This window comes from Burkholderia sp. BCC1638 (assembly GCF_902833195.1).
GTDB classification, from domain to species: Bacteria; Pseudomonadota; Gammaproteobacteria; order Burkholderiales; family Burkholderiaceae; genus Burkholderia; species Burkholderia diffusa.
On record NZ_CADFEC010000017.1, the window covers coordinates 56,254 to 112,813 of the forward strand.

The following is a 56,560-nucleotide window of genomic DNA, read 5'->3' on the forward strand; positions in this document are numbered from 1 at the left end:
CCTTCGGCGAATCGGGCGCTCGACGAAGGTCTCAGGATGGCCAGGTTATGCGGCGCGCGCCTGTTTGCCGTGTTCGTCGTCGACAAATCCACGCTGTTCGTCTACGGCGGCCGCATGGAGCCGGAAGCCTTGCTCGACGAAATCCGGCGGCATGGCGCCGCGATCCTCCGAGACGCCGACCGGACGATCTCGCGCGCGGCCGTCAACGGCGAGACGGAAGTCATCGAGACCGAATTCGGCCAGGACGTCGCGGAGCGCCTGCAGCGCTACGTCGTCGATCATGCGATCGATCTGGCCGTGATCGGCACGCACGGTCGGCGCGGTGTCCGGCGGCTGGTGCTCGGCAGCGTCGCCGAACGTTTCCTTCGCGCATCGAGTTGCCCGGTCCTGCTCGTGCGCGGCGAGGATACCTCACCCGCCACGGTCGCGGTGGCCTAGTGTCGCTGCCGGCCAGTGCGCCATCCGCCCAGGTGATCATCATGCAGATATCGTTTCCTTCCGAACATCCGACGTATTGCGACCTCGATTCCGCGCTGAGCTTTCCGGCGCTCGTCGAAGGGCGCCGCGTGCGCTGCGCGATCACATCGGCGGCGCTGGAAGATCACTTCCGCGCGGCGTCGCCTCGCGAGCAGGATCTCGTCGACGCCTTCGCGCGCCATCGTCCCGCCATCGAGCGCGCGGCCCGCTCCCTGCTCGAGGAAATCGGCGGACGGCCGATCCTGCTGCACAGCGGCCATTTCCGGTTCTGTACGTGATCGGCCGCCGCCCTTGACGCGCATCAAGCGCGTACCGGGGCGTGCGGGTACGCTGGATTCCTAAAGATCATTCGTCCCATGCGCGGCATGTGGTGTCGCGCCATCCGATCTTCATTGCGGCCGATGCTGTCGGGACGAAAGCGCCGGTCGTCTGTCACAGTATGAGGAGTACGAACCATGAGCAACATGACGCGTTACGATCCGTTTTCGATCGAACCCGTATCCGACCTGTTCCAGGGGCTGTTCAGGCCGCTGCGCGGCATGGCGCTGGCAGACGAGCCCGATCTTGCGTCGATGAAGATCGACGTCACCGAAAACGACAAGGCGTACACCGTCAATGCGGAACTGCCGGGCGTCGCAAAGGACGACATCGACGTCCAGGTGACGGGGAACACCGTCTCGATCAACGCGAAGATCGAGCGCAAAAGCGAACAGAAGGACGGCGAGCGCGTGATCCGGCGCGAGCGCTACAGCGGTGCGATCAGCCGTTCGTTCTCGCTGTCTGGCGACATCGACGATGCCGGCGCGACGGCGACGTATCAGGATGGCGTGCTGTCGCTGACGCTGCCGAAGAAGGCGCCGGTCGGGCAGAAGAAACTCACGATCAGCTGATCGGACGGCGGGCAACGGGCGATGCAGGCACGCATCGCCCATCGGGAGGATCCGGCGCGCGGAGCGATCCGCGCGCCATGTCGTTGGCGCGATCGAATCTGCGCGTCACGCATGCGACGGCGTACTGCCGGGCCGATAACCGACCGTCTGCGCGAGGATCGGCAGTTCGTCCTCGTTCAGTCGCAACGCGTCGGCGAGCGTGCGGTGATTGATCCAGCCGCGCACGACCGTTCCGAGGCCGACCGCCGCGCAGTACAGCGAGACGTTCTGCGCGATGGCGCCGGCCGCGATCGCCGAGAACACGTCACGCTGCGGCGGCGGCATGTCGAGTATCGCGGCCGTCCGGACGACGTAGACGAGATCCAGCGGCGCGCGGCCGACGAAATCCTGATAGCCCGTGAGGTTGCGCGCATCGACCGCGTGTTTCAGCACGAGCCGGTGCGCGGGCGCATCGTAGCGATAGACGCCGTAGGGCAGCGCGACGTAGATGTCGATTTCATTGAATGCGTGCGCGGACGGCGCCGTCCGGCCGCCGCTCGCCGGGCGGTTGATGCCGTCCGCCGCCCACAGCATCGTGCCGAGGGTCATTGGCGGGAGCGGTGTGGCGGCGAATTCGCGGGAGCTCATTCGGGTCGCCAGCGCCGCCATCAGCGGCACGTCGTTGTCGAGCATCGGGCGCGGCAGGTCGACGATCGCCGGCGACTCGCCCTCGGGCGATGCCGGCTGCATCACGGGCGCCGGCGAATAGGTCAACAGCTGCTGTTCGGTCATTCGAGTCTCCTTGAAGCGTGATTGCGCGTGCCTGGAACGTCGCGCATCGGCGATTTCACGATAAGACGGCCGGGCCGTCGCGGCTTGACTTCCGTCAAGCGGCGCACCGGCCGGCCACGACGGGCGGCGCGCGGCATCCGTTGACCTGCATCAGCGCCCGGGCGCCGCGCTTGTGCAAATCTGGCTACGTGCGGCGGACAGGCACGCCGCGGCTCACAGGAGAGCAGACGATGAAAACCGACAAGCAGTTGAAGCAGGATGTCCAGGACGAACTGGAGTCCGACCCGTCGATCGATTCGACGCGCATCGGCGTCGAGGTGACCGACCGGATCGTGACGCTTTCGGGGCACCCGCCGAGCTACGCGGAGAAGCTGGCGATCGAGCGCGCGGCGAACCGCGTGGCCGGTGTCAAGGCGCTCGTCGTGGACATGACCGTGCATCTGCCGGACGACGACGTGCGCACCGACGAGGACATCGCCAAAGCGGTGCGCTCGGTGCTGCACTGGACGGTCGGGCTGCATGACGACGCGGTCAAGGTGCAGGTCGAACGCGGCTGGATCACGTTGTCCGGCAAGGTCGACTGGGCGTACCAGAGCCACCTGGCCGTGCGCGCGATCTCGCAGATGCGCAGCGTGACGGGCGTGACCGACCACATCGCGGTGCAGGGGACGGTCGGTGCGGACGACATCGGCGGGAACATCAAGCGCGCGATCATGCGTCACGCGGAGCGCGAGGCGAAGAACATCGCGATCGACGTGCACGACGGCACCGTGCGGCTGTCCGGCAAGGTCGGCTCGTTCTCCGAGCGCAAGGCCGTGCGCGGTGCCGCGTGGTCCGCGCGCGGCGTGCGTGCCGTCGTCGACGACCTGGTGGTCGAGTAAGTCCGGCAGCCGGATGGGCAGTCCACGGCGAACCAGGAGGGCAATCGGATGACAGTTTCGGGTGAACTTCACGAAGCGGACTGGTCGGTCGCGATCGAAACGGTCGCGGCCGAATCCGGCGGCTTCCGCTGCCGGATCCACGTCACGCTCAAATCGCCGGACGGCATTTGCGAGCGGACGTTCGAGCACGGCAGGACGCATCCAACCGAGCGCGAAGCCGCGATCGACGCACTGCGCGCCGGGATGACGTGGATCGAGATGAAGAAGTCGAATACCTTCACGGTCTGAACCGGTTGACGGGGCAGACCGACGAAGGCGTCGGTCCCGTCGCGCAATGCGCGGTACGGCGATCCCCGCGCCGATGCGTGCCGCGGTCGTCTACCGCGTCTTGTGCGAGACGCGCCAACGCCGCGCACGCTTTTTCTTGCACGCACGCGCATGTTGTTCCGGCCGCCGGACGTGACGGGCAACCGCGTCGGTCACGGTCGGAAAGAAGCTGGCCGCGCCGAACACGTCGAACAAACCGTAGGCGCGCAGGCGATCCTTCACCGGCCCCTTCATCTCCGCGAAATTCATCGCGATGCCGCGCTCCCCAAGCTCCTCGTGCAGCGCCACGAGCCGATCCGCGGCGCTGACGTCGATGTCGGTGACGGGCTCGGCGGCGACCACGATGCGCGTGACCGGGCCCGCCGCTCGTGCGATCGCGGCGTCCAGATGCTCGCAGAAGATCTCGACGTTCGCATAGAAGAGCGGCGCATCCCAGCGAAACAGCACGAGCCCCGGTGTTTGTTCGGCTTCGGGATGCCGCGCGACGTCGTGATAGCCGCGCACGCCCGTCAGCCGGCCCAGCACCGCGTCGTACGGGTGCCAGGCCCGCCAGACGAACGACAGCAGCGACAGCGCGCTGGCCAGCAGGATGCCGGGCACGACGCCCATTGCGATCACGCCGGCGAAACACAGCATCGAAATCAGGCATTCGCCGCGGCGCATCCGGTATAGCCGCACGACACCGCGCACGTCGGCGATGCCGAACGCCGCATAGATCACGACCGCGGCCAGTGCCGTGCGCGGGACGAACGTGAGCAGCATCGGCGCGGCAACGAGCAGAATCGCGATGCACGCGGCCGCGACGACATTCGTGACCTGGCTTTGCGCGCCCGCGGCGATCGCGACCGGCGTGCGGGACGCGCTGCTGCTGACCGCGCAGCCCTGCGTCACGCCGGCGAGCAGATTGGCCGCGCCCAGTGCGATCAGTTCCTGGTTGCGGTCCGGCGCGTCGCCCGCCCGTGCGGAAAGCGCGCGCGACAGCATGCTGATGTCGGCGAACGACACCAGCGCCACCGCGATCGCGCCGGATGCGAGTGCGCCCACGTCGGCCAGCGAGACGGCCGGCAAGCGCGGAACAGGCAAGCCGGCCGGCAACGCGCCGACCGTCGCGACGCCGTGCAACGGCGACAGGCGAGCGACGAGCGTGGCCGCCAGCACGGCGATCAATATCGCGGGCCAGCGCGGCGTCACGCGTTTGATCAGGAATATGGACGCCAGCACCGCGACGCCGAGCAGACCGGCCGCGATCGAAAAACGGCCGTCGACGAAGGCATGCGTGATGCGCGTCACGCTGGAAAACACGTCGCTGCCCGACACCGGCATACCGAACAGTTCGGGCAGTCGCCCGACCACGAGCGCGATCGCGATGCCGTTCAGGTAACCGTACTGGATCGGGCGCGACAGCAAATCGGTGACGAAGCCGAGGCCAAGCGCGCCGAGCAGGATGCAGATCGCGCCGGCGGACAGCGCCAGCGCGCCGGAAAGCGCGATTGCGCGCTGCGGATCATGGGCGGCGAGCGGGGCGATGGCGCCCGCGATCAGGGCCGCCAGCGCGGAATCCGGGCCGAGAACGAGGACCCGGCTCGGGCCGAGCAGCGCATAGGCGAGCAATGCAGCGATCGACGCATAGAGGCCCGTGATGGCGGGCAATCCGGCTGCCTGCGCATAACTCATGCCGACCGGCACCAGGATGGCCGAAAGCGCGATCCCCGCGTACAGGTCGCGAGAAAGCCAGGCACGCCGGTAGTGCGCGAGCAGCGCGACGCCCGGGAGCATGCGGACGATCCGTCCGGATAGCGGGCGGTTCATCGCGGCTTCATCGCTGAAAGGTCGGGGTGAAAGGGTTGCCGTGCCCCGACAGGCAGGCGCTCATCGGAATGTGACTGCCCCCGCATGGACGCGCGAAACCGCGCAGCGACAGGGGCCGTCGCGCCGGCGACGGCTACCGAGGCTCGACGCCACGACGCCCGGCATCACGCGACCTTGACCGTGGAAAGCTGCAACGCCTGGGCGAAGCGGGCCAGCGTGGCGATCGATCCGGTGACGCTTTCGTACCGCTCGCGCCCGATCTGCCCGTCGAGTATCACCAGCATGCCGGCGTCTCGGGCGAGCGCGACGAGTGCCAGCGTGTCGAGCGCGGCGGGGTCGGACGTGTCGGATGTGGCGGCCCGCATCCCCGAATCGGAACGATAGTCGGCGTGTGACATGACGTCTCTCCTGGTTGTTGTGCGATCGGTGTGCCGGTGGGCCGGTATCCGTGATTCCAGTATCGTTGCCGCGCGCCCCCGATTCAATCAGCCGGTCCCGAAGTCGCGGTAGGAATCGCGCCCGCTTCGTCGGCGGATTCCTACACCGTGCGTGGCTTCGCCGGCTCCTTGCAGCGTGCCGGCGCGCGTTCCCGGCGCCGCGCGTACCAGCTTCCGATCGCGTGCCAGATCGCCGCGGCCGATTCGCAATACGTGAACAGTTCCAGATCGCGGCGGTCGATCATCCCTTCGTCCGCGAGAAACGCCAGGTCGACCGCGCGGCGCCAGTACGCCTCGCCGACGAGGATGACCGGCAGCGGCGCGATCTTGCGCGTTTGCAGCAGGGTCAGCACCTCGAACAACTCGTCGAACGTGCCGTAGCCGCCGGGGAAGAAGACGGCCGCTTTCGCGCGTTCGAGCAGATGCAGCTTGCGGATCGCGAAATAGTGGAACCGGAAGTGGAGATCCGGCGTGATGTACGGATTTGGCGCCTGTTCGCGCGGCAGCTCGATATTGAAGCCGATGCTCGGGGCGCCGCGCTCGTAGGCGCCGCGGTTGGCGGCTTCCATGATGCCGGGGCCGCCGCCGGTGACGATGGCGAGCCGCGCGGTGCGCGTGCACCGGTCGGCATGGGCGACGATGCGCCCGAACTCGCGCGCGACGCGGTAATACACGCTGTATTCGACGAGCCGGCTGGCAATCGTGACGGCGCGCCGCCGGCTCGGGTCGTACGGACGCTCCGCGAGCAGGCGATTCGCTTCGTCCAGCCGCGCGTTGGCGACCGATGGCGCGACGATACGCGTGCTGCCGTAGATCACGACCGCATGGCCGATCCGCTCGTTCTGCAGGCGCTCCTCAGCTTTCCAGTAATCGAATTGCAGCCGGATGCCGCGCATGCCGGAACCCCGCAGAAGGGCCGCATCGTCGTCGGCCGGGGCGCGGTTCGGGCTTTGGGTGACGCGCCGCGCGCGTAGCCGTTTGCCGCGCGCCTTCGCGATCGTCGCGACGGGGGCGGGACGGCGGCGTGCGGCGCCTTTTGCCGTGCCGGCGGAAGCGCGTTTGACGGGTGTCGACATCAATGGAAGCGCCGCGCGACGGTCACTGGCTCAACACCCATTGCACGAGCAGATGCGCGTCGTCGCGAGACAGCGGCCCGCCGCGATCGATGGCCGACGGCATCGGCGTGTCGCCCCAGTGCACGCGGCCGCCGACGCGCAGCTTGCGCTCCAGCTCCGCGGCGGCACGCGGATCGCCGCGATAGCGCTCGGCGATCTCGTGAAACGACGGCCCGAGGAACGTCATGTCCGGCGTATGACAGAACATGCAGTGCTGCGCGTTGACGAGTTCGGTCGGCTCGGGCACGGTCGTCTGCGCGGCGGCCGTGCCGGCTGTCAGCGCAATCGCGCAGAGGGCGGCGCAACGCATGATGCTCATGTTCGTTTCCTTGTCGAGATCAGGAGAAGGAGACCACTTCGTCGAGCGGGCGTCGCGGCGAATGCAGCGTGTGCGGACCGCGCCCGACGCGCAGCAGCAACTGCGGCTCGCCGCGCAGCCCGATCATGTGGCGCAAATGGGCACGCAACCCGGCCGTCTCGATCGGCTGGTTCAGGTACGACGCGGTGTAGCCCGCGCGCGTCGCGACGAGCAGGATGCGCTCCAGCGCCTGGCCGGCGGCGAGCCACGCTTCGCGATCGTCGCGCACGGTCGCGATGCACACGATCAACGGCGATGCGCCGACGAGTTGGTGATGCAGCGCGGCCAGCCCGTTGCCGAGATCGAAGGTCCGTACCGCCATCGTCACGACGGGTGCGGCGAAGTCCAGCAACGTCGGCACGCCGGCCGCGAAGGCGGGCATGCCGTCGACATGCCGGCGCGGATCGATCCAGCTTGCCAGTTCGCGCCGGAAGCGCGGGTCCGAGAACTGCTGGCGGTCGGCCTCGGCGACCAGCTCCGCGACACGTGCGCGATGCGCGATCGAGTCGACGCACGCGACGTCGGCGCCTTCCGCGACGCCGGCCGCGATCAGTTCATGCTGGATTTCCTCGGGCACGGCCGTCGATTCGAACGGGGCGCGCGTCGTGACGCGGTCCGGAATCGCATCGAACAGCGCGCCGAGCGACGCATCGGAATAGCCGTCGTCGCAGACCCGGACCGTCGCAAGGAGATCGGGGTCGACTTCGGAAGGAAACGTGCTGATCGTGTGCGCGAGCCCGGCGTGATCGAGCGCGACGCGCAGGTTGAGCAACGCTGCGCCGCAGCTGATGATCAGTTCGCGATCGAACGGATCGACCACGGGCAACGCGCGAACGCGGTCCGCGCACACGGAAATCGTGGCGCCGTTGACCAGGAAGCGCCACGGCTGGGAATTGTGGCTGGACGGAGCCAGCACCGCGTAGCCCAGCAACTCCCTCAACTGCTGGTCGGGATGGGCGCTTGCGGCAAGCGGGGGAACGGATATCATCGATCATCTCCAGGTTGCAGCGCGGGCGGCGTCTCGCCACTTCATCGTGTCAGCAACCGTCCGGCGGCCGTTGATGCACGTCAAGCGCCCGTCATCGGGCCAACCGCGGGCGGGGCCAGGCGACTAGCCTTGGAAGCGAAGCGCGCGACACCCGTCGCGCAGGGAGACGAGCATGCTTGCGATGATGTTTGACGGCACGACACCGCAATTGCGCGAAGCGCGCGTGCCGGATCCGTCGCCCGCGGCGGGCCAGCTGCTGATCGACGTACACGCATGCGGCGTATGCCGGACGGATCTGCACGTCGTCGACGGCGAACTCGCACACCCGAAGCTGCCGCTGATTCCAGGGCACGAAATCGTCGGAACGGTGCGCCGGCTGGGCGAAGGCGTGACGGGCTTCGCCGTGGGCGACCGGGTGGGCGTCCCCTGGCTGGGCTCGACGTGCGGGCATTGCGCGTACTGCGCGTCCGGCCGCGAGAACCTGTGCGACAGCCCCGGATTCACCGGCTATACGATCGACGGCGGCTACGCCGAGTGCGCGGTCGCCGATCACCGCTATTGCGTGCATCTGCCGCAACGCTATTCCGATCTGGAAGCCGCGCCGCTCCTGTGCGCCGGCCTGATCGGTTATCGAACCTTGCGCATGGCGGGCGACGCCCGCCGCATCGGCATCTACGGTTTCGGTGCGGCGGCTCATCTCGTCGCGCAGGTCGCGCATTTCGAAGGGCGCACGGTGTTCGCGCTGACGAAGCCCGGCGACACGGCGGCGCGGCAGCTTGCGCTGTCGCTGGGCGCCGCGTGGGCCGGCGGCAGCGACGAAGCGCCGCCGGAGCCGCTCGATGCCGCGCTGATTTTCGCGCCGGTGGGCGCACTGGTGCCGGCGGCGCTGCGCGCGGTCGACAAAGGCGGGATCGTCGTGTGCGGCGGCATTCACATGAGCGACATCCCGGGCTTTCCGTACGCGTGGCTGTGGGGCGAGCGCCGCATCGCGTCGGTGGCCAACCTGACGCGTGCGGACGCGGTCGAATTCATGCGGATCGCCGCCGCGACGCCGCTGCGGGTCGAGGCGGTCCGCTACGCGCTGACCGATGCGAACCGCGCACTGGACGACCTGCGCGGCGGGCGCGTATCGGGCGCGGCCGTGCTGGGCATGCGCGGTTGATCCGCTCGACGGATCGGTGGCGCGCTCAGATCTGCCGCAAGCCGTCCGAATCGACGATCCGGATCTGCTTGCCTTGCGCCGCGACGAGCCCCTTGTGCTGGAACTTCGACAGCATGCGGCTGACCGTTTCGAGCTTCATGCCGAGATATTCGCCGATCTCGTCGCGCGTCATCCGCAGCACGAATTCCGCGGCCGAGTAGCCGCGCGCCTTGAAGCGCGCGGAAAGATTCAGCAGGAACGCGGCCACGCGCTGCTCGGCGCTCATCGTGCCGAGCAGCAGCATCTGCGACGATTCGCGCACGATCTCGCCGCCCATCATCTGATACACGTGATGCTGCATCGGCCGCACTTCGCGGCACATCTGCTCGAGCTGGCCGAACGGGATGATGCAGACCGTGCTGTCCTCGAGCGCGATCGCGTCGCCGTTGTGGTGCCCGGTGTGCACGCCGTCGAGGCCGAGCGATTCGCCGACGATCTGGAAACCGGTGATCTGCTCGTCGCCGTCGCGATGCATCACGATGGTCTTGAACGATCCGGTTCTCACTGCATAGATGCTGCTGAATGCGTCGCCCGCGCGAAACAGCGTTTCGCCGCGCCGGATGTGTCGCGTCGTGCAGATCATCGCGTCGACGCGCGCGAAATCCTCGGGCGAAAGATCGGGCGGCATGCAGACGGTACGCAATGCGCACGTCGAACAGCGGGACGCGGCGCGCTTGGGCTGATCCGTCGGTTCGACCGGATGCAGCGGGATGAACGGGCGTAACGGCATGGTCGTCGAGACTTCGGCACTGCTGTGCATGATCGGCTCCAGTTCGGGGGCAGCGGCGGCTCGCCGTCGGGCGGGGTCGCGCTGACCGTTGTACCGGCGGCCTTGGTGTCTGCCGCCTTCCTGTCGGGGAAGCCCCACCGGACGCGCCGGGAGACCGATACACCGGTCTCGTCGATGATGCTGCCTTGGCTCCGGGAGGCACGTTTGTTCGTTTTTCTTGATGTGCAGTATGGATGTTGCGCAACGTCAAGAAAATCAGCCGGAATTGAAGTTGGAGTAGGTGAGAGGGAAGTCTTGTAGGGGGTTTCCTACAGAGGCGCGGCAACTTGTCGCGAGCGTCGCCGGCATGCGCCGGCCGCCGAGGGCGGGCGCTGCGTCGCCGCGCCCGCCTGGCCGTCGTCAACGATACTGCCGGGACATCAAGACCGGGCGCGACCCTGCCCGAGGCCGACGTCACAGCTCGTCCGGGTCCTCGAACAGCTTGTGGCGCATCGCGTAGCGCACGAGTGCCGTGTCGTTCGGCATCTGCATCTTCTCGAGGATCCGCGTCTTGTACGTGCTGACGGTCTTGACGCTCACGCAGAGCGCCTGCGCGATTTCGGAAATCGACTCGCCGGTGGTCACGCGGCGGAAGACGTCGAACTCGCGGTCGGACAGGCGCTGATGCGGAAGAAGATCGGTCGGCTCGTTCAGGCTCTGCGCGAACTGCTCGGCCATGGTCAGGCTGACGTAGACGCCGCCGGCCGCGATCTTGGTCAATGCGGCGACCAGTTCGGCGCTGGCGCTTTCCTTGGTTATGTAGCCCGAGGCGCCCGCGCGGAATGCGCGTACCGCGTACTGTTGCTCGGCATGCATCGTCAGCACGAGGATATGCAATCCCGGCTTCTCGTCCTTGATCTGCTTGATGAGTTCGACACCGTTGCGGCCGGGCATCGACAGATCGAGCACCAGCACGCTGGCGTCGGTGTCGCGTATGAGCGCGATCGTCGAGGCGCTGTCCTGCGCTTCCCCGACGACCTCGAAACCGCTCGCGCTCTTCAGGATGTGTCGAAGACCGTCCCTGACGAGTGCGTGATCGTCGGCGATGAGTACCCTGATCATGAAAGCACATCTCCTTGCTGGATGGCGTGAAGCGGCAGCGCCACGGTGATCGTGAATCCCGCGCCCGGCCGGTTGTCGATCGTCACCGTACCTTCGAGCATGTGCGCGCGCTCGCGGATGCCGATCAGGCCGAACGACGGGCGGTCCTGCACATTGCCGGCGTGCTCGGGCGCGCCGTGACCGTTGTCCGCGATGCGCAGCATGCAATATCCGTCTTCCACTTTCAATGCCAGCGTCACGTTCGTTGCGTCCGAGTGTCGCGCGACGTTGGTCAGCGCCTCTTGCACGATGCGGAACAGCGTGGTCGCGCCGGTGCCGGTGAACGCGGTGTCGACAGGGGCGATGTCCCGGTCGACCGTGATCCGGTAGCGGCGCGTGAAATCGTTTGCAAGCCATTCGATCGCCGGCACGAGGCCCAGGTCGTCGAGCATCACCGGCCGCAGATCGGCCGCGATGCGCCGGACGGACGCGACGATCGAATCGATCAGGCGATGCATGCCGCCCAGCTGCTCGCGCACGCCGGTGTTGGGGGCGACGACACCACGGAGCCCCAACTCCACAGCCGAGAGATCCATCTTGAGAGCGGTGAGTTGCTGGCCGAGATCGTCGTGCAACTCGCGGGCGATGCGCGTCTTCTCTTCCTCGCGCACGTTCTGCAGGTTGGCGGAGAGGTCGCGCAGTTCCTCACGCGACTGCTTGAGGGCATTTTCCGCGCGCATCCGCTCGGTCACGTCGCGCAGCATGACCGTGTACAGCTTGCCGGTGCCGTCGCGAATCTGCGAGATCGACGCCTCGATCGGAAACTCCGTGCCGTCCGCGCGCAAACCGAACAGCACGCGTTGCCGCCCCATCTGGCGCTCCGACACACCCGTCACGCCGAACTGCTCGACGTGTCGCGCATGCGCGGCGCGGAAGCGCTCGGGGATGAAACGGGACAGCGGCGCACCGACCGCCTCCATCGCGGAGACGCCGAACACCTGTTCGGCGGCCGGGTTGAAGATGACGATCGTCTGATGTTCGTCGACGGTGATGATGGCCTCCATCGACGACCGGATGATGCCCATCATCCGCGCCTCGGTGGGTTGGCTGTCGCCGGCGGGGGTATCGGCGAGCCCACGTTTCGCGACGGCCTGCCCCACGAGCGCGGCCAGCGTCAGCGAGAGCATGGTGCCGACCAGCAGGACGGCCGGCATGACGCCGGACGTGTCGGCGCGCGGCGCGCTGTAGCGCAGCGAGAGCGGCGTGCCGCCGAACGTCAGCGAATCGGTGCGCTGGAGCATGTCGCCGGCTGCGGTCGAGTCGCCGGCGCGCAAGCCGCCGGAATACACCGGCGCGGCCGGATTGTCGGCCGTGATTTCCAGGTGCAACCGATCGAGAACGGACGAATCGACGAGGCGGTCCGGATTCAGCGCGGCATAAACGTACCCGGTGGCCGTCGCGTGCCGCGACCCGGACGAAGGAATGTCTTCAGCGTTCGCATAAATCGGCAGGTACAGCGTCAGCTCCGTCCGGGCGATCGCCGCATCGGTGCTGTCCTGGAACGCGTTCGCGGCGAGCGTGACCTTGCCGGTTTCCGCCGCGCGCTGAAGTGCCTGCCGGGTCGATTGATTGTCGTCCGCCGCGCTCGGCTCGATTCTCCCGAGACTGCGGACCGGCGACTGCAATCCGTCCAGATTGAGACTGGCGAGATAGCGGCGCCACGCGGCCCCGGATTGCGGCGCGGGCAGCGTCGACGCGAAGCCGTGCGCGCCGCGCAAAACGGCAGCCGCGCCGAGGAGCGTGCGCCGCAGGTCGGCCGTCGCGAGCGTCGCGGTTTGCTCGAACCTCGCCTGCGCGACGTGCTGTGCCCCGTTCTGCAGTGCCCGGGACGCCGCAAACGTTGCAGTCAGGCCAAGCGCCAGCGTCAGCAGCGCGGCCATGGTGGCATATCGCGCGGGACGGATCCGGTGCGACGCCGGCCCGGCCCTGGAGGGGGGCGAATTCGTTGTCATTGCCGTTCATCCTGACGGACTTCGTCGGTGGCTGGCTGGCGGCGGGCCGGACACGAGGCACGAACAGCCGGGCAGGCCGCAACTGCAATTTCGCCCTGATTGTGCGCGGTTTACCGACGTTCGCCAATCGGGACCGATGCGCACGGGCGGCGCCGTGCGTGTTTGACCCGTGTCAACGGAAAGGCGCCCGCCGGGATCAGACTGGCTTCAGGAACCGATCGAACCAGGACGACGGCAGGGAGGCGCCATGTACCAGAGGATCTTTGCGGCACTCGACGGCAGCCGCGGTGCACGGCTCGCGCTCGACGAGGCGATTTCGCTCGCCCGCGACTCGGGCAGCCTGGTCATCGCCATGTGCGTGGTATCGGATGCGCCGCGGCTGGCCGACGTCGACAGCGGCTATATCGACCAGCGTGACCCGGCAGGCCTGGACGCGGACAAGGCCGCGATCGCGGTCTCGGATGCGGAAACCGCGTTCCAGCTATCCGGCGTACGCGGCGTCGCGCAAACGATCGACGCATGCGGAGAGGACATCTCAGACGTGCTCGCGCGAGCCGCCGCCGAATGCAACGCGGACCTGATCGTGATGGGCACGCATGGCCGGCGCGGCGTGCGCCGTGCGTTGCTCGGCAGCGTCGCCGAATCGCTCGTGCGCATCGCGGACCGGCCGGTGCTGGTCGTACGCGAAGGGCCGGGCGCGTGTGCCGGCGTGCTGTGAGGGTGTGACAAGAGGCGGGCAGCCGCAAGCGGCTGCCCGTTTTCGCGCGCTCAGTGAGACAGCAGGACCGGCACCGTCATCGTTTCGAGGATCGTGCGGGTGGCACCGCCGAGCACGCGTTCGTGCATGCGCGCATGGCTGTACAGGCCCATCACCAGCAGATCCGCGTGCAGGTCGGTCACCCGGTTCAGCAGCGTCGCGCCCACGCTCACCGACCGTTGGCGCGGCGTGGTCGAGAACGACGCGCGAATGCCGTGCCGTTCGAGATACGCGGCGACGTCGACGCCTGCCGGCGTCTTGTCCGGATCGGGTTGCCCGCGGCTGACCGTCTCGACGTTGACGAAGCGTGCGCGGGCGAGCAGCGGCAGGGCGTCGGCCATCACGCGGGCGGCTTCGCGCCCGCCGTCCCAGCCGATCAGCACGTTCTCGCCGAGCGTTCGCACGTCGCCCGCGTAGGGCACGACGAGCGCCGGGCGTCCGCTGCCCATCACAACGTCCTCGACGAAATGGCGTGCGACGAAGGTCAGGCGGTCGTCGGGGTTCTCCTGGCCGAGCACCAGCAGATCGGCGTGGCGTGCATGCAGGACCGCGGCCTCGGTGGCGTTGCCGGTCGGCGCCTGCCATTCGACGCTGCGTCCGGCGCGTTCGGCGGCGATCAGGAATTTTTCTTCCGCTTCCTTGCGCCGCTGTTCGCACAGGCGTTCGTAGACGGCCAGCTTCAGCGGTTCGTCGGGCCGTCGCAACGGCTCGAAGAGGTCCTGGCAAACCACGTAGAGGCCGATCAGATGGGCGTTCCAGCGCCCCGCGAGTTCGAGCGCGAGGTCGACGCGCGTCGCACAGCGCTCGCTGTCGTCGAGATGGACGAGCAGGGTCTTGTAGCTCATGACGGCTCCTTTTCGGTTGATGCCGCAGTGGTCTCGGCGGCCGCCTTCGCGGCGCAGCTCGCCGGAATCATCAGGACCGGGCACGTGGCCTGACGCAGCACGCGCTCGGCCACGCTGCCGAGGAAGAGGCGCTGGAAGCCGCGCCGGCCGTGCGTGCCCATCACGATCAGGTCGGCCTTGATCTCGCCGGCGAGCGCGACAATGTGTTGCGCGACGTCTTCACCCGACGGCGCGACGTTGGAAATCCGCGGCGTGCCGGCCACGTCACGCGCCTTCATGCGTTTCGCCGCGTCCTCCGTGACGCGCAGCCCTTCCTCGCGGAACGCATCGATCAGGATCGACGGGTCGTATCCGTACGTGTCGTAGGCCGGCACCAGGAAATCGACGACATAGACGGGGGTCAGCCGTGCACCCGTCTCCGACGCGAGATTCAGCGCGGCGTCGAGTGCGCGGGACGACGTATCGCTGCCGTCGAGCGCAACCAGAATGTTCGAGTACATGACGATTCCCTTGAACGGATGTTGATGCAATCATCATCGGCGCGCGCACGCCGAGTGCGCTGATCTGGATCAACCGTCGCGGTTGCCGCGCAGCACGCGCACCGCGGCGCGTGCGGCAACCCACGCTTCGTTGGTCGGCTCGACGACCACCGTGACCGCGCTCGACGCGGACGATACGACATGCGCGTGGGCCGCATTCGCGCGCGCGTCGAGCGAGATGCCGAGCCAGCCGAGCGACGCGCAGATCCGCTCGCGCAGTTCCGCCGAGTGTTCGCCGATGCCGGCAGTGAAGACCAGCATGTCGAGGCCGCCGAGCAGCGCGGTCAGCGCGCCGGTCTCGCGCACGATGCGATGGACGTACAGCGCCAGCGCATCGCGGGCCGGCGCGTCGCCGGCCGCTTCGCACGCGAGGAGCACGCGCGGATCGCCGGATGCCCCCGACACGCCCTTGAGCCCCGACTCGTGATACAGCATGTGTCCCAGTGCGTCGCCGGACAGCTTGTCGACCTCGAGCAGGTGCAGGACGACGCCGGGGTCGAGCGTTCCGCAGCGGGTGCTCATCATCAATCCGTCGAGCGCGGAGAAGCCCATGGTCGTCGCGACGCTGCGGCAGTCGCGCAGCGCGCACAGGCTCGCGCCGCTGCCGAGATGGGCGGCGATCACGCGGCCATGCGCACGCTCGCCGAACGATTCGGCGAGCGCGACGGACAGGTATTCGTACGACAGGCCGTGGAACCCGTAGCGGCGCACGCCCTGGTCGAACCACGCATGCGGCAAGGGCAGCAGTTGCTCGACGCGCGGCAGCGTGCGATGAAACGCCGTGTCGAACACGGCGATCTGCGGGACGTCCGGAAACGCGTCGCGCAGCGCATCGATCGCATCCAGGCTGTGCGGCTGATGCAACGGTGCCAGCGGCGTCAGCGTGCGCAACGCGTCCAGCACGTCGTCGTCGACGACCACCGGCTCCACGTATCGCGCGCCGCCGTGCACGACGCGGTGCGCGATCGCGCCCAGCGTGACATGCGGCAACTTCACGCGGATCCACGTCGCGATCCGCGCGAGCACGGCGCGGTAGGGATCGTCATCCGTGCCGAGCGGCAGCGAACCGTCCGGCTCGGCGTCGAAGCGGATCGACACGCTGTTGCCGGCCGCGACCGCTTCGCCGTCGTGCAACGGCCGCCGCACGGGATCGCCGTGCGGCGGATACGCGAAGATCGAGAACTTGACGCTCGATGAACCGGCATTGACGACGAGCAGTGCGAGCGTACGCATCGGCCGGCTCAGTGCGACATCAGCACCGGCAGCGTCATCGACGCCAGCACCGTGCGCGTGGCGCCGCCCATCACCAGCTCGCGCCAGCGCGGATGCCCGTAGGCGCCCATCACGAGCAGATCGGAACCCGTTTCATACGCGCGCGACAGCAACGTGTCGCCGATCGCCGAGCCGGCGCCGGCATCGATGTCGAGCACGTTCACGTCGCGTGCATGGCGCGCCAGCATCAGCGCGGCGTCGGCGGCCGGAATGCGCGTGGTTGCCGCTTCCGAATCGCCGTCGATCACGGCGGCGACCGTCGTGCGCTTCGCGTGTTCGAGAAAGGGGATTGCGTCGTGCGCGGCGCGGGCCGCTTCCCGGCTGCCGTCCCACGCGACGAACACCCGTTCGCCGATCGACGGGAATTCGCCGGCGTACGGCATGAACAGCACCGGGCGACCGGCGGACAACACGAGGTTTTCCGGAAACTGGTCGTCGATGAAGGTCTCGGGATCGTTCGGGTCGCTCTGGCCCGCGATCACGAGGTCCGCCAGGCGGGCGGCGCGCGGCACGGCCAGGTTCGCGCGGTCGTCGGCACACACCCATGCGGCCGGCACTTTCGCGCGGGCCGTCTCCGCATGGAACAGGCGTTCCAGGGCCGCGAGCCGTTCGTCGCGCTGTTCGCGGTGCTCACGGAAGTAATCGGCGGACCCGGCCATCACGTAGAACGAATGCGGTTCCGGCGTGTAGACCGCGTACAGGCCGGTCAGATGCGCACCGAAGCGCCGGGCGAGACGCAACGCGAATTCGAGCCGCGAATGCGCGCGGGCGCTCGAATCGAGGTGCACGACTATGCTCTTGTAGCTCATCGGAATCGCTCCATCGACGGGGGAACCGCCAGTGCAATCCAGTCTACGGAGCAGGGTTTCCGCGTACTTGACTCAGATCAACGGCTCCCTTGCGCGATGCCCGCACAGTGAAGCGGTCGCGATGCCGATCCCGGGCAGGCGGCATGAGGCGGAATGCCAACCCATTGACCGGATCGAAAGAGGAAAGCCGATGAGTACGTACGCTTTGACGACACCGAATGACGTCTGCCGCGCGGGCTGCGATCTCGCGCTGCGCATGGTCGCGTTGAACCGCGACTGGCAGCATGAATGGCTTGCGCTGGCGGGGCGGCGCATCGAGCGCGACCGCGACGCGGTTCGTCACCTGCAGCAGGCGCTTGCGGATACGAAGGAGTGGACGGCCTTCGGCGAGGCGACCCGGCAGGTGATGCGCGACTACGCGATCGCGAGCGTCGCGATCTGGCAGGATGCCACCGAGCTGTGCATGCGTGCGCAATACGAGAGCGCCGGCGCATGGCGCACCTGGGCGCGCGAATACGGCGCAGGCGCGCTGTCGCGTTATCAGACCGACTGGTTGCCCGATCTGGAGCGACTGGCCGTGGTCAACGAAGCCAGCATGCCGTGGGCGGAATGGATGACGGCACTGGAGCACGGGATCGAGGACGCGAGCGAAGGGGCGCCGGTTTCCCCCCGCCGTCTGAATGGCACGGCCGGCGCACGGGAGAACGACCATGTGCGCTGACCGCGTCGCGTTCGTCACGGGCGGAATGGGTGGCCTGGGCGCCGCGATCAGCCGGCGCCTGCACGATGCCGGCATGACGGTGGCGGTGTCGCACACGGAAGGCAACGACCACGTCGCGACGTGGCTCACGCACGAACGCGAGGCGGGCAGGACGTTCCACGCGTTCGAGGTCGACGTCGCCGACTACGATTCGTGCCAGCACTGCGCAGCACGCGTGCTGGCTGAATTCGGGCATGTCGACGTGCTCGTCAACAACGCCGGGATCACGCACGACGCCACCTTCGTGAAGATGACCAAGAGCATGTGGGATGCGGTGCTGCGCACCAACCTCGACGGCATGTTCAACATGACGAAGCCGTTCGTGCCCGGCATGATCGCGGCCGGCTTCGGGCGGATCGTGAACGTCGGCTCGGTGAACGGCACGCGCGGCGCCTACGGGCAGGCGAATTACGCGGCTGCGAAGGCCGGCATCCATGGCTTCACGAAGACGCTGGCGCTCGAACTCGCGCGCCACGGCATCACGGTCAACACCGTTGCGCCCGGCTATCTGGCGACCGCGATGCTCGAGACGGTGCCGAAGGAAGTGCTCGACACGAAGATCCTGCCGCAGATTCCGGTCGGCCGCTTGGGCGACCCCGGCGAAATCGCCGAGCTCGTCGCGTTCCTGTGTTCCGACGCGGGGGCGTTCGCGACCGGCGCGGAATTCGACGTCAACGGCGGCATGCACATGCGATGAAAGCATCCGTCATGCGCTTGCCGATCGGGCACGAAACGATGCGGCCAACGAGTACGAGCGAACCGGCGTCGCGCACGGCCGAATGCACGCCGGTCCGTACGTCGCCCGCCGAACAATGGAACCGCGCCGCGCATGCGAACGTGGCCGCGATGACGTTCGGGCTGTCGCCCGTGTCGATGGCGCTGGCCATGCTCGACTGGGGCGCGCATCTGGCCGTGTCGCCGGGAAAATGCTTCGAGCTCGCGACGCAGGCGTGGCTGGCTGCCGCCGCACCGGCCGCCAGCCAGGGCGAGAGCGAGGGCGGGGCCAACGCGGCCGACTCGAGCGGCCTGGCCGTGCACGCGGGGCAGGCCGATCCGCGCTTTGCCGCGCCCGCGTGGTCCGGATGGCCGTTTCGCGCGTATCGCGACGGCTTCCTGTCGATCCAGCGCTGGTGGCGCGACGCGACGCGCGACGTGCCGGGCGTCGAACGGCACCACGAGGAGTTGGTCGGATTCATCGCGCGACAGTGGCTCGACGCGTGCTCGCCGGGCAATTTCCTGGCGACCAACCCGGTCGTGCTCGACGCGACGATGCGCAGCGGCGGCGCGAATCTCGCGGCAGGCTTCCGGAACTGGCTGGACGACGCGAGCGCATTGCTCGATCGCACGAGCGGCACGCGCGCCCGCGACACGCACGGCTATCTGCCGGGACGCGACGTGGCGATCACGCCGGGCCGCGTCGTATGGCGCAACGCGTTGTGCGAGCTGCTGCAATACGACCCGACGACGCCCGCCGTGGCACGCGAGCCGATCCTGATCGTGCCGTCGTGGATCATGAAGTACTACATCCTCGACCTGCAGCCGCACGATTCGCTGATCCGCTTCCTGGTCGATGCCGGCTACACGGTGTTTGCCGTGTCGTGGCGCAATCCGGGCGCGGAGGCGCGCGAGCTCGGGCTCGACGATTACCTGCGCGACGGGTGCATGGCGGCGCTCGACGCCGTCCGGTCGATCTGCGGCGAAGCCGTCCACGCGGTCGGTTACTGCCTCGGCGGCACACTGCTGGCGATCGGCGCGGCGGCGCTCGCGCGCGACGGGCGGCAGCACGACGCATTGCGGTCCGTCACGTTGCTGGCGGCCCAGACCGATTTCAGCGAACCTGGCGAACTCGGCCTCTTCATCGACGCGAGCGAACTGTCCGCGCTCGACGCGCTGATGTGGCGGCAGGGCTACCTGGACGGCGCGCAGATGTCCGCCGCGTTCCAGCTGCTGAACGCGCGCGACCTGATCTGGTCGCGCATGATGAGCGAATACCTGCTCGGCACGCGCACCAAGCCGAACGACCTGATGTCGTGGAACGAGGACACCACGCGCATGCCGTACCGGATGCATACGGAATACCTGACGCGGCTTTTCCTCGACAACGATCTCGCGGCCGGTCGCTATTGCGTCGACGGGCGACCGGTCGCGCTGTCGGATATCGACGTGCCGACGTTCGTGGTCGGGACCGAACGCGATCACGTGTCGCCCTGGCGTTCCGTCTACAAGCTGCATCTGCTCACGCACCACGCGCTGACGTTCGTGCTGACCTCCGGCGGCCACAATGCCGGCATCGTGTCCGAGCCCGGTCATCCGGGGCGCCACTATCGCTGCGCGACGCGCGAGCACGGCGCGCCTTACCGCAGCCGGCACGACTTCGTGAGCGAAACGCCCGCGGTCGACGGATCGTGGTGGACGTGCTGGCGCGACTGGTTGCGCGCGCATTCGTCGGGCGACGTGCCGGCACGCGTGCCGGCCGCCGGTTTCGGCGCGGCACCCGGCACCTACGTGCTCGAGACATGAACATGAACCTGCATCCGGATGTGTCCGTCGGCGCGCGCCTGCCCGGCCTGTTGCCGCGCGCGGACGGCGAACTGCCCGAGCTGATCGCGCGTGCGCGCCATGCGCCGCCGTTGACGATGGCCGTCGTGCATCCGTGCGACGCGGCCAGTCTCGTCGCGCTTGCCGCGCTGGATGCGTCGCCGCTGGGCGCGTCGATCGAGCCGCTGATCGTCGCGCCGCGCGCGAAGGTGTCGCGCGTGGCGGACGAGGCGGGCGTCGATCTGGCGAAATGGACGATCGAGGACGTGCCGCACAGCCACGCGGCGGCGGCCCGGGCGGTGGAGCTCGCGGCGTCGGGCCGCGCCGGCGCGCTGATGAAGGGCAGCCTGCATACCGACGAGCTGATGGGGGCGGTCGTCGCCGCGGAATCGGGCCTGCGCACGGACAAGCGCATGTCTCACTGTTTCCTGATCGAGGCGCCCGCCTATCCGCGCCCGTTCCTGCTCACCGACGCGGCCGTCAATATCGCGCCGGATCTCGCGCAAAAGGCGGCCATCACGCAGAACGCGATCGACGTCGCGCATGCGCTGGGCGTTGCCTGCCCGCGCGTGGCCGTGCTGTGCGCGGTCGAGACCGTCAATCCGGCGATGCGTTCGACGCTCGACGCGGCGGCCCTGGCGAAGATGGCCGAGCGCGGGCAGATCACGGGGGCGATCGTCGACGGCCCGCTCGCGTTCGACAACGCGATATCGCAGCGGGCCGCGCGCGAAAAAGGGATCGATTCTCCGGTTGCCGGCCGTGCCGACATCCTGGTCGTGCCCGATATCGAAGCGGGCAACATGCTCGCGAAACAGCTCGAATACCTGGGCGGTGCCGCGAACGCGGGCGTCGTCGTGGGCGCGCGCGTGCCGATCGTGCTGACGAGCCGCGCCGACGGCGTCGCCGTCCGCGTCGCCTCCTGTGCGCTCGCGGTGTTGCTGGCGCAGGTCCGGCATGACACCGCCCCGATGCCTGAACAGGCCCCCCTTTCGATGGAGGAATCGCGATGAAAGCACTCGTTTACCACGGCCCCGGGCGCAAGGCGCTCGAACGGCGACCCAAACCGGAATTGCAGTCGCCCACCGACGCGATCGTCCGCGTGACGCGCACGACGATCTGCGGCACCGATCTGCACATCCTCAAGGGCGACGTGCCGACGTGCGAACCGGGCCGCATTCTGGGCCATGAAGGCGTGGGTATCGTCGAGCAGGTCGGCGCGGCGGTCGATTCGCTGAAGCCGGGCGATCACGTGCTGATTTCGTGCATCTCGTCGTGCGGCCGCTGCGAATACTGCCGCCGCGGACTGTATTCGCATTGCACGACCGGCGGCTGGATCCTCGGTAACCGGATCGACGGCACGCAGGCCGAGTTCGTGCGCATCCCGCATGCGCCGACCAGCCTGTACCGGATTCCGGCCGGCGCGGACGAGGATGCGCTCGTGATGCTGTCCGACATCCTGCCGACCGGATTCGAATGCGGCGTGCTGAACGGCAAGGTGCAGCCGGGCTGCTCGGTCGCGATCGTCGGCGCGGGGCCGATCGGGCTCGCAGCGTTGCTGACCGCGCAGTTCTATTCGCCCGCGCGGATCATCATGATCGATCCGGACAGCAACCGGCTGGAGGTCGCGCGGCGCTTCGGCGCGACCGACTGCTTCGACGGTCGCGATAGCGACCCGGTGGCGGAAGTCATGAAGCTGACCGACGGCGTGGGCGTGGATTGCGCTATCGAAGCGGTCGGCATTCCGGCGACGTTCGAAATGTGCACGTCGCTCGTGGCGCCCGGCGGGGTCGTCGCGAACGTCGGCGTGCACGGTGTCAAGGCCGACCTGCACCTCGAGAAGCTGTGGGATCGCAACATCTCGATCACGACGCGGCTCGTCGACACGGTCAGCACGCCGATGCTGCTGAAAACCGTGGGCGCCGGGCGCCTCGATCCGGCACGCCTGATCACGCACCGGTTCTCGCTCGACGACGTGGAACGCGCGTACGACACGTTCGGGCGCGCTGCGCAGACCAACGCGTTGAAGGTCATCATCGAAGTCGGCTGATTGCCGGGCCGCGTGTGACGGGAATCGGGAGCCTTCGCCTCCCGTCACGCGCGGCGGGCGTTTCGCCCGCGATTCGCCGTCAATCAGGACGACAGCGCGGCGGGTTCCTGCGTGTCGTTCGATTCAACCTCGTCCAGATCGACGCACTGCTCGTAGGTCGGCACCTCGCACCGCCAGTGCAGGGTCTCCGCGATGCGCCGGCGCATCGCATCCGCGGCAGCGGGTTCGCCATGCGTGACGAACGTCCGCACGGGCGCGCACTGCATCGTGCCGAGCCACTTCAGAATCTCTTCGTAGTCGCCATGGGCCGACAGCGTCGTGATCATCTCGACCTGAGCGCGCACGCGGACGTACTCGCCGTGAATCTTCACCGTCGGCTCGTGCGCGGCCAGTGCCGCCCCGCGCGTGCCGGCGGCCTGGTAGCCGACCAGCGCGATCGTGTTGCGCGCATCCGGCGCATAGCGGGTCAGGTGATGCAGCACGCGCCCGCCCGTCGCCATGCCGCTGCCGGCGATGATGACCATCGGGCCGTGGTGGTCGGCAATAGCCTTCGACTGGTCCACCGACCGGATCATCGTCGCCGCGTGGCCGAGCGCGTTCGCCTCCGAGACGGTCAGGCGGTGCTCGAGGATATGGTGACGATAGATCTCCGTCACGTCGGTTGCCATCGGGCTGTCGAGGAACACCGGGACGCGCGCCATGCGGCCGGACGCCTTCAGCCGCGCGATGTAATGCAGGATTTCCTGCGCGCGGCCGACGGTGAAGCAGGGCATCACGACGACACCGCCGCGCGCGAAGGTCTTGTCGAACATTGCGGCCAGTTCGGCTTCGGGATCCGACGCCGGATGCAGCCGGTCGCCGTATGTCGATTCCACGACCAGATAGTCCGCATGCGCGGGCGGGCGCGGCGGCTGCATGATCGGGTCGTGATACCGGCCGAGGTCGCCCGAGAACGCGAGCACCTTGTGATCCCAGTGCATCACGACGCTCGCCGCGCCGAGGATGTGCCCGGCCGGTAGCAGGCGGAACGACAGGCTGCCGCCCAGCGCCGTGCATTCGTCGAAGGCGACCGGCTTCAGCAGGCGCAGCGCGCGCTGGGCGTCGTCCAGCGTGTAGAGCGGTTGCGCCGGATGATGCTTCGAGTAGCCGTGCCGGTTCGCGAAATCGGCTTCCTCCTCCTGCAGCCGCGCGCTGTCGCGCAGCATGATGTCGCAGAGTTCGGCCGTGGCCGCCGTGCAGTACACCGGCCCGCGATAGCCTTCGCGCACCAGCACCGGAAGATAGCCGGTGTGATCGACATGCGCGTGCGTGAGCACGACCGCGTCCAGCGTGTCGGGCGCGAACGGCAGCGCTCGCCAGTTGCGCAGCCGCAGGTTCTTGGTCCCCTGGAACAGGCCGCAATCGACCAGGACGCGCCGGCTGCCGTGCTCGACCAGATACTTCGAGCCGGTCACCGTTTCGGTCGCGCCGAGAAATGTCAGTTTCATGAATTGCCTCATCGGGAGTCGACGGAACAGTAAGTCGATTACATCCCGAACGTGCGCGCGGCGGTTGACCGAAATCAGGAATTTCGGGATCCCCATGCCGGTCGGGCAAGATTCCCGGACGGCGCGCGGTTTGACGACGATCAACCTCGGGCAACGGCGGCGGCGGGATAGTGATTTCGTGCGCGCTTGCGGCGTCGTGATCCCGTTATCCGCGCATGCCGTGCGCGCCGCGCGTATCGGCATCACGAGCCTTTCGGGATGAACCCATCATGACGTTGATCGCCAATCTGGATGGCGCCGGGCACCTTTACCGGCTGTGCTTCGTCCGCTCGCCCTGGGCGTGGTTTACCTGCCTGCCGCTCGACGAGCAATGCGGCGAGCGCTGGGCGGACGTGCCGTACCAGAATGCCGCGAAACCGCCGTACAGCGATTCGCGCGCGCAATTGCTGCGGGTCGCGTTCGACGCGCCGGGTCTGCTGCCGCCCGAGGCCGGGCGGCACGGGCACGCATGGAGCGTCCAGCAGATCAACCACGGCGCGGCGCCATGGCTGCGCAGCGAAGATTTCGTCGACGCGCTGACGCTGACCGTGCCGGCCGGGGTGACGCTCGCCACGTTCGTCGAACGGATCGAGGCCGCCGGCGGCACCGTCTACGGGCCGCTCGGCTGGGCGGAATTGCCGCCGTGGCAGCGGCCCGACGTCGTGGCGCAGACGGGCTGAATGGGGCTAAACGGCGCTGAATGCCCGTGTGGTGCGGCTTGTCAGCCCGCGTCGCCCCAGCCGCCACCGAGCGCGACGTAGAACGCGACCGTGTCCTGCAACCGCTGCGCGACCGTCTGCAGCCATGCAATCCGCGTCTGATGGTATTGCACGTCGGCGACCAGCAACTGGACGTAACCGGCGATTCCCGCGTCGTAACCGGCCTGCGTGAGCTTCAGCGCATCACGGGCCGCGGCCATCGCGCGCGCCTGCGCATCGAGCGCCGCCGCGTCGTTGGCGAGCGCGCGCAACGTGTCGGCCACCTGCGAGAACGCCGACAGGACGACCTGGCGATAGGTCGCATCGGCTTCGTCGTACGCGTCCTGCGCGGCGCGCCGCTGGTTCAGCAGCGTGCCGCCATGAAAGATCGGCGCGGTGAGCCCCGCGCCGACACTCCATGCGCGGCCGGCCGGCGCGAACAGCTTGCCGGCGACGACGCTTTCGAATCCGCCCGATGCGGACAGCGTGAGGTTCGGATAGAGCGCGGCCGTCGCGACGCCGACCTGCGCGCTGGCCACGTGCAGTTGAGCCTCGGCCTGCAGGATGTCGGGGCGGCGGCGCACCAGCGACGACGGCGCCGTGTCGGACAGGCTGGCGGGCAGTTCGATCCCGTCGAGCGACAGGTCCGGCGTGCGCCAGTCGACCGGGTAGCGGCCGGCCAGCAGCGCGAGCAGATCGTCGGCCTGCGCGCGTTTCTGGTCGAGCGCGGGCAGCGTCGCCTCGAACGACGCCCGCTGCGCTTCCAGCGTCAGCACCGCGACGTAGGCCGCCGCGCCGGCCGTCACCTGTGCGCGCGTCAGACGAATCTGCTCGTCGAGCAGGCCGATCATTTCGCGGGTCGCCGCGGCTTCGTCGCGATAGGCTGCGCGCGCGACCATCGTATTGACAACGTTCGCGGTCAGCATCAGATAGGCGCCAGCCAGCGCTTGCCGCTGCGCATCGACGTCGGCCGCGAGCGCTTCGACCTGGCGCCGTTCGCCGCCCCACAGGTCGAGCGTGTAGCTGACCGTCGCCGACAGCGTGAACAGGTTGAAGATCGACGCCGGCACCGCCTGGCCGGTGCGCAGCGGCGTGGCGCGCTGGCGCAACGCGTCGGCCTGCGCATCCACCTGCGGAAAGAAGACGCCCTGGCCGGCCCGCAGCGCGTGCTCGCTGCGCCGCAGCGTCGCTTCGGCGAGATCGAGCGTCGGGCTGCCGGTCAGCGCTTCGGCGACGGTCGAGTCGATCGCGCGGCTGCCGAAGCGCGTCCACCAGTCGCGTGTGAGCGCCGCGTCCGCCGACAACGCCTGTGTCCGGCCACCGCCGCGCCAGGAGCCGGACGCCGCGCCCGGATCGTCGGGCGGCACGAAGCGCGCGACGCGCGGCGCGGGCGGCGGGACGAAATTCGGTCCGACCGTGCATCCGGCGAGCAGCCCGGCGACGGCCAGCGCGCCGGTTCCGCGGCGCAGCGCGTGCGCGCAACGGGCGCCGTTATTTGCCTGCGACGTAGACATCGACGATCTGCCCGGGAAACAGCCGTACATTCCTGTTCGGCACGATACGGAAAATGACCGGCAGCACGCGCACGTCGACGCGCTCGGTGCGCTGGTCGGACAGCTCGATCTTCGGCGTGACGTACGGCTGCACGCGCACGAACTGAAGATCGGCCTCGACCGACGTGCCGCGCACGAACATGTGCGCCTTCAACGCATGCAGATCGGGGAGCTGGTGGATCAGGATTTCGTCGATGTAGCAGCGCACCTGCAACCGATCGACCGGTGTGCCGAGCACCACGACCGGCGTGCTGCCGCGCGTATAGGTGTCGTACAGCCCCTGCGAGGTCAGGTAGGCCCCCACGGCCGCGTTCATCGCCAGAACGGTGCCGTCGGCCGGCGCGCGCAGCGTGTAGCGGGCGAGCAGGGCGGCCGCCGCGTCGGCCGCGCGCCGCAGCGCGATGGCCTGCGCTTCCTGGTTGCGTATGTCGTAGCTCCACGCGCCGGCTTTGGTCAGACGATACTGCCGCGTCACGACGTCCAGGTTGGCCGCCGCGACGCGCACCGCGTTCGCGGCCGTGTCGAGCGCGTCGCGGCTGACGGCTTTCGGATCGATGTCGTACGCGTGCCGCTGCTTGTCGTACTGATCCTGCGCGAGCTTCAGGCTCGCCTGTGCGGCCGTGGTCTGCGCGCTGGCCACGTCGAGCACCTCGCGGCGCGGCTGCGCCTTCAGCTCGTCGAGCAGCGCGGCTGCCGCGTCGGCCTGCGCCGCGAGCTGGGCGGCGGTCGCGCGTTGCACCGAGTCGTCGATCGTCAGCAGCGCGTCGCCGGCCTTCACCGGATCGCCGTCGTGCACGAGGATGCGCGTCACGGCGCCGGAGACGTCCGGATAGACGTTCACGTTCGCGCCGGCCGGCTGCTCGCTCTCGACGATGCCGTTCGCATAGACGCCGCGTGCGTACGGATTGGCTGCCGGCTTGAATACCGGCGGCTGCGGCGGCTCCTGGCGGCTGTAGACCCACGCGGCGACGACGCTTGCCAGGAAGCCGAGCAGGGCCGCCACGAACACGAGCCGGTGTTTCATCGTGCACCTCCGCGCTCGATACCGTTCAGCTTGCCGTCTTCCATCCGCAGGACGCGATCCGCGTACTCGAAGATCCGCGCGTCGTGCGTGACGATCACGATGCAGCGCGTGTCGTTGAGCACCTTGTGCTTGACGAAGTCGATGATCATGCGGCCCGTGTCGCCGTCGAGCGACGCGGTCGGTTCGTCGAGGATCAGCAGGTCGGGCTGGCTGACGATCGCGCGCGCGATCGCGACGCGCTGCTGTTCGCCGCCGGACAGCTTCACGGGCGGCAATTGCGCGCGGTTCGCGAGCCCGACCACGTCCAGATACGCGTGCGCTTCCTTGATCGCGTCGTCCCACGGCCGGCGCCTCAGGATCAGCGGGATCGCGACGTTCTCGGCGGTCGTGAGCCGCGGGAACAGGTGGTAGTCCTGGAACACGAAGCCGATCCGGTTCAGCCGGAAATCGGCGATCGCGTCGTTCGGCTGCGCCCACAGGTCGACACCGTCGATCGACACCGAACCGCCGTCCGGCCGCAGGATGCCGGAGATCACGCTGAGCAGCGTCGTCTTGCCGCTGCCGGACGGCCCGACGATCAGCAGCATCTCGCCGAAGTTCGCCTGCATCGACACGTCGCGCAATGCCTGCGTGCGCGCATCGCCTTCGCCGAACCACTTGCTGACGCCGCGCGCGTCGATCGCGATGCCGGCCATCGTCAGCCCCGGAAGATGTCGAACGGCTCGATGCGCAGCACGCGCCGCACGCCGAGATAGCTCGAGATCGTCGCGATCACGACCACCATCCCGAACGCGAGCAACAGGTTGCCGTACGTAACGAGCGCCGCATAGTCGGGAATCCGCAGTTTCGCGAGACTGATCATCAGCACGCACAGCCCGACGCCGATGCCGTAGCCGGTCAGCGCGGTGAACGTGGCCTGGAACAAAATCATCGCGACCAGCTCGCGGCTTTTTGCGCCGATCGCCTTCAGCGCGCCGAATTTATCCAGGTTTTCGAGGATGAACGCGTAGAACGTCTGCCCGGAAATCGACAGGCCGATGATGAAGCTGATGATCGTCATCAGCATGATGTTGGTGCCGAGCCCCGTCTCGTACTTGTAAAAACGCGAGATCTGCGCGATGAATTCGTCGCGCGTGTACGCCCGATAGCCGAGCGATTGCACGACGGCCTTGATGTGGGCGACGTCCGCATCCGACTTCGGCTCGACTAGGATGTACGAGGTCGTGAAGCGCGGCGACGGAATGTAGCGGATCGCGCGGGCGTAGGTGGTGTAAAGCGTCGGCGTGCCGAACAGGCCGCTCGCGGCGACCTTCGCGATGCCGACGATCACGCCGCGATGATCGTTCAACTCGAAATCGGTGCCGACGGACGGATTCTCGAGCTTGCGAAACTCGGGATCCTGAATCGCGATGAAGCCGTTTTCCGCGTAAATGTCCTCGATGCGGCCCTGCAGCATCGTCGGGCGGCCGAGCAGGCTGGCGTCGTCGAGGCCGACGACCGTCACGGCCTGGTACGTGCCGGAGCGCAGCTTGACGAGCGCGCCGCCGGAATAGAGCGGCACCGCATACTTGACGCCGTCGATGCTGCGCACGGCGTCGAGCACGTAGTCGGGCATGCCGATGCTGTTCGCGATCGTCTTCACGGCCGGGTCCATCACCCAGACCTTCGCGCCGATATTGATGACCGACGCCGACGACTTGTTCAGGATGCCGGCGAACAGCGACGTCATCTCGATCATCAGCAGCACCGAGAACGTGATGCCGACGGTCAGCGCGGTGAATTTCGCGCTGTCGTTGACGAGCAGCTTGAACGCGAGACGCAGAATGCCGTTCATGATCGCGAATCCAGCGCGCCCGGTCCGTGCCGCTATCGCCGGGACGCCGCCGGATCCAGTTGCGCGACGAACGCGACGATGCCTGAAACCAGCGCGATGATCGCGTATGGAACGACCGGCGCGTCGATCAGCATCGCGTGCACGACGCCCAGCAGCGAGGCGAGCGCAATGAACACGCAGAGCGTCGCAAGCGCGCTTCGGTATGGCAGACCCATCATGACGTTCTCCCGGGAAGCGGCCGCCGTGGACGGCATTGCCGTCGACGTCGCTGCCGCTGGTTGCGCAAGACATGGCGCCATGATCGCGTGCCGCGCTCCGGCACGATTGATCTGTATCAACGGACAAATTCCGGCGTCACGGGCGCGACGCGCCGATCAAGTCATCTGACCAATCGTCTTGCGGAATCGCGTCAGCGACAGCAGGAACAGCACGCAGCCGATCGCGAACAGCGCGGCGAACTGGGCCCACACCGCGTCGAGCCCGGCGCCGCGATACAGGATGCGCTGCGCGAGTTCGACGAAATGGGTGGTCGGCGCGGCCAGCATGATGTCCTGGACGACGGGCGGCATGCTTTCACGCGGCGTCAGCCCGCCCGACAGCAGTTGCAGCGGCAGCAGCACGAGGACGAGCAGCATGCCGAACTGCGGCATGCTGCGCACCAGCGTCGCGAGAAAGATCCCCATCGACGTCGTCGCGAACAGATGCAACGCCATGCCGGCCACGAACAGCGGCACGGACCCGGGAATCGGCACGTGCAGCGCGCCGCCCACGACGAACGTCAGCGACGCGACGGCCGCCGCCGCGACGACGAGCCCCATCGACCAGACCTTCGCGAGCATGATTTCCGCCGCGGTCACCGGCATGACGAGCAGATGCTCGATCGTGCCGTGCTCGCGCTCGCGAATCAGCGCGGCCCCGGTGAGGATCATCGACAGCATCGTCACGTTGTTGATCAGCTCCATCAGCGCGCCGAACCAGACTTCGTCGAGATTCGGGTTGAAGCGCATCCGCATCGCGAGATCGACGGGCGGCAAGGACGTGCCGCGATGGCGCCGCACGAAGGCATCGATCTCGCCCGCCACGATCTGCTGGACGTAACCGCCGCCGGTGAACGCCTGCGTCATGCGGGTCGCGTCGACGTTGAGCTGGACCGTCGCGTGGCGGCCGGCGAGCACGTCACGCTGGAAATCGGGCGGAATGTCGAGCGAGAACGTGTAGTCGCCGTCGTCCAGCCCGCGATCGGCCGCGCCGGCGTCGACGATCGGCGGCGGCGCGAACTGCGGCGGGAAGAACGCCGCCGCGATGCGCGCCGACAGCGGCGACGCATCCTCGTCGACGATCGCGATCGGCACCTTGTGCAGCGTTTCCGGGCGGGCGGTGGCGGCGACGTAGATCGACGCGCTGAACGTATAGACGATGAGCGCGAGCAGGATCGGGTCGCGAGCGAGGCTCCACAGTTCCTTGACCCCGAGCCGGAAAATGACGAGCAGGCGCGACATGGTCAGCGCTCCTGCTTGCGCAGCAGCACGCCGGTCATGACCAGGATGACCGGCACGGCCGCGAGCATCGGCCAGAACTGCGACGACAGGTCGGCCGGTCCGAGCGCCTTGTTGTAGACGCCGCGGCTGATCGCGAGCATGTAGGTGGCCGGATAGACGGTGCCGACCCACTTGCCGCTGCCCTCGAGCGACGACAGCGGCGTGAGCAGGCCCGAGAACTGCACGACGGGAATCAGCGTGCCGACGATCGTCATGAAGATCGCGGCGATCTGGCTGCGGGTAAACGTCGACGCGAACAGCCCGATGCCGGTGGCCACGACATTGAATATCAGCACCGCGGCCGCCAGCGTCGCGAAACTGCCCTTGATCCGCACGCCGAACACGACGTCGGCCAGCACGACCATCAGCAGGAAGTTCAGCATCGCCAGCATGACATATGGCGCCTGCTTGCCGAGCAGGAATTCGGCCCGCGTGACGGGCGTCACGTACAGGTTGACGATCGACCCGAGCTCGCGTTCCCGCACGACGGCGAGCGCCGTCAGCATCGCGGGCAGCATCAGCAGCAGCATCGGCATGATCGCCGGAATCATCGCCGGCAGACTCTTGACGTCGGGGTTGTAGCGATAGCGGATCGCGATGTCCACGGCCGGGACGAGCGACACGCCGAGCCGGCGCTTCGCCTGGTCGCGCAGCCAGTTTTCGTGCATGCCGGCCACGTAGCCGCGGATCGTCTCCGCGCGCATCGGCATCGCGCCGTCGACCCATGCGCCGATCTCCACGCGCCGGCCGCGCGCCACGTCGCGCGCGAAACCGGGCGGGATCTCGAGCGCGAGCGACAGCTGGCCGTTGCGCATGCGGCGCTCGATGTCGCGGTCGTCCGCGAGCGGCGCGCGCGGCACGAAATAGCGGGAACCGGCGAGATTCTGCGCATAGTCCTGGCTCAGGATCGACTGATCGCGATCGAGCACCGCGAACGTCAGGTTGTCGACGTCGAGGCTGATCCCGATGCTGATCACGCACATCAGCACGAGCGAGCCGAACAGCGCCAGCGTCGCGCGCAACGGGTCGCGTCGCAGTTCCAGCACTTCGCGCCACAGATAGCTGCCGGCGCGCGCCGGGCTGAACCATGCGGCCGCATGGCCGGCGCCGGCCGCAGCGCTCGGCGCGGCGAGCCAGCCGGCGTCGGAAGGGGCATCAGCCGTCGCGTCGTCCGTATCGCCCGCGTCGTCCGCTTTCTGCGCGTCGGTCAGGTAGCCGATGAACGCGTCCTCGAGCGTGGCCGCACCGCGCAGGCGCACCAGTTCCTCGGGCGCGGCGCTCGCGAGCACACGGCCCGCATGCATCAGCGAGATGCGGTCGCACCGCGCTGCCTCGTTCATGAAGTGCGTCGAAATGAAGATGGTGACGCGATCGTTGCGCGCGAGCTCGATCATCAACCGCCAGAAGTCGTCGCGCGCGACCGGGTCCACGCCCGAGGTCGGCTCGTCCAGGATCAGCAGCTCGGGCTTGTGCACCATCGCCACCGCGAGGGACAGCCGCTGCCGCATGCCGAGCGGCAGGCGCTCGGGCAGCGCGTCGAGGGCGTCCGCGAGCCCGAAGCGCTCGACCATTTCGGTCGCGCGTGCGGGCACATCCGGTTCCGGTACGCCGAACAGGCGCGCGTGCAGCACGAGGTTCTGCCGGACGGTCAGTTCGCCGTAGAGCGAAAACCCTTGCGACATGTAGCCGACGCGTCTGCGCGTGTCGATGTCGTTCGCGGCGATCGGCCGGCCGAACAGCGTCGCCGTGCCTTCCGACGCGGGCAGCAGGCCGGTGAGCATCTTCATGGTCGTCGACTTGCCGCAGCCGTTGGAGCCGAGAAAGCCGAAGATCTCGCCACGTCGGATCTGCAGGCTCACGTGGTCGACCGCGACGAAATCGCCGAACCGCATCGTCAGCGCGTCGGCCTCGATCGCGTAGCCGGCCGCCGGATCGGGCTGGAACGGTGCGATCACGACCGGCTGGTGTCCGCGCCGGCGGGCCTCCGGCAGCAACGAGATGAACGCCGCTTCCAGCGTGGCGCAACCGGTGCGTTCGAGCAGCTCGCCGGGGCTGCCGGTCGCCAGCACGCGGCCCGCGTCCATCGCGATCAGCCGGTCGAATCGCCGGGCCTCGTCCATGTACGCGGTGGCGACCAGCACGCTCATCGCCGGGCGGGCGGCGCGAATGCGTCCGATCAGGTCCCAGAACTGCGCGCGCGACAGCGGATCGACGCCGGTCGTCGGTTCGTCCAGGATCAGCAGGTCGGGGTCGTGGATCAGCGCGCAGCACAGGCCGAGCTTCTGCTTCATGCCGCCGGACAGCTTGCCGGCCGGGCGATCCAGGAACGGCTGCAGGCCGGTGCTGTGCGTCAGCGCGTCGATCCGGCGGCGGCGCTCCGCAGCATCGTGGCCGAACAGTCTCGCGAAGAACTGCAGGTTTTCCTCGACCGACAGCGTCGCGTACAGGTTCCGGCCGAGGCCTTGCGGCATGTAGGCGATGCGCCGGCATACGCGCGCGCGATGGCGACGCGACGACAGGTCGCCGTCGAGCGTCCATACGCGGCCCTGCTGGATCGCGCGCGCGCCGGACACGAGCGCGAGCAGGCTCGACTTGCCAACGCCGTCCGGCCCGATCAGCCCGATCATGCGGCCGGCGGGGATGTCGAGGGTCACGTCGTCGAGCGCGTACTTGTTGCCGTAGCGCAGCGAGACGCCCGACAGCCGGGCGACCATGCGCGGATCGCCCGACACCGGCGAACCGTCGATCGATCCGGCATCGGTCTCGACGGGCGTCGTCGCATTCATTGCGGCACCCTGATCGCGAGGCGATCCGGCCAGGCCGCGTGCGGGTCGGTCTTCAGCCAGGCGACGCCCGGCAAGCCGGTCTTCACGAGTTTCAGGTGGCGCTGTAACAGATCTCGATCGATGCGCGCCTTGACCCGGAACATCAGCTTCTGCCGCTCGGTGGCCGTCTCGACCGTCTTCGGCGTGAACTGCGCGGTGCTCGACACATACGACACGCGTGCGGGAATCACGTATTCCGGTGCCGCATCGAGCACGATCCGCACGTCGGCGCCGAGCGGCACCCGGCCGACGACCGCTTCGGGCAGGAAGAACGTCATGTAGACATCGGACAGGTCGACGACGTTGAGCACCTTGCCGCCCGCCGGCAGGACTTCGCCCGATTCGGCAATCCGGTACTGGACGCGCCCGTCGCGCGGCGACGTCAGTTCGCTGTCCGAGATGTCGGCCCGCACGCGCGCCACGGTCGCCTGCGCGGCCGTCACGGCCGAGCGCGCCGCGACGAGCTGGGCCCGCGTTGCGTCGACGGCGGCCTGGGCCGCTTCCACCTGGGCGCGCGCGGCATTCACGGTCGCGCGCAGGCTGCCGGCGCGCGCGCGATCGTCGTCCAACTCCTGCATCGACGACGCACCGTCGCGCGACAGCGTTTCGGACCGCGCGAGCCGCCGCGTGGCCGCGTCCAGCTCGCTTTCCCGTTGCACGACGACGGCCGCGGCCGCCGCCTTGTCGCTGCGGCGCTGCGCGACCTGCGCGTCGATGCTCGCCGCGGTGTTCACCGCCTGTTGCTCCCGCGCCTGTGCCTCGTCGAGCTGCGCCTGCAGGACGACGACGTCCATGCGTGCGAGCGGCTGGCCGGCCGTCACGAAGTCGCCTTCGTCGACGAGCATGGCGGTCACGCGCCCCGGCAGCTTGGTCGCGACGTCGATTTCGGTCGCCTCGATGCGGCCGTTGCCGCTGACGAGCCCCGCATCCGCCTGGCCGTCGCGCCAGCGCGTCCACCCGTAGTACGCGAGGCCGATCGCGAGCACGGCCGCACCGACACCGATCAGAAGAGGGCGCGGGATGGTTTTCATGGTGTGTTGTCCGAGTCTGTCGAAAGGGGAGCCGTTGCCGCGGCAGTCTTGCCGGTGTCGATCACGCCGCCGCCGAGCGCGCCGTACAGCGCGACGCGGCTCGACAGCAGCGCACGACGTGTCATGACCAATTGCTGCTCGGCGTTCATCAGGTCCCGTTGCGCATCGAGCACTTCGAGGAAGCGGGTTGCCCCGCTGTCGTAGCGCAGCTTCGCGAGGCGTGCCCGCTCGGCCTGCGACGCCAGCGTGGCGCGCTCGATGGCGACCTGGTCGGCGAGCCAGTGGCGCGCCGCGAGCGCATCGGACACGTCGCGGAACGCGCGCTGCAGCGTCTTCTCGTACTGCGCGAGCGCCTCGTCGCGTTGCGCATGCGAGAGCGCGAGATTCGACCGGTTGCGGCCGCCGTCGACGAGCGGCAGCGTGACGTTGGGAATCACCGACCACACGCCCGTGCCGGACGACAGCAGGTCATGCAGCGCGGTGCTGCCCGAGCCGATCGCGCTCGTCAATGCGATGCGCGGGAAGAATGCCGCGCGCGCCGCGCCGATGTTCGCGCGGGTCGCCTGCAGCTCATGCTCCGCCGCGATCACGTCCGGACGCCGGGTCAGCAGCGACGAAGGCAGGCCGGGGGCGAGCGACGGCAGCACCGCGCCGTCGTCGAGCGCGAGCGGCGTGGCGGCCAGCGCCGGCGGCGCACCGACGAGCAACGCCAGCGCATCGGCCGCCGTCGAGCGGGCTTGCTGCAACTGGACGCCGAGCGATTCCGCCTGCTGGAGCAGGATTTCCGATTGCGTCAGGTCGAGGCGCGAGATCGCGCCGGCCGCGTGACGAAGCCGGAAAATCCGCAGCGATTCGCGGCGTGTGTCGATCGTCGCGCGGGTCAGCGCGATGCGTTCGTCGATCTCGCACAGGGTCAGATAGGCATCGGCTACGCCGGTGACGACACTCAACGTCACCGCCTGCCGCGCCGCGTCGCTCGCGAGGTAGCGCTGGAGCGCCGCCGCTTTCAGGTTGCGCACGCGGCCCCAGAAATCGATCTCCCATTGCGTCTCGGCCAGCTGCACTTCGTAAATCTGGCCGATGACGGGCGTCGGAGTGAGGAAACCGCCCGGCGTGCGAAACCGCGCATACGCGGCGCCCGCACCGATCGTCGGCCATTGATCCGCGCTGCGGATGCCGTAGACCGCGCGCGCCTGCTCGACGCGTGCCACCGCCGCGCGCAGATCCCGGTTGTTGGCGAGCGCCTGCCCGATCAACGCGCGCAGGCGTGCGTCGACGAAGTAGGCCTGCCACTCGGGCACGGGTGCCGCCGGTGTCGCGTCGGCGGAGGGATCCGGAAAGGATGCGGGAATCGGTGCGGCGGGACGCTCGTCCGGCGGCGCAAGCGACAGGCAGCCCGACAGCAGCACCATGCCCGCCGCGAGCGCGACGGCACGCATGCGCCGCACGACGGCAGGATGAAAGCGAACGGGAGGCGCGGCAGCGCGCATGGGATGCCTCGTCGAATACGGAAATGCGGGAATACGGGATGGCGCCGCCCGCCAGGCGTCGCCGCTTCGGATTCACTTATATCCGACGATTACAGGGTTTCCCCTTGATCTGTATCACTCGGGCGGGAATGCGTTTCGAGCGGCCCCTCGCTTGACGCGCGTGTCGCAGCGTGCCTCGGCCGGGCTCGTGACGGCGTGCCGGACCGAACCACGCAAGGCCCGTCACGGCCGGTCGCCCGGCCCGGGATTGAGCAGCACGACGAACGCGAGGATGCTGGAGATCAACGTGACGATCGAGTACCTGAACACCTCCTCGTCGAACAGCATCCCGTGAACGATGCCGACCAGCGACGCAATCGCGATGAACACGCTGAGCGTCGCGAGCACGATGCGGTACTGCTTCTGGATCATGACGGTCTCCCGGAAAGCGGTGGACGTCGACGGTCGTACGAATGCGAAACGTCGCGGTTGCCGCGGTTTTCACGACGTCTGCCGATTCATGATCGCGTCGCGCGTGGTCGCACGGTTGATCTGCGTCAACAGACAAAATCGGCCATCGCCGGCCCGCCTTTGATTGATCCTCGTCAAGCCGCCGGCGCGGCCGTGCGCGATGCTGAACTGGGTGCCGCACGCATCGCTCGCCAGCTTTGCGGCCGGCACGGGCCGACGGGAGACCGACATGAAGTCCGATGCAGTACTCAAGCAGGATGTCGAGCAGGCGTTGTTCTGGAATCCGGCGATCGATGCGCGCCGGATCGACGTCGAGGTCCGCGACCGGATCGTGACGTTGCGCGGCACGGTCGACAGCTGGGCCCAGAAGCTCGAGGCGCAGAAAACGGCACTCCACGTCGCCGATGCGCGCGCGCTGGTGCTCGAACTGAATGTCGCGCCGCCGGAGAACGCGTGCGCGGACCAGGAACTGGCGATCGCGATCACGTTCGCGCTCGGATGGCAGGAGGCGTTGCGCGATCACAAGATCGGCGTCGAGGTCGATCACGGCTGCGTGACGCTCGACGGCGAAGTCGATCATGCGTATCAGAGCCGCGCGGCGGAAGCGATGGTGAGCCGGATGATCGGCGTCGTCGGCGTGGCGAACCGCATCCGGGTGCGCGCCGACCATACGGTGCCGGACGTCGGCGCCCGGATCGCCGAGGCGCTTGCGCGCCGCGCGCAGCGCGAAACCGCGGGAATCTCGATCGACGCCACCGACGGCATCGTCACGCTGACGGGCACGGTCGCGTCGCTGGCCGAACGGCGCGCCGCATGCGGCGCGGCGGGGTCGGTGAGGGGCGTCAGGCAGGTCGTCGACCGGCTGACCGTTGCCTGACCGGCTTGCACGTGCTGTCTACTACCAGGAGAAACAGCGATGAACCGTCCGCATACCGGCCCCGGCCGAAACCATCTGCGCCGCGACAAGCGCATGCAGCCGCATACGAAAGACAGTTACCGTGATCCGAAGCGGCCGACGGGCGACCGCATCTGCGAAGGCTGCGGCGCGGTCTGCGAAGCGGGCCGCTGGACCTGGTCCGCGACCGCGCTCGACCGGCGCCAGCTCGAATGCCCAGCCTGCAAGCGCATGCGGGAAAACGTGCCAGCGGGCGAGCTGGTGTTGCGCGGCGAGTATCTGCGCGCGCACCGCTCGACGATTCTCGAGCTGCTCGAGCGTCAGGCCGATCTGGAGACGAGCGAGCACGCGCTCGAACGCATCATGGACATCGAGAAATCCGCCGATTCGCTGATCGTTCGAACGACGGGCGTGCATATGGTCCGTCGCCTCGGCGAAGCGTTGCTGCATGCACACCACGGCGATCTCGCGATCAACTATCGCGACGGCGAGGACGTGCTGCGAGCGCACTGGAAGCGCGACGACGCGTGAGCGGCGGCGGTCCGCCGGGCAGGTTCGATCCCATGAAAAAATCATTCGACTACTCCGGGTTGCTGATCCCGATCGCGTTCGCCGTGCTGGTCGCGGTTCAACTGCTGGCGCGCCAGCCGGCGGCGACGTCGATTTCCTACAGCGATTTTCACCACCTGGTGGACGCACGGCTCGTCGACGATCTCGAGATCGGCCAAACGTCGATCTCGGGCACGCTGCGCATGCCGCAGGCCGGCGCCGCGCTGCCCGCGTCCGACGCGGCCGAGGTGAAGGAGATCGGCCCGCCGTGGCGCTTCACGACGAACCGGGTGAGCGACGAAGGCCTGGTCGCCGCGCTGACGGCCGCCGGAATTCGCTACCGCGGCGCGACGGATACGGGCTGGATCGGGACGCTCGCGTCCTGGATCTTCCCGTTGATCGGCTTCGTCGTGATCTGGAGTTTCATGATGCGACGGCCGGGCGGGATGCGGGACCTGAGCGGCATGGGCAAAAGCCGCGCCCGCGTGTACATGCAGAAGGAAACCGGCATCACGTTCGACGATATCGCGGGCATCGACGAGGCGAAGGCCGAGTTGCAGCAGATCGTCGCGTTCCTGCGCAACCCCGAACGCTACCAGCGGCTCGGCGGCAAGATCCCGAAGGGCGTGCTGATCGTCGGTGCGCCCGGCACCGGCAAGACGCTGCTGGCGCGTGCGGTCGCCGGCGAGGCCGCGGTGCCGTTCTTCACGATCAGCGGCTCGGCGTTTGTCGAGATGTTCGTCGGCGTCGGCGCGGCGCGTGTGCGCGATCTCTTCGAGCAGGCGCAGCAGAGCGCGCCGTGCATCGTGTTCATCGACGAACTCGATGCGCTCGGCAAGGCGCGCGGCGTCGGCCTGATGTCGGGCAACGACGAGCGCGAGCAGACGCTCAACCAGTTGCTCGTCGAGATGGACGGCTTTCAGGCCAATTCGGGCGTCATCATCATGGCCGCGACCAACCGGCCGGAGATCCTGGATCCCGCGCTGCTGCGCCCCGGGCGTTTCGACCGTCACATCGCGATCGACCGGCCGGACCTGACCGGACGCAAGCAGATCCTGGCCGTGCATACGAAGCGCGTGAAGCTCGCGCCGGAAGTCGATCTGGCCGAGCTGGCGCAGCGCACGCCGGGCTTCGTCGGCGCCGATCTCGCGAACGTCGTCAACGAAGCCGCGTTGCATGCGGCCGAACTGGGCAAGCCCGCGATCGGGATGGCCGATTTCGACGAAGCCATCGATCGCGCGATGACCGGCATGGAGCGCAAGAGCCGCGTGATGAACGAACAGGAAAAGCGGACCATCGCTTACCACGAATCGGGTCACGCGCTCGTCGCGCAAAGCCGCGCGCACTGCGACCCCGTGAAGAAGGTGTCGATCATCCCGCGCGGAATCGCGGCGCTCGGTTACACGCAGCAGGTGCCGACCGAGGATCGCTACGTGCTGCGCAGGAGCGAATTGCTCGACCGGCTCGACGTGTTGCTCGGCGGGCGGGTGGCCGAGGAAATCGCGTTCGGCGACGTGTCGACGGGCGCGCAGAACGATCTCGAACGCGCGACCGCGCTGGCGCGCCACATGGTGATGCAGTACGGGATGAGCGAGAAGGTCGGCCTCGCGACGCTCGACGACGGTGCACGCCAGGGCGGGGCGCCAGGTGTGTGGACGCCGGGCGACGGTCACTGCAGCGAGCACACGGCGCAGTTGATCGACGAAGAGGTGCGCGCGCTGCTCGAGGATGCGCATGCGCGGGTCACGGCGACGCTCGGCGCGCACCGCGATGCGCTTGAACGGATCGCGTGCAGCTTGCTGCAACACGAATCGATCGATCACGACATGCTGGTGGCGCTCATCGCGCCGCCGGACGATGCCGGCGACACACCCCGGCCGGCGGAAGCCGACTCGGAAACGGCCACGGGCGTCTCCGCCTGAAGAAACGACGCCAGAAGCAACGACCGGCGCGATCGCGCCGGCCGCCAGCCGTCGCCCATCGCATCGTTCAACAGCCGATGCAGACCGGGCCGTCGCGCCGCGCGCGCGCCGCGTCATCGGTCACGACCGACGCGAGCCGCGGATCCGGCCGAAAAACCGTGATGCCCTTGAGCCCGTCGCGCCACGCCTGGAAGAACAACGCGTCGACCGCCGCGAGCGAACACTGGCCGGGCATCGTCACGGTCTTCGAGATGCCGGCGTCGACGCACGGCTGCAGCGCCGCAAGCATCGCGACATGATCCGCCGGCGCGATTTCCGCGGCCGTGACGAAATAGCCCGGCAGCTTGACGGTCTCGCCATGCAGCGCGCGGAACAGCCGGTAAGCGTGATTCTCCGCCCGAAACGGCCGGACCTGCCCGTCGGCGGTGCGGACCATGCGACGCTGCGTCCAGCCGACGGCCGGCTCGATCCCGTTCGAACAGTTGTCGCAGAACGCGAGGCTCACGCTGCCGGCCGGTGCGAACGACAGCAGATGGCTGTTGCGCAGCCCGTGCCGCGCGATCGCGTGATGCACCTTCAGCGGCAACAGCGTGCGAGACGCGGGGCCGGTCAGATAGGCGGCCGGGTCGTAGGCCGGAAACACGCCGCGCTCGGCGGCAAGCGCGGCCGATGCGGCAAACGCATGCTCGCGCATCGTCAGCACGATCCCGCGTGCGAGCGTGCGTGCTTCCGCGCTGTCGTAGCGCAGCCGCAGCATCGTCAGCGCGTCGGCCAGCCCGGTCACGCCGACCCCGATGCGCCGTGTCCGCCGCGCCTCGTGCTCGTGCGCGGCGAGCGGCCACGCGGTCAGGTCGAGCACGTTGTCGAGCATGCGGACCTGGATGCGCACCGCGTCGGCGAGCGCCGCGAAATCGAAGCGCGGCTTCCCGTCGACGCCGAACGGGTAAAGAACGAACCGCGACAGGTCGATCGGCCCGAGCACGCAGCTGCCGTACGGCGGCAGCGGTTGTTCGCCACACGGGTTCGTCGCGTCGATTCGCTCGTGTTCGCGCAGCGGATTCGCGTCGCGGATCGTGTCGAGGAACAGCAGGCCGGGTTCGGCGCTGTCGCGCGCGGCGTTGACGATCTCGTGCCAGAGCGTGCGGGCCGGCACCGTCGCGTAAAGGTAACGTCCGTCCGGCCGCCGGGGCGTTGCGGCGGAAGCGGAGCCGGGCGGCGCATGATGAACGAGCGCCCACGGCAGGTCGTGCCGGACCGCCTCCATGAACGCGTCCGTGACGCCGACCGACAGGTTGAACGTCGGCCAGCGCGAGCGCCCGCGCTTCGCCGCGACGAACGCGACGAGGTCCGGATGATCGCAGCGCAGCACGCCCATTTGTGCGCCCCGGCGCGGGCCGGTAAACGGCAGCGCCCGGCACATCGCGTCGAAGCGGTCGATCGCCGCGCAAGCGCCGCGTCCGGATGACAGGTGCCGTTCGTAAGCGTCGGCGGGCGGCACCGGCGAGAAGTCATAGCCGATTCCGCCGCCCATCAGCAGCGTGACCCGTGCATCGTCGAGCGCCTGCGCGAGCGCCGTGTCGACGGCCTGCACGGGGGTGTCGACCGGAATCGCGAGCGGATGGACGAAGCAATTGATCATCGTGCCGCCGTTGTCCGCGCCGGCATTCGCGAGGATGCGGCCCGCGCCGATCGCGCCACGCTGCAGGTTCACGAAGAACGCACGCTCCACCTGCGCACGGCGCTCGGCCGGCTCGGCGAGCGACAGCGCACGGGCGACGCGATGGAAGACGGCCGCGCGAGACGTTTCGCCGGGTTGCGCATAGCGTTCGGTGAACACGGTGGTGCAAAGCGGCTGCTCATCCATGGCGGGGCTCGGCAACGATGAATGATTCACTGTAAGAGCCTGCCCGAACGTGTCGTTGATCGAGCGCAACCGGGCACCTTCGCGACATCGCTTGACGGCGGTCAACGCCGCGACCGGCGTCGAACGTAAGGTGGAGCCACGGCCGGCACGCGGCGGTTGCCGCGAATCGCCGCGCCAGCCATCGACTGCGAATCACGCACCATGACCGATATCGTTACCGTTACCTTGAATCCGGCCGTCGATGTCGCGACGTCCGTCGAGCACATCGTCGATACGCACAAGCTGCGCTGCGCACGGCCGCGGCGCGACCCCGGCGGCGGCGGGATCAACGTCGCCCGAACCATTCACCGCCTCGGGGGCGACTGCGTCGCGCTGTACCTGGCCGGCGGGCCGACCGGCGACGTGTTGACGCTGCTGCTCGAAGCCGAGGGCCTGCCGGCGGTGCGCATCCGGATCGCCGGCGAGACGCGCGAGAACGTCTGCGTGACCGAGACCGCGACCGGGCGCGAATACCGGTTCCTGATGCCGGGGCCGATGGTCTCGGAGGCCGAGTGGCGCGACTGCGCAGCCCGCATCGACGCGATGCAACCGGTGCCGCGCTATCTCGTGCTGAGCGGCAGCCTGCCGCCCGGCGCGCCCGACGACCTGTATGCGACGCTCGCGCGGACCGCCCGTGCAAGGGGCAGCCGGGTGGTCGTCGATGCGGCAGGCAGGGCGCTGCAAGCGGCCCTCGAGGCCGGCGTTCATCTCGTGAAGCCCAGTCTCGGCGAACTGAGCGCGCTGGCCGGCGAACCGCTCGACGACACGTCGGCATGCCGGAAGGCCAGCGAACTCGTGGCGCGAGGACAAGCCGACATCGTCGCATTGACGCTCGGCGCGCGCGGCGCATGGGTCGTCACGCGCGACGGCGCGCTGCGCCTGCCCGGCAGGCCGGCAGCGGTATGCAGCACGGTCGGCGCCGGCGACAGTTTCGTCGGCGGCATGGTCTGGGCGCTGGCGCGCGGCGTGCCGTTCGACGAAGCGTGCCGCTATGCGCTGGCGGCATCGGCCGCGTCGGTCGAGCACCCTGGGACCGCGCTATGCACGCGCGACGACGTCGAGCGGATTCATGCCGAACTGGTTGCGCAGGCAAGCTGACGACCACGCGGCGTGACGCGCGTACGATCGCGTCGACGCACGATCGATCGTTGATCTGGCTCAGCGGTTTTCGTGCCGCGATCGAGAAAAATGGGGCAGCCATTCCACGAGACCCGCCATGGCCTTTCGCCTGATCGCCTGCCTGCTCCTGTTGTCGTGTATGCCGCCGGCTTCGTCCGCCGACGTCGCGACCGTCGATTCGCCATCGCAGCGTGTGCTGATCCTGGTCTACCACCGGTTCGCCGCCGCGCAACTGGATTCGATGACGGTCCGTACCGAGACGTTCCGCCACCAGCTGCAGGCGATCGAGGCGAACGGCTACCGCATCGTGCCGCTCGCCGACGTCGTGCGCTGGCATGGCGGCCAGGCCGATGCCGTGCCGGCGCGCGCGGTCGCGATCACCGTCGACGACGGTCATCGCTCCGTCTACGACGTGCTGCGCCCGTTGCTGGTCGCCCATCCGATGCCGGTCACGCTGTTCATCTATCCGTCGGCCATCTCCAACGCCAGCTATGCGATGACATGGGACCAGTTGCGCACGCTCGGGCAGTCCGGCGGCGTCGACATCGAGTCCCACACGTACTGGCATCCGAATTTCCGCACCGAACGCGCCCGACTCACGCCGGACGACTACCTGCGCTTCGTGTCGTTCCAGTTGAGCCGGTCGCGCGAACGGCTCGAATCCGAAACCGGCCAGCCGGTCCGGATGCTGGCCTGGCCGTTCGGCGTCCATGATGCGCAGACCGACCAGCTGGCCGCTCGCGAGGGCTACGTGGCGGCCTTCACGCTCGATGCGCGCCCCGTTCGTGTCACCGACCCGGCCATGGCGCTGCCGCGCTATCTGATGACGGACGCCTGCGACACACGATGCATGAATGGATTGTTGAGAACCGCCGGGGGGAAGCCGTGATTGCACGTCTGATCGTCTGTCTGCTCGTGTCGCTCGCCGGATTCGCCGCCCGGGCGGCGCCCGTCACGATCACCGTCGTCGATGCGACGAACGGGCACCCGCTCGCCGGCGCGATCGGCCACGCGGCGGGTGCGAACCGGACCGCGGATCGCGACGGCGCGTTTTCAATCGAGATCGACGCGGCGGGTGCACGCCTGAGCGTGCGTGCGCCGGGCTACGCGCGAACCGAAGTCACGCTGGCACCCGCCGCCGGCGCACAGACGATCCGCATGACACCGGTGCGGCCGAAAGCCGTCTATCTGTCCGCTTACGGCGTCGCGGACCGCACGCTGCGCGAGGCGGCGCTGTCCCTCCAGGACAAGACGGCAATCAACGCGCTCGTCATCGACGTGAAGGGAGACAGCGGCGTGACGCCGTATCGCAGCCTGGCGCGTGAGATCTCCGGCGCCGCGAACAATGTCGCCGGCGCCATCGTTCGTCCGCCCGATCTGCCGGACCTGTTGCGGACGTTCCACGCGCGCGGCCTTTACCTGATCGCGCGCATCGTCGTGTTCAAGGACGACCCGCTGGCTCGCGCGCATCCCGAGTGGGCCGTGCGCGATGCGGCCGGCGAGATCTGGCAGGACCGCGAGCATCAGCGCTGGATCGACCCGACGTCGCACGCGGCCTGGCAACACAATTACGACGTCGCCGAAGAGGCGGCACGCATGGGTTTCGACGAAATCCAGTTCGACTACCTGCGTTTTCCCGACGCCAACGGCCTCCGGTTCGCCGAGGCGAATACCGAGGCGAACCGGGTCGCGGCGATCTCGGGATTCCTGACCGGCGCGCGGGAACGGCTGCGTCCGTACAACCTCTACGTGTCGGCCGACATCTTCGGGTACGTCTGCTGGAACACCGACGACACCGCGATCGGACAGCGGCTCGACGCGCTCGGACCGGTTGTCGACTACGTGTCGCCGATGCTGTATCCGTCCGGCTTCACGTGGGGCCTGCCCGGTTGCCGGAAGCCGACCGAGCATCCGGGCGAGATCGTTTCGCGGTCGCTGGCCGAGGCGAAGCGCCGGACCGGAATGGACGGGGTCCGGTTTCGGCCGTGGCTCCAGGCGTTTCGCGACTATGCGTTCGACCACCGGCCGTTCGATGCCGACGAGATCCGCGCGCAGGTCGACGCGGCCGATGCGGCGGGCACGGACGGCTGGATGCTGTGGAACCCGCGCAATCGCTACGATCCTGCCGATTTGCCGCGCTGAGCGGCAGGTGCGGACCGGCGAGAACATGTAGGCGTCCGATCGATCATGCCGTGGAATGACGAGCGTTATCCGCCTTCGATGCGGAATCTGCCGCCGCCGGTTCGCGGCAAGGCGATCGAGATTGCCAACGCGCTGCTGCGTCAGGGGCGCACCGAGGGCAGCGCGATCCGCATCGCGATTGCGCAGGCGAAACGGTGGGGGCGTGCGCATGCCGTTTTTCGTGGCTGCGGGTGAGGTGTCGTGTTCGAATCGTGTCGAATACACGCGTCTTCAGGGCACTCGCTTCTGCTGATGCGATGGCCTGTTCTCCGCTGTCGCTTGCGATACCCGATCAATCTCTGAAAAGTCGGGCTCGCCTTCGAGATACCGGACGCAGCGCCATGCTCGCGCCGGCACACCCTCCATTTAGGACGATTCTTATATTCGCGGACTCGCCATCTCATCAGAATTGCCGGATGAGCGATGCGTTGCAGGTCAACGGTATCCGATCGACGTTGATGAATTGGCAGAGATATGCCCGTGCTTCACGGACGATTTGATCCTTTACTGCTGCGTCAAGTTGGTGACGTCATGGCAGTTTGATCGATATAGGGCATGAAGTGAATCTCATGTCGACATCCTGGCATCGAGTGGTTTCACGCGTGGCTCATCTCATGCAGCGAGCAATGCGAAATCATTGTTCGTCTCGACGGCAAGCAACGATCCATTGGCCTTGCTCGGCGAGCTTCGGAATTCCAGAGCGGAATGGTTCCGTGCCGATGTGACGTCGAAAATCGATTGTTCACACGATTTGTCACGAGCGGATTTGTATTGATAAATCCGAAGGTATGAATCGGATATCGCTCGGATGACGATCGGGGTTACTCCGTTCCGTCTCAGCGAGGCGATCGGCGCCATGCGGATCAGATCCGCAATTCGGACAACCGAATGATGCAGCGAGTTCGTAGCGCGATCACGCTCGATTCTCGGCGCACGATGTAATTCCATCCGGTCATGCACAGCCACCTCGATTGCTCGACTCGTACGCGAAGCGGGTCGCGATTGGTGCTGCCGAAGCAGCGGACCCGGACCCGGACGCGGAACAGCTCGATCGATGTATATCAAGCCAGGCTACGGCATCGCGCTTAACCCAGAAAACTGAAAGGAACAAAGCCTTGAACAAGACCTACCGAAGCATTTGGAACACCGCGACCAACACGTGGACGGCAGTGGCCGAAACGGCGAAGTCGCATTCGCAAGGAGCGTCGCGCGCGACGCGGACAGCCATGATTGCGATCGCACTGGGCGGCGTCACGATGGGCGACGCGATGGCGGACGCGTGCACGACGAGCGACGGATCGCCCGGCACCGTCGATGCGGCGGGAACATGCAAACCGGCAGGATCGGACCAAGGTGGTATCCGTGCGCAGGTCGGACCGAGGGCTGCGATCGACGACACGTACCTCCAGGTTCACGGCACGACGACAGCCGCGAAGGGCGAAGGAAGTCGTTCAATCGCGATCGGCGATGGCGCGATTGCGCGCGCAACCGGCACTGATGGCGGCCAGACCAACATCGCTATTGGAGCGAAAGCAAATACGTCGGGTGGTTTCGGGCAAATCGCTTTTGGTGATGGCGCGTCTGTAACGGAACAGGGCGCCGGTGGAGCCATTGCAATCGGTCGGGGTACCACGACGTCAGCGCGAGGCGTGGCACTGGGCGATGGTGCCGAAATGAGTGGGCAATACAGCGTCGCGCTGGGTGATCGTTCTGTCGCGAGCGAAGAATATACCGTTTCCGTGGGTTCGAAGACTGTGAAACGACGCATTACGAACCTGGCCAAAGGTACGGCGGATACCGACGCCGTGAACGTCGGCCAGATGAACGCCGGCCTGTCAACGACGACCACCGCGATTGCTGACGTCAAAACGGGACTGTCGACGACCAATACCCAGATAACTGCAATCGATGGCCGCACGACGGCCAACGAGGCAAGCATCAAGCAGCTCGACGGCGACATGACGACCGCGAAAAACAACATCGCGATGCAAACGTCTGATATCTCGACCATCAACAACCGACTGGAAAACCTGTCGAGCGGCACGACCGGCCTCGTCCAGCAGGCCAAGGCGGGTGCCGATCTCACGGTTGGCGCGAAAACCGACGGTGCTGCGGTGAACTTCGCAGGCACCGGCGGCACACGCACGCTGTCGGGCATCGCAAACGGCGTGAACGACGACGAAGCGGTGACGATCGCGCAGCTCCGCGCAACCGGCCTGATCGATTACACCGGCAAGGAAGTCGGTGCCGTCACCTACGACAGCGGCCTGTCGTTCGACCGCGTGACTTTTGCCGGCGCGCTCGGCACGACACTGCGGGGCGTCGCGGCCGGCGAGGTCAGCGCCAACAGCATGGAGGCCATCAACGGCAGCCAGCTCTTCGGGTTGCAAGAGCAGTTCGCGAAGCAGTTCGGGGAGCTGAGTGTCCGTGTCGACGACTTGTCTGATCGCGTCACCGATCGCGAGAACACCCCCGGCACGGGCGGCCCAGGCACAGGTGGCCCAGGCACGGGTGGCCCAGGCACGGGTGGCGACGGGTCGACCGTCAACGGCATGGGTTCGAGCGCATCGGGTGAAAACAGCTCGGCCATGGGACAGGGTTCGACCGCATCCGGCGGGAACGGCACTGCCGTCGGTCAGGGTTCGGTCGCATCCGGCGAAAACAGCACGGTCATCGGCCAGGGCTCGACGGCTACTGGCAGCGGCTCGGTCGCTCTCGGCCAGGGTTCGGTCGCGAATCGCGACAACACGGTGTCGGTTGGCTCGGTCGGCAACGAGCGCCAGATCACGAACGTCGCCGATGGCACGGCGCCAACCGACGCAATCAACAAACGCCAGCTCGATGGCGCAATGCAGTCGATCGACCAGCGCTTCGGGGATACGAACCGGATGATCAACGACGTGGCGAAGAATGCATACGCCGGTATTGCAGCCGCGATGGCGATGCCGAACATGACGCCGTCGCAGCCGGGCAAGACGGTGGTCGCGGTCGGCGCCGCAAACTTCAAGAATGGCTCGGCCGTCGCGGCCGGCGCCACTTACCGGTCGCGCAACGGCAATTGGCTGATGAATGGCGCGGTGTCGATCACGTCGGTGGGCGATGCGGGCGTGCGTGCCCAGGTCGGCTACGAGTTCTGATCAGCCAGCCTCGCGAGTCGGGATTCAACCGGCGCGATCGGCGCGTGATGATGTCTGTTGCGCCCGGTCGCACCGTTGCCGTGCTGGCGAGGAAATCGCGTCACAATTCAACGCATTCATCAGGGAAGCGGCTCGATTGGCTGTGTCAAGTCCTGGAATAGGTTGACAGTATTCAGACGCTAGAACGCCCGATGCACCGCATCGGGCGTTTTGTATTCCAGGGCGGCGTGTGGCCGCTCATGGTTGTCGATGTGCACGGACTGCTAGACCATACACCGCACCGGGCATTCGCGCCCGGTCATTTCCGGATGCAATCGCGCGACCAGAACGCACGCCATCAGCATGACGGCCACCGCGATGCCGTGCATCGGGTTGCGCAGACACGACGCGACCTGCTCGCTCCTCCCCACACCGAACAAGCACCACAGGCAGAAATGCTCGCAGTTGTTCGTGAGCAGCCGATATTGGCATTCGCCAAGGCGCGAAGCCGCGCGGCGCGCTGCTTCCGTTCCATCGTACAGCGCGCTCGCGTGGCGAATGATCGCGAGCCCGAAACCGGCACGGAAGCCGTCCAGCGTGACGATCTCGACCGGACCACCGCTCGCATGGCGCGACCATCCCGCGTAGTGAATCACGTTGCCATTGCCGATGTAGATCCCGTGATGCAGATAGCCGGGGCGGCGGGTCACGAGGTGGGCACCGACCGGCGGTTCGCCATCCAGCATGGCGTCGTCGGCGTGCGCTGCGGTCGGATCAATCATCGCCAGCTCCTCGGTTCTGCGGCGGCGGGGCGGAAGAGCCGCGCGCCGGCCGCGATACACGTTGCGTCCTGTCACGTCTCCAGTATTGGCAGTGGAGCCGCGCGGAACAATCAGCGTGGCCTGAGCTTGCTGTCCGACGTCGGGCCGCCGTGTCGGAAATTTCCGACGGGCCGTGCAATATCGGCTGACAGCCGCAACGGACGATTGCGCCGCCCGGATCCCGCTCCCCCCGTGTTTTCAGGCGTGCCGCGGCGCTCGGGCAGATGGGGCGCGATGACTGTCTCGCGGGGTCCGTCCGGCTTCGTTCGGTTTCGACAGGCGCGCACTTGACTTGAGTCAACGGGAAATCGACGTTCCGCGCGACGCTGGCATCGTCGTCGACGCGAATGCGCGACGTCACCGCACGCAGCCCGTTCCGCGACCGGACGGGCGGGGTCGCGGCCGTGCGGCTCAATCAGGAGAGTGAAGATGTGGACCGGAACCGTGAAGATGCTGCTGGCAGCCTGCCTGCTGAACATCGGTGCGAACGCGCTGGCTGACCCGTCGACCGAGCCGGTCGTGCACAACGGTGTCGCTTACATCACAGGCGGAATCGGCCAGGACGAGGTCACTGCATTTCGCGATGTCGCGCCTCGCTACAACCTGCGGATCACGTTCGCATCGAAGCGGGGCCAGTATCTTTCCGATGTCGATGTCACGCTGTCGTCCGGCAAGTCGACGATTCTCGACGCGCACACGAACGGCCCGTTCCTGTTTGCGCGAGTGCCGCCGGGGCGATATACCGTGTCCGCGCACGACAGGGCCGTTCAGGAAGTCCGGCACGTCGTCGTACCGGCGCGGGGCGCGGTCGATGTGCGCTTCTACTGGCACGACCCGGACCGGCACGGCGCGATACGTCTGTGCGCCGATTGTTCCGCATCGCCGCAGTAACCGGCACACTGGTCGCGCGTTCGTTCAGGACCGGCGTGGCTGGAGAACAGACGATGCCTCGGCCGATCGCGGATCCTGACGCCATCGCCGTGGCAGGCCTCCGCGCGCAGCTCGACTCAATCGATGCGGCCAGCACGAAGAAATGAACGCAGTGAAACAGGCTCGATCGCGACGATCCCGCTGCGCTGCCGCGCTGACCGGCGCGCTGCTGTTCACGCTTGCGTCAGCCGGTGCGCGCGCGGAATCCGATACGGCCGTGGCGCAGCAGCAGACCACCGCGATCGACGAGGCGATCGCGGCCGAGATCGCCGACGGCCATCTTGCCGGCGCCGTGGTCGTGACGGGCGACGCGGACGGCGTGCGCGTGCGCGTCGCGCGCGGCCTGCGCGTGACGGGCGAGCACGCCGAGGCGATGACGGCCGATACCGTCTTCGATCTTGCTTCGCTGACCAAGCCGGTGGCGACGGCGGTCGCGATCATGCAGCTCGCGGAGCGCGGCATGCTGCGCCTCGATGCGCCGGCCGCGCGTTACTGGCCCGCGTTCGGCGCGCACGGCAAGGCCGGCATCACGATCCGCCAGTTGCTCGCGCATGTATCGGGGCTGCCGGCCGGCGTGTCTTCGTCCCGCGCGCTGCGCAGCCGCGCCGCCGTGCTGGCCGACATCGTCGCGATGCCCCCCGGCACACCGGCCGGCACGCAGGTGCGCTACAGCGACGTCAACTACGTGGTGCTTGGCGAGATCGTCGAGCGCGTGTCGCACCGGCCGCTCGACGCGTGGTGCGCCCCACATGTGTTCGCGCCGCTCGGGATGGCGAGCACCGCGTTCCGGCCACCGGCGTCGCTGTTCGCGCGCGTGGCGCCCACCACCGTTCGCGATGGCCGTCTGCTGCGCGGGAGCGTCCACGATCCCGTCGCGGCCGCGATGGGTGGCGTTGCCGGCAATGCGGGCCTGTTCGCGAGTGCGGACGACCTGGCGCGCTTCGCGCGCATGCTGCTGAACGGCGGCGCGCTCGGCCCGGTGCGCGTGCTGGCGCGCCGCAGCGTCGCCGTGCTCGAAACGCCCGCCACGCTCGACGCGGAAGGCGACCTGCACACGCCCGGCTGGGCGGTCGGGCCGCCGCTCGTCGCGAACCGCTACCGGCTGCCGCCGCTCGGCGCGCTGCAACACCTCGGCTACACGGGCACGGCGCTGTGGATCGATCCCGTGACGCGCCGCTTCGCGATCGTGCTCACCAGCCGGCTGTATCCCGACGAAACCGGCACGGCGATGCCACTGCGCTCGCTCGTGCTCGGCATCGTGTCGAGCGAGGCCGCGCCCGTGACGTCGTCGCGGATTGCGACGCGCGTGCCTGCGATGGCGGCGGCCGTCGCGCAAGCCGCCCGGTTGCCGGTATCGCGCGGGCCGGTGCTGGCCGGCATCGACGTGCTCGCGGCGAGCGGCTTCGCGGCCGTCGCGGGCAAGCGCATTGCGCTCGTCACGAACCGCAGCGGCTTCGACCGGCTCGGCCGGCGCACGGTCGACCTGCTCGCGCAGGCGCCGGGCGCGCGGCTCGTCGCGCTGTTCGCGCCCGAGCACGGGCTCGGCACCGACGTCGACGAGACATTCGGCGACACGCTTGACGCCGCGACCGGCGTGGTCGTTCACAGTCTCTACGGCGATCGACGCCGGATCGCGCCCGCGCTGCTCGCCGATGTCGACGTGCTGGTGCTCGACCTGCAGGACGCAGGCGTACGCTTCTTCACGTATCTGGCCACCCTCGGCTACGCGCTTGAGGCCGGTGCTGCCGCGCATCGCCCGGTGCTCGTGCTCGACCGCCCGGACCCGCTGGGCGGCGATGTGTTCGGCGGCCCCTTGGCCGATGCCGGACCGGCCACGTTCACCGGTTATTACCCGTTACCGCTTCAGCCCGGCATGACGCTCGGCGAACTGGCGCGACTGTTCAACGACCGCCTGCATATCGGCGCGGCGCTGACCGTGGTGCCGATGGCGAATTACGTGCGCGCGATGCGCTTCGGCGATACCGGGCTCGGCCGGGTGCCGCCATCGCCGAACCTGCGCGACGGCGCCGCGTTGTCGCTGTATCCGGAGACGGGGCTCATCGAGGGCGCAGCGATTAGTGTCGGGCGCGGCACCGCGACACCGTTCGGCGTGGTCGGCGCGCCGTGGATCGACGCGCGCATCCTCGCGGACGATCTTCGCGCGATGCGGCTGGACGCGACGTTCTCGCCGGTTCGCTTCGTGCCCACGGAGGGGCCGTATCGCGGCAGGGTGTGCGAAGGGGTGCGCATCGACCGGCCGCCCGGCGCGGCGCGGCCGGGCGAAATCGGGCTGGCACTCGCACTGGCGCTGCACCGGCGTTATCCGGCGAAGTTCCGGATCGATGCGATCCGAGCATCGGTCGGTTCGCGCGAGGTGGCGGACATGCTGGAGGCAGGGCGGTCGCTCGATGAGATAGAACGGGTCGTCGATGCACAAAATGCCGCGTTCGCGCGCGAGCGGGCGGCGTTTTTGTTGTACTGAGCGCGTACCGCGCGCGGACGACCGCGCGAATCATTCGTCCGATGCGTTCTCCTTCCCCGACTGGCTTGATTTGAGTCAAGCGTAAGCAACCGGGCGGCGTGATCCTGATTGCGAGCGCAACGGCATCCGTGCACGGCCTCTCAATGGCACGCCCACAATCGAACGCCAGGCCCTTAAGAATGCGGTAAGGAACCGGCCCGAACATGAACGCATCGCCCAGGAGAAACACGATGCGGATATCCCGTTCCGTTCGCACGCTTTGTTACCCGTGCCTTGCTGTATCGATGCTGATTGCCACCATTGCGTGCGCGCGCGCCGAAACGCCTGCCCGCCTGCTGGACGGTTATACGGCGAAGGCAGGCACGAGCGCCGCGCCGTCGCGGGGACAGCAGTTCTTCACGTCGCGGCATGGACGCGACTGGAGTTGCGCGAGCTGTCATGGAAGCACGCCGACCGGCCCGGGCCGGCACGTCGTTACCGGCAAGACCATCGAGCCGCTTGCGCCCGCGTTCAATCCCGCGCGGTTCACGGACGAGGCGCGGACCGAAAAATGGTTCCGCCGAAACTGCAAGGACGTCGTCGGGCGCGAATGCTCGGCAGCCGAGAAGGCGGATGTCCTGAGCTGGCTCATGACCTTGAAACCCTGACGACGAACGATCATGACCAACTTTGACACGACAACCTCTCCGCGCAGGATCGTTCCGCCGCGATATGTAGTGGCAGGCGCGCTCACGATGCTGTTGACGTCGCTGCTGCCGCGCGCGGCACTGGCCGAGGACGAAATGCAGGGCCTCGCGGTTCCGTTGCTCCCCAAGTACAAGCAGGAGTGCGCGACCTGCCATGTCGCCTATCCGCCCGGGGCGCTGCCCGCCGAGTCGTGGCGCCGCATCCTGAACGGTCTCGATCGCCACTTCGGCACCGATGCGACGCTGGACCCGACAACCATCGGGCAACTGGAAACCTGGCTGACAGCACACGCGGCGACGGGCGCCGCGGCTCGCCGTCCGCCGGAAGACCGGATTACCCGGTCGGCGTGGTTCATCGCCACGCACGACGAGATTCCCGCGTCCGTGTGGCGCAGCCCCGCAGTGAAGCGGCCGTCGAATTGCGCCGCATGTCATACGCAAGCAGACAAAGGAAATTTCGATGAACGATTCGTCCGCATCCCGAGCTCACGGTGAACCGGAGCGCTCGCGTCCCGCACGGATACTGGTCTGGGATGCTCCGCTTCGTGCATTCCACTGGCTGACGGTTGTTGCCTTTGCCGGTGCGTGGCTGACCGCCGAGAGCGAGCGGTGGCGGTTGATGCATGTCGCGTTCGGGTACACGATGCTGGCACTCGTCGCGTTTCGCGTCGTATGGGGTGTGGCCGGCACGCGTCATGCGCGGTTCTCGTCGTTCGTACGTTCGCCGGCGGCCGTTTTCCGCTACGTGCTGAGCCTTGTGAAAGGCAGGCCGGAACACCATGTCGGCCACAATCCGGCCGGCGCGGTCGCGATCGTCGCCATGCTGGCGATGACGGTCGTCACCGGGATAACGGGCTGGGCGGCCTACACGGGAAACGGCGAATCGTTCGGTGATCTTCATGAAGGCGCGGCGAACGCGATGCTCGCGCTTGTGGCGGTGCATGTCGCCGCCGTGCTCGTCAGCAGCGTCGTGCATCGGGAGAATCTCGCCGGGGCGATGGTAACCGGCTACAAGAGCGGTGCGCCGATCGACGGCATCCGGCGTGCCTGGTGGGGGATTGCCGTCATCATGACGGCGGCGGTGATTGGCTGGTGGTGGACGCAATGGCATGCGGCGCCGCAGCCCGTTCAAGCAGACCGGCCCGTCGTGACGGACACTGGCCACCCCGCGAACGGGGCGGGCCGGGATGACGATTGACGGCCAAGGACGGAGTGCTCGATCGTGCGCATCCTGCTCGTGGAAGACGACGTCCTGCTCGGCGACGGGATCCGCGCCGGATTGCGCCAGCAAGGATTCCAGGTCGACTGGGTGCGCGACGGCGACGCGGCCCAGCGCGAGTTGCGCGCGCATGCTCATGCCGCGGCGGTCCTCGATCTCGGGTTGCCGCTCGTGGATGGCATGGATGTCCTGCAGCGCATTCGTCGCGACGGCATCGCGTTGCCGATCCTGATTCTGACCGCGCGCGATGCCGTGCCCGACCGCATCAGGGCGCTCGACGTGGGAGCCGACGACTACGTGATCAAGCCCGTTGACCTGTACGAGCTCGGCGCGCGCCTGAGAGCGCTGGTCCGGCGCGCCCACGGCCGGCCGACGGAGCGACTCCAGGCGCAGGACGTCGAACTGGAACCCGCGTCGCGAACCGCGCGCCGCGCCGGCGTGGCCGTCGCGCTGTCCACGCGCGAGTTCGATCTGCTGCACATCCTGATGCTGAATGCCGGCCGGGTCCTGTCGCGCGAGCAGATCGAGCAGTATCTGTACAGTTGGGGGCAGGAGGTGGAGAGCAATGCCGTCGAGGTGCACATACATCGCTTGCGTGCGAAGCTCGGCAGCGATCTGATCCGGACTGTGCGCGGCGTGGGTTACGTGCTGCTGCGGGACAGTGCATGAAAGCCGTGCTGCCCGCGCGCTCGCTGCATGGCCGGCTGCTGACGCTCGTGCCGGCCGTGGTCCTCGGTGTCTGGCTATCGACGTTGATGCTGACCTGGCTCGATGCGCAACGCGAGATCGACCGATTGCTCGACGGCCATCTCGCGCAAGCGGCGGCACTGCTCGTCGCGCAGCAAGCACGCGGGCCGGATGACGACGACAATGCGGTCGACGCGCCGATCCTCCATCCATACGGGCCCCGCGTGGCCTTCCAGGTGTTTCATGAAGGCCGGCTCGGCCTGCATTCCGAAAACGCGCCGTCCAGGCCGATGGTGGCGCCCGAGCTGACCGGGCGCGACCGGGCTTCCGGATTCTGGACCGTCGTGATCGACGGGAATGCGTGGCGGGTATTCGTCGTGCATGGCGCGCGCGGCGACGTTCAGGTGTTCGTGGGCGAACGGATCGATTCACGCAAATCGATCCTGGGTGCCGTCATGCGCAGCGCATTCTGGCCGATGGCGGCTGCGTTGCCATTGCTGGTGCTGGGCATCGGCTGGGCGGTTCGCCGAGGCACGGCACCGCTGCGCGATTTCGGGCGAGCGCTCGCGAAGCGGAATCCGCAGGCGCTCGACACGATCCGGCTGGAGCGGACGCCGCTTGAGATGCGGCCGATGCTGGATGCGCTGAACCGCCTGTTCGAGCGGATTCGTGCCGTGATGGATGCGGAGCGCCGATTCACTGCCGATGCCGCGCATGAGTTGCGCACGCCGATCGCGGCCGTGAAGGCACAGGCGCAGGTTGCAATGGCCGAGCACAATGACGAGCGACGCCGGCACGCGTTGCGCGGTGTTCTCGAAGGGTGTGATCGAGCGGCGCGTCTGGTGGAGCAGCTCCTGTTGCTTTCACGTCTCGATGCAGGCGCACTGGCGGATCGCGCGCCGGTAGACGTATCGGCCCTGGCGAAAGGAGTGGTCGCGGAGGCCGCGCCACAGTCGATCGGGAAACAGCAGAAGCTCGAACTCGATGCGCCATCGCCATGTGTCGTCGGCGGCAACGAAGCCTTGCTCGCGGCAATGGTGCGCAATCTGGTCGACAACGCGATCCGCTACAGCCCGCCGCTGGCGCGCATCACCGTTTCGGTCGGCCAACGGGACCGGCGCACCGTGCTCCGTGTCGAAGACAGCGGGCCGGGCATCGACGACGACGATCTGCGCAGACTGGGCGAACGCTTCTTTCGGCCGGCCGGCACCCGACCGAGCGGGAGCGGCCTCGGCTGGTCGATCGTGCGGCGAATCGCTGCGGCGCACGAGGCCGACATCCAGGTGGATCGATCGCCCGCGTTTGGCGGACTGCGCGTAGCCATTTCGTGGCCGGCTGCCGATGAAGCCGGTGCGGCCAGGTGCTAGTCGATCATGCACGTCACCGATCAGACTGCACGAGCTCGATGCGTGGCCGGAGGTCACGCGAGCGGTCAATC

Annotated in this window: 53 protein-coding genes and 1 pseudogene (1 of these 54 cut by a window edge); 28 read left to right on the forward strand and 26 right to left on the reverse strand. The window is 68.0% G+C overall.

From position 1 onward, the window contains the following. The 3 genes from HWX22_RS20100 to HWX22_RS20110 all read left to right on the forward strand — a co-directional run. Positions 1-438, forward strand: partial view of a universal stress protein gene (locus tag HWX22_RS20100; RefSeq protein ID WP_059536668.1) — the 3' portion only. 36 nt of this gene lie to the left of the window's left edge; only the last 438 of its 474 coding nucleotides appear in the window; its start codon lies beyond the left edge, outside the window; its stop codon occupies positions 436-438. A 41-nt stretch (positions 439-479) separates the two neighbouring features. Continuing rightward, complete coding sequence (locus HWX22_RS20105; protein ID WP_059452516.1) at positions 480-755, forward strand: DUF1488 domain-containing protein; 276 nt, start codon at positions 480-482, stop codon at positions 753-755. Between the two features lie 177 nt (positions 756-932). Then, positions 933-1,367, forward strand: a complete 435-nt coding sequence (locus tag HWX22_RS20110) for an Hsp20/alpha crystallin family protein (RefSeq protein WP_175909008.1) — start codon at positions 933-935, stop codon at positions 1,365-1,367. A gap of 105 nt (positions 1,368-1,472) precedes the next feature. Here HWX22_RS20110 and HWX22_RS20115 read toward each other — a convergent pair whose 3' ends face one another. Further along, complete coding sequence (locus HWX22_RS20115; RefSeq protein ID WP_175909009.1) at positions 1,473-2,138, reverse strand: nitroreductase family protein; 666 nt, start codon at positions 2,136-2,138, stop codon at positions 1,473-1,475. A gap of 230 nt (positions 2,139-2,368) precedes the next feature. Between HWX22_RS20115 and HWX22_RS20120 the strand changes: the two genes are divergently transcribed. Together HWX22_RS20120 and HWX22_RS20125 are read left to right on the forward strand one after the other, a co-directional pair. Then, complete coding sequence (locus HWX22_RS20120; protein ID WP_175916245.1) at positions 2,369-3,019, forward strand: BON domain-containing protein; 651 nt, start codon at positions 2,369-2,371, stop codon at positions 3,017-3,019. Between the two features lie 48 nt (positions 3,020-3,067). Next, positions 3,068-3,307: a hypothetical protein gene (locus HWX22_RS20125; protein ID WP_059816823.1), complete on the forward strand. Its 240-nt coding sequence runs from the start codon at positions 3,068-3,070 to the stop codon at positions 3,305-3,307. Positions 3,308-3,397: 90 nt separating this feature from the next. On the opposite strand, the gene HWX22_RS20130 is transcribed toward HWX22_RS20125, so the two are convergent. The 5 genes from HWX22_RS20130 to HWX22_RS20150 all read right to left on the reverse strand — a co-directional run bounded on the left by HWX22_RS20130 (position 3,398) and on the right by HWX22_RS20150 (position 8,053). Beyond that, on the reverse strand, positions 3,398-5,155 hold the full coding sequence (locus HWX22_RS20130) for a SulP family inorganic anion transporter (RefSeq protein ID WP_175909010.1): 1,758 nt from the start codon (positions 5,153-5,155) through the stop codon (positions 3,398-3,400). Positions 5,156-5,319: 164 nt separating this feature from the next. Then, a complete protein-coding gene (locus HWX22_RS20135) occupies positions 5,320-5,553 on the reverse strand; it encodes a hypothetical protein (protein WP_059816818.1) in 234 nt (77 codons plus the stop codon). 140 nt (positions 5,554-5,693) lie between these two features. Next, positions 5,694-6,668 (reverse strand): LOG family protein, encoded by a 975-nt coding sequence (locus tag HWX22_RS20140; RefSeq protein ID WP_175909011.1) that lies wholly within the window; start codon positions 6,666-6,668, stop codon positions 5,694-5,696. Between the two features lie 22 nt (positions 6,669-6,690). Then, positions 6,691-7,026 (reverse strand): c-type cytochrome, encoded by a 336-nt coding sequence (locus HWX22_RS20145; RefSeq protein ID WP_175909012.1) that lies wholly within the window; start codon positions 7,024-7,026, stop codon positions 6,691-6,693. Between the two features lie 19 nt (positions 7,027-7,045). Then, positions 7,046-8,053, reverse strand: coding sequence for a nitroreductase family protein (locus HWX22_RS20150; protein ID WP_059816812.1), 1,008 nt, complete (start codon positions 8,051-8,053; stop codon positions 7,046-7,048). Between the two features lie 172 nt (positions 8,054-8,225). On the opposite strand from HWX22_RS20150, the gene HWX22_RS20155 reads away from it, so the two are divergent. After that, positions 8,226-9,215: a zinc-dependent alcohol dehydrogenase family protein gene (locus tag HWX22_RS20155; RefSeq protein ID WP_175916246.1), complete on the forward strand. Its 990-nt coding sequence runs from the start codon at positions 8,226-8,228 to the stop codon at positions 9,213-9,215. 25 nt (positions 9,216-9,240) lie between these two features. Here HWX22_RS20155 and fnr read toward each other — a convergent pair whose 3' ends face one another. The 3 genes from fnr to HWX22_RS20170 form a co-directional block, all read right to left on the reverse strand. Then, positions 9,241-10,014, reverse strand: a complete 774-nt coding sequence (gene fnr, locus HWX22_RS20160) for a fumarate/nitrate reduction transcriptional regulator Fnr (RefSeq protein ID WP_175909014.1) — start codon at positions 10,012-10,014, stop codon at positions 9,241-9,243. 423 nt (positions 10,015-10,437) lie between these two features. Continuing rightward, positions 10,438-11,085: a response regulator transcription factor gene (locus HWX22_RS20165; protein ID WP_175916247.1), complete on the reverse strand. Its 648-nt coding sequence runs from the start codon at positions 11,083-11,085 to the stop codon at positions 10,438-10,440. Next, entirely contained in the window at positions 11,082-13,076 is a 1,995-nt protein-coding gene (locus HWX22_RS20170) for a PAS domain S-box protein (RefSeq protein WP_175916248.1), read from the reverse strand. The genes HWX22_RS20165 and HWX22_RS20170 overlap by 4 nt, the downstream gene beginning before the upstream one ends. Before the next feature lie 247 nt (positions 13,077-13,323). Here HWX22_RS20170 and HWX22_RS20175 point away from each other — a divergent pair, with 247 nt between their 5' ends. Then, positions 13,324-13,794, forward strand: coding sequence for a universal stress protein (locus HWX22_RS20175; RefSeq protein WP_059816801.1), 471 nt, complete (start codon positions 13,324-13,326; stop codon positions 13,792-13,794). A gap of 50 nt (positions 13,795-13,844) precedes the next feature. On the opposite strand, the gene HWX22_RS20180 is transcribed toward HWX22_RS20175, so the two are convergent. The 4 genes from HWX22_RS20180 to HWX22_RS20195 all read right to left on the reverse strand — a co-directional run bounded on the left by HWX22_RS20180 (position 13,845) and on the right by HWX22_RS20195 (position 17,298). Then, positions 13,845-14,678, reverse strand: a complete 834-nt coding sequence (locus tag HWX22_RS20180) for a universal stress protein (RefSeq protein ID WP_175909017.1) — start codon at positions 14,676-14,678, stop codon at positions 13,845-13,847. Beyond that, positions 14,675-15,178: a universal stress protein gene (locus HWX22_RS20185; RefSeq protein WP_175916249.1), complete on the reverse strand. Its 504-nt coding sequence runs from the start codon at positions 15,176-15,178 to the stop codon at positions 14,675-14,677. The genes HWX22_RS20180 and HWX22_RS20185 overlap by 4 nt, the downstream gene beginning before the upstream one ends. Positions 15,179-15,247: 69 nt before the next feature. After that, complete coding sequence (locus HWX22_RS20190; RefSeq protein ID WP_175916250.1) at positions 15,248-16,450, reverse strand: acetate/propionate family kinase; 1,203 nt, start codon at positions 16,448-16,450, stop codon at positions 15,248-15,250. Between the two features lie 8 nt (positions 16,451-16,458). Beyond that, positions 16,459-17,298: a universal stress protein gene (locus HWX22_RS20195; RefSeq protein WP_175909020.1), complete on the reverse strand. Its 840-nt coding sequence runs from the start codon at positions 17,296-17,298 to the stop codon at positions 16,459-16,461. A 190-nt stretch (positions 17,299-17,488) separates the two neighbouring features. Between HWX22_RS20195 and HWX22_RS20200 the strand changes: the two genes are divergently transcribed. Genes HWX22_RS20200 through HWX22_RS20220 form a run of 5 tightly spaced genes read left to right on the forward strand, consistent with a single transcriptional unit; the run spans position 17,489 to position 22,643 of the window. Further along, a complete protein-coding gene (locus HWX22_RS20200; RefSeq protein WP_175909021.1) occupies positions 17,489-18,019 on the forward strand; it encodes a hypothetical protein in 531 nt (176 codons plus the stop codon). Next, positions 18,009-18,755, forward strand: coding sequence for a beta-ketoacyl-ACP reductase (locus HWX22_RS20205; protein WP_175916251.1), 747 nt, complete (start codon positions 18,009-18,011; stop codon positions 18,753-18,755). Before HWX22_RS20200 ends, HWX22_RS20205 begins: the two co-directional genes overlap by 11 nt. Continuing rightward, positions 18,752-20,578 carry an alpha/beta fold hydrolase gene (locus tag HWX22_RS20210; RefSeq protein ID WP_175909023.1) on the forward strand — a complete coding sequence of 609 codons (1,827 nt, stop codon included), beginning with the start codon at positions 18,752-18,754 and terminating at the stop codon, positions 20,576-20,578. Before HWX22_RS20205 ends, HWX22_RS20210 begins: the two co-directional genes overlap by 4 nt. After that, positions 20,575-21,606, forward strand: a complete 1,032-nt coding sequence (locus HWX22_RS20215; RefSeq protein WP_175909024.1) for a bifunctional enoyl-CoA hydratase/phosphate acetyltransferase — start codon at positions 20,575-20,577, stop codon at positions 21,604-21,606. The genes HWX22_RS20210 and HWX22_RS20215 overlap by 4 nt, the downstream gene beginning before the upstream one ends. Further along, on the forward strand, positions 21,603-22,643 hold the full coding sequence (locus HWX22_RS20220) for a zinc-dependent alcohol dehydrogenase family protein (RefSeq protein ID WP_175909025.1): 1,041 nt from the start codon (positions 21,603-21,605) through the stop codon (positions 22,641-22,643). Before HWX22_RS20215 ends, HWX22_RS20220 begins: the two co-directional genes overlap by 4 nt. Positions 22,644-22,726: 83 nt before the next feature. On the opposite strand, the gene HWX22_RS20225 is transcribed toward HWX22_RS20220, so the two are convergent. After that, on the reverse strand, positions 22,727-24,130 hold the full coding sequence (locus tag HWX22_RS20225) for an MBL fold metallo-hydrolase (RefSeq protein ID WP_175909026.1): 1,404 nt from the start codon (positions 24,128-24,130) through the stop codon (positions 22,727-22,729). 269 nt (positions 24,131-24,399) lie between these two features. Between HWX22_RS20225 and HWX22_RS20230 the strand changes: the two genes are divergently transcribed. Beyond that, positions 24,400-24,849 (forward strand): hypothetical protein, encoded by a 450-nt coding sequence (locus HWX22_RS20230; RefSeq protein WP_175909027.1) that lies wholly within the window; start codon positions 24,400-24,402, stop codon positions 24,847-24,849. A 41-nt stretch (positions 24,850-24,890) separates the two neighbouring features. Here HWX22_RS20230 and HWX22_RS20235 read toward each other — a convergent pair whose 3' ends face one another. From HWX22_RS20235 to HWX22_RS20280, 10 genes are all read right to left on the reverse strand, one after another. Next, the gene (locus HWX22_RS20235) at positions 24,891-26,381 is read right to left on the reverse strand and encodes an efflux transporter outer membrane subunit (protein ID WP_244135256.1); all 1,491 of its coding nucleotides are present in this window, start codon (positions 26,379-26,381) and stop codon (positions 24,891-24,893) included. Next, the gene (locus tag HWX22_RS20240; protein ID WP_059542059.1) at positions 26,359-27,444 is read right to left on the reverse strand and encodes a biotin/lipoyl-binding protein; all 1,086 of its coding nucleotides are present in this window, start codon (positions 27,442-27,444) and stop codon (positions 26,359-26,361) included. The genes HWX22_RS20235 and HWX22_RS20240 overlap by 23 nt, the downstream gene beginning before the upstream one ends. Then, positions 27,441-28,145 (reverse strand): ABC transporter ATP-binding protein, encoded by a 705-nt coding sequence (locus tag HWX22_RS20245; RefSeq protein ID WP_175909062.1) that lies wholly within the window; start codon positions 28,143-28,145, stop codon positions 27,441-27,443. The genes HWX22_RS20240 and HWX22_RS20245 overlap by 4 nt, the downstream gene beginning before the upstream one ends. Continuing rightward, the gene (locus HWX22_RS20250) at positions 28,142-29,278 is read right to left on the reverse strand and encodes an ABC transporter permease (protein WP_175909028.1); all 1,137 of its coding nucleotides are present in this window, start codon (positions 29,276-29,278) and stop codon (positions 28,142-28,144) included. The genes HWX22_RS20245 and HWX22_RS20250 overlap by 4 nt, the downstream gene beginning before the upstream one ends. 32 nt (positions 29,279-29,310) lie before the next feature. Next, positions 29,311-29,496 (reverse strand): DUF2964 family protein, encoded by a 186-nt coding sequence (locus tag HWX22_RS20255; protein ID WP_059536579.1) that lies wholly within the window; start codon positions 29,494-29,496, stop codon positions 29,311-29,313. 156 nt (positions 29,497-29,652) lie between these two features. Then, on the reverse strand, positions 29,653-30,777 hold the full coding sequence (locus HWX22_RS20260; protein ID WP_175916252.1) for an ABC transporter permease: 1,125 nt from the start codon (positions 30,775-30,777) through the stop codon (positions 29,653-29,655). A gap of 2 nt (positions 30,778-30,779) precedes the next feature. Further along, positions 30,780-33,602 (reverse strand): ribosome-associated ATPase/putative transporter RbbA, encoded by a 2,823-nt coding sequence (gene rbbA, locus HWX22_RS20265; protein ID WP_279610117.1) that lies wholly within the window; start codon positions 33,600-33,602, stop codon positions 30,780-30,782. Then, entirely contained in the window at positions 33,599-34,672 is a 1,074-nt protein-coding gene (locus HWX22_RS20270) for an HlyD family efflux transporter periplasmic adaptor subunit (protein ID WP_175909030.1), read from the reverse strand. The genes rbbA and HWX22_RS20270 overlap by 4 nt, the downstream gene beginning before the upstream one ends. Continuing rightward, positions 34,669-36,111, reverse strand: coding sequence for an efflux transporter outer membrane subunit (locus HWX22_RS20275; RefSeq protein ID WP_244135257.1), 1,443 nt, complete (start codon positions 36,109-36,111; stop codon positions 34,669-34,671). The genes HWX22_RS20270 and HWX22_RS20275 overlap by 4 nt, the downstream gene beginning before the upstream one ends. A gap of 273 nt (positions 36,112-36,384) precedes the next feature. Continuing rightward, positions 36,385-36,573, reverse strand: coding sequence for a DUF2964 family protein (locus HWX22_RS20280; protein WP_059816764.1), 189 nt, complete (start codon positions 36,571-36,573; stop codon positions 36,385-36,387). Positions 36,574-36,841: 268 nt separating this feature from the next. On the opposite strand from HWX22_RS20280, the gene HWX22_RS20285 reads away from it, so the two are divergent. From HWX22_RS20285 to ftsH, 3 genes are read left to right on the forward strand one after another with little or no spacing between them, the layout of a single operon-like run. Next, entirely contained in the window at positions 36,842-37,489 is a 648-nt protein-coding gene (locus tag HWX22_RS20285) for a BON domain-containing protein (protein WP_059537371.1), read from the forward strand. Between the two features lie 39 nt (positions 37,490-37,528). Then, positions 37,529-38,038 (forward strand): BCAM0308 family protein, encoded by a 510-nt coding sequence (locus HWX22_RS20290; RefSeq protein ID WP_059542048.1) that lies wholly within the window; start codon positions 37,529-37,531, stop codon positions 38,036-38,038. A 32-nt stretch (positions 38,039-38,070) separates the two neighbouring features. Further along, positions 38,071-39,978: an ATP-dependent zinc metalloprotease FtsH gene (gene ftsH, locus HWX22_RS20295; RefSeq protein WP_175916253.1), complete on the forward strand. Its 1,908-nt coding sequence runs from the start codon at positions 38,071-38,073 to the stop codon at positions 39,976-39,978. A gap of 67 nt (positions 39,979-40,045) precedes the next feature. Here ftsH and HWX22_RS20300 read toward each other — a convergent pair whose 3' ends face one another. After that, on the reverse strand, positions 40,046-41,842 hold the full coding sequence (locus tag HWX22_RS20300; RefSeq protein ID WP_175916254.1) for an adenosylcobalamin-dependent ribonucleoside-diphosphate reductase: 1,797 nt from the start codon (positions 41,840-41,842) through the stop codon (positions 40,046-40,048). A gap of 201 nt (positions 41,843-42,043) precedes the next feature. Here HWX22_RS20300 and HWX22_RS20305 point away from each other — a divergent pair, with 201 nt between their 5' ends. From HWX22_RS20305 to HWX22_RS20325, 5 genes are all read left to right on the forward strand, one after another. Continuing rightward, positions 42,044-42,979 (forward strand): 1-phosphofructokinase family hexose kinase, encoded by a 936-nt coding sequence (locus HWX22_RS20305; protein ID WP_175916255.1) that lies wholly within the window; start codon positions 42,044-42,046, stop codon positions 42,977-42,979. Between the two features lie 118 nt (positions 42,980-43,097). Next, a complete protein-coding gene (locus HWX22_RS20310; protein ID WP_175916256.1) occupies positions 43,098-43,889 on the forward strand; it encodes a polysaccharide deacetylase family protein in 792 nt (263 codons plus the stop codon). After that, the gene (locus tag HWX22_RS20315; protein ID WP_175909036.1) at positions 43,886-45,142 is read left to right on the forward strand and encodes a putative glycoside hydrolase; all 1,257 of its coding nucleotides are present in this window, start codon (positions 43,886-43,888) and stop codon (positions 45,140-45,142) included. The genes HWX22_RS20310 and HWX22_RS20315 overlap by 4 nt, the downstream gene beginning before the upstream one ends. A 45-nt stretch (positions 45,143-45,187) precedes the next feature. After that, the gene (locus tag HWX22_RS20320; RefSeq protein WP_175909037.1) at positions 45,188-45,376 is read left to right on the forward strand and encodes a hypothetical protein; all 189 of its coding nucleotides are present in this window, start codon (positions 45,188-45,190) and stop codon (positions 45,374-45,376) included. A gap of 920 nt (positions 45,377-46,296) precedes the next feature. Then, the gene (locus HWX22_RS20325; protein ID WP_175916257.1) at positions 46,297-48,318 is read left to right on the forward strand and encodes a YadA-like family protein; all 2,022 of its coding nucleotides are present in this window, start codon (positions 46,297-46,299) and stop codon (positions 48,316-48,318) included. A gap of 290 nt (positions 48,319-48,608) precedes the next feature. Here HWX22_RS20325 and HWX22_RS20330 read toward each other — a convergent pair. Further along, a pseudogene (locus tag HWX22_RS20330) lies at positions 48,609-49,079 on the reverse strand (lecithin retinol acyltransferase family protein); the annotation flags it as partial. Positions 49,080-49,547: 468 nt separating this feature from the next. Between HWX22_RS20330 and HWX22_RS20335 the strand changes: the two are divergent. The 7 genes from HWX22_RS20335 to HWX22_RS20365 all read left to right on the forward strand — a co-directional run bounded on the left by HWX22_RS20335 (position 49,548) and on the right by HWX22_RS20365 (position 56,489). Beyond that, the gene (locus HWX22_RS20335) at positions 49,548-50,009 is read left to right on the forward strand and encodes a carboxypeptidase regulatory-like domain-containing protein (RefSeq protein ID WP_059816744.1); all 462 of its coding nucleotides are present in this window, start codon (positions 49,548-49,550) and stop codon (positions 50,007-50,009) included. A gap of 142 nt (positions 50,010-50,151) precedes the next feature. After that, positions 50,152-52,530, forward strand: a complete 2,379-nt coding sequence (locus HWX22_RS20340) for a serine hydrolase (protein ID WP_175909039.1) — start codon at positions 50,152-50,154, stop codon at positions 52,528-52,530. 284 nt (positions 52,531-52,814) lie between these two features. Further along, complete coding sequence (locus tag HWX22_RS20345) at positions 52,815-53,177, forward strand: DUF1924 domain-containing protein (protein WP_244135258.1); 363 nt, start codon at positions 52,815-52,817, stop codon at positions 53,175-53,177. A gap of 87 nt (positions 53,178-53,264) precedes the next feature. After that, positions 53,265-53,711 (forward strand): diheme cytochrome c, encoded by a 447-nt coding sequence (locus HWX22_RS20350; RefSeq protein WP_244135261.1) that lies wholly within the window; start codon positions 53,265-53,267, stop codon positions 53,709-53,711. Further along, positions 53,677-54,414, forward strand: a complete 738-nt coding sequence (locus HWX22_RS20355; RefSeq protein WP_175909041.1) for a cytochrome b/b6 domain-containing protein — start codon at positions 53,677-53,679, stop codon at positions 54,412-54,414. Before HWX22_RS20350 ends, HWX22_RS20355 begins: the two co-directional genes overlap by 35 nt. Positions 54,415-54,438: 24 nt before the next feature. Beyond that, positions 54,439-55,104, forward strand: coding sequence for a response regulator (locus HWX22_RS20360; RefSeq protein WP_175916258.1), 666 nt, complete (start codon positions 54,439-54,441; stop codon positions 55,102-55,104). Then, positions 55,101-56,489, forward strand: a complete 1,389-nt coding sequence (locus HWX22_RS20365; protein ID WP_175909043.1) for an ATP-binding protein — start codon at positions 55,101-55,103, stop codon at positions 56,487-56,489. Before HWX22_RS20360 ends, HWX22_RS20365 begins: the two co-directional genes overlap by 4 nt. Positions 56,490-56,560 lie beyond the last annotated feature (71 nt).

Coding starts and splice junctions, on each gene's coding strand:
- HWX22_RS20105 (WP_059452516.1), top strand. CDS start 480: ATGCAGATATCGTTTCCTTCCGAACATCCGACGTATTGCGACCTCGAT.
- HWX22_RS20110 (WP_175909008.1), top strand. CDS start 933: ATGAGCAACATGACGCGTTACGATCCGTTTTCGATCGAACCCGTATCC.
- HWX22_RS20115 (WP_175909009.1), bottom strand. CDS start 2,138: ATGACCGAACAGCAGCTGTTGACCTATTCGCCGGCGCCCGTGATGCAG.
- HWX22_RS20120 (WP_175916245.1), top strand. CDS start 2,369: ATGAAAACCGACAAGCAGTTGAAGCAGGATGTCCAGGACGAACTGGAG.
- HWX22_RS20125 (WP_059816823.1), top strand. CDS start 3,068: ATGACAGTTTCGGGTGAACTTCACGAAGCGGACTGGTCGGTCGCGATC.
- HWX22_RS20130 (WP_175909010.1), bottom strand. CDS start 5,155: ATGAACCGCCCGCTATCCGGACGGATCGTCCGCATGCTCCCGGGCGTC.
- HWX22_RS20135 (WP_059816818.1), bottom strand. CDS start 5,553: ATGTCACACGCCGACTATCGTTCCGATTCGGGGATGCGGGCCGCCACA.
- HWX22_RS20140 (WP_175909011.1), bottom strand. CDS start 6,668: ATGTCGACACCCGTCAAACGCGCTTCCGCCGGCACGGCAAAAGGCGCC.
- HWX22_RS20145 (WP_175909012.1), bottom strand. CDS start 7,026: ATGAGCATCATGCGTTGCGCCGCCCTCTGCGCGATTGCGCTGACAGCC.
- HWX22_RS20150 (WP_059816812.1), bottom strand. CDS start 8,053: ATGATATCCGTTCCCCCGCTTGCCGCAAGCGCCCATCCCGACCAGCAG.
- HWX22_RS20155 (WP_175916246.1), top strand. CDS start 8,226: ATGCTTGCGATGATGTTTGACGGCACGACACCGCAATTGCGCGAAGCG.
- fnr (WP_175909014.1), bottom strand. CDS start 10,014: ATGCACAGCAGTGCCGAAGTCTCGACGACCATGCCGTTACGCCCGTTC.
- HWX22_RS20165 (WP_175916247.1), bottom strand. CDS start 11,085: ATGATCAGGGTACTCATCGCCGACGATCACGCACTCGTCAGGGACGGT.
- HWX22_RS20170 (WP_175916248.1), bottom strand. CDS start 13,076: ATGACAACGAATTCGCCCCCCTCCAGGGCCGGGCCGGCGTCGCACCGG.
- HWX22_RS20175 (WP_059816801.1), top strand. CDS start 13,324: ATGTACCAGAGGATCTTTGCGGCACTCGACGGCAGCCGCGGTGCACGG.
- HWX22_RS20180 (WP_175909017.1), bottom strand. CDS start 14,678: ATGAGCTACAAGACCCTGCTCGTCCATCTCGACGACAGCGAGCGCTGT.
- HWX22_RS20185 (WP_175916249.1), bottom strand. CDS start 15,178: ATGTACTCGAACATTCTGGTTGCGCTCGACGGCAGCGATACGTCGTCC.
- HWX22_RS20190 (WP_175916250.1), bottom strand. CDS start 16,450: ATGCGTACGCTCGCACTGCTCGTCGTCAATGCCGGTTCATCGAGCGTC.
- HWX22_RS20195 (WP_175909020.1), bottom strand. CDS start 17,298: ATGAGCTACAAGAGCATAGTCGTGCACCTCGATTCGAGCGCCCGCGCG.
- HWX22_RS20200 (WP_175909021.1), top strand. CDS start 17,489: ATGAGTACGTACGCTTTGACGACACCGAATGACGTCTGCCGCGCGGGC.
- HWX22_RS20205 (WP_175916251.1), top strand. CDS start 18,009: ATGTGCGCTGACCGCGTCGCGTTCGTCACGGGCGGAATGGGTGGCCTG.
- HWX22_RS20210 (WP_175909023.1), top strand. CDS start 18,752: ATGAAAGCATCCGTCATGCGCTTGCCGATCGGGCACGAAACGATGCGG.
- HWX22_RS20215 (WP_175909024.1), top strand. CDS start 20,575: ATGAACATGAACCTGCATCCGGATGTGTCCGTCGGCGCGCGCCTGCCC.
- HWX22_RS20220 (WP_175909025.1), top strand. CDS start 21,603: ATGAAAGCACTCGTTTACCACGGCCCCGGGCGCAAGGCGCTCGAACGG.
- HWX22_RS20225 (WP_175909026.1), bottom strand. CDS start 24,130: ATGAAACTGACATTTCTCGGCGCGACCGAAACGGTGACCGGCTCGAAG.
- HWX22_RS20230 (WP_175909027.1), top strand. CDS start 24,400: ATGACGTTGATCGCCAATCTGGATGGCGCCGGGCACCTTTACCGGCTG.
- HWX22_RS20235 (WP_244135256.1), bottom strand. CDS start 26,381: ATGTCTACGTCGCAGGCAAATAACGGCGCCCGTTGCGCGCACGCGCTG.
- HWX22_RS20240 (WP_059542059.1), bottom strand. CDS start 27,444: ATGAAACACCGGCTCGTGTTCGTGGCGGCCCTGCTCGGCTTCCTGGCA.
- HWX22_RS20250 (WP_175909028.1), bottom strand. CDS start 29,278: ATGAACGGCATTCTGCGTCTCGCGTTCAAGCTGCTCGTCAACGACAGC.
- HWX22_RS20255 (WP_059536579.1), bottom strand. CDS start 29,496: ATGATGGGTCTGCCATACCGAAGCGCGCTTGCGACGCTCTGCGTGTTC.
- HWX22_RS20260 (WP_175916252.1), bottom strand. CDS start 30,777: ATGTCGCGCCTGCTCGTCATTTTCCGGCTCGGGGTCAAGGAACTGTGG.
- rbbA (WP_279610117.1), bottom strand. CDS start 33,602: ATGAATGCGACGACGCCCGTCGAGACCGATGCCGGATCGATCGACGGT.
- HWX22_RS20270 (WP_175909030.1), bottom strand. CDS start 34,672: ATGAAAACCATCCCGCGCCCTCTTCTGATCGGTGTCGGTGCGGCCGTG.
- HWX22_RS20275 (WP_244135257.1), bottom strand. CDS start 36,111: ATGCGTGCCGTCGCGCTCGCGGCGGGCATGGTGCTGCTGTCGGGCTGC.
- HWX22_RS20280 (WP_059816764.1), bottom strand. CDS start 36,573: ATGATCCAGAAGCAGTACCGCATCGTGCTCGCGACGCTCAGCGTGTTC.
- HWX22_RS20285 (WP_059537371.1), top strand. CDS start 36,842: ATGAAGTCCGATGCAGTACTCAAGCAGGATGTCGAGCAGGCGTTGTTC.
- HWX22_RS20290 (WP_059542048.1), top strand. CDS start 37,529: ATGAACCGTCCGCATACCGGCCCCGGCCGAAACCATCTGCGCCGCGAC.
- ftsH (WP_175916253.1), top strand. CDS start 38,071: ATGAAAAAATCATTCGACTACTCCGGGTTGCTGATCCCGATCGCGTTC.
- HWX22_RS20300 (WP_175916254.1), bottom strand. CDS start 41,842: ATGGATGAGCAGCCGCTTTGCACCACCGTGTTCACCGAACGCTATGCG.
- HWX22_RS20305 (WP_175916255.1), top strand. CDS start 42,044: ATGACCGATATCGTTACCGTTACCTTGAATCCGGCCGTCGATGTCGCG.
- HWX22_RS20310 (WP_175916256.1), top strand. CDS start 43,098: ATGGCCTTTCGCCTGATCGCCTGCCTGCTCCTGTTGTCGTGTATGCCG.
- HWX22_RS20320 (WP_175909037.1), top strand. CDS start 45,188: ATGCCGTGGAATGACGAGCGTTATCCGCCTTCGATGCGGAATCTGCCG.
- HWX22_RS20335 (WP_059816744.1), top strand. CDS start 49,548: ATGTGGACCGGAACCGTGAAGATGCTGCTGGCAGCCTGCCTGCTGAAC.
- HWX22_RS20340 (WP_175909039.1), top strand. CDS start 50,152: ATGAACGCAGTGAAACAGGCTCGATCGCGACGATCCCGCTGCGCTGCC.
- HWX22_RS20345 (WP_244135258.1), top strand. CDS start 52,815: ATGCTGATTGCCACCATTGCGTGCGCGCGCGCCGAAACGCCTGCCCGC.
- HWX22_RS20350 (WP_244135261.1), top strand. CDS start 53,265: ATGCTGTTGACGTCGCTGCTGCCGCGCGCGGCACTGGCCGAGGACGAA.
- HWX22_RS20355 (WP_175909041.1), top strand. CDS start 53,677: ATGAACGATTCGTCCGCATCCCGAGCTCACGGTGAACCGGAGCGCTCG.
- HWX22_RS20365 (WP_175909043.1), top strand. CDS start 55,101: ATGAAAGCCGTGCTGCCCGCGCGCTCGCTGCATGGCCGGCTGCTGACG.